This window comes from Streptomyces sp. cf386 (assembly GCF_900103585.1).
GTDB lineage: Bacteria > Actinomycetota > Actinomycetes > Streptomycetales > Streptomycetaceae > Streptomyces.
Map to the genome: position 1 here is coordinate 154,052 of NZ_FNHV01000009.1, position 55,563 is coordinate 209,614.

A 55,563-nucleotide genomic window follows, 5' to 3' on the forward strand; every position below is an offset into this window, starting at 1 on the left:
CGGGCGGCCGTTCAGTGTCGTGCACGCCACCGCGTCCACCCTCTTGGTGTGGCCGGTCATGGGCCTCCCAAGGGGTTGGCCGGTGGCCAGATCCCAGGCCCGGAGGCTCATGTCCACCGTCCCGGTGACGACGACTTCGCGGCCGTCGACGACCGTGCAGGCCGCCGCCACAACCCCCTTGGCCGGGCCCGTGAAGGCGTTGAGCAGATTGCCGGCCAGCAGCGAACCGGATGCGGCGACCGGCCTCCACGTCCGCTCGGCCACCCCGCTGCCGAACGCCTTCACCAGGGACGGTTCGTTGTAGCGAGCGGCGTCGAGGGCGAGGATCCCGCGACGGCCAACGGCGTCAAGGTGGCGATGGGCCTGGATGGACGCCCGATACACGGCGGCGTGCAACCGAGCGGCGTCGCTCTGGACCTTCAGCAGGAGCAGCACCAGCGTGTCCGCGTCGGCGTGCACGAGGTACTCGGGCTCGGTGACCAGTCCGTCCAGCAGCCCCGCATGATCGGCATGAACCGCAAGATGCCGCAGCGCATAGGGATGCGCCCGCCCCCAGTCAGGCGACCCGTCGATCCGATACGGCACGGTCCGCCGCAGCCCGATGGTGAAGGCACGGTGCGCCGCCCCGGAGTCCCTCCCCATCCGCAGATACTCGGCCATCGCCTCGTGGTACAGCCGATACACCGACCGCCCGTCCTCGACGGCCTCCACCACATACGCGCCCGCGTCCCGCCGCAACCGGTTCAGATCCTCATTGGTGTACCGCCGCCCCGACAACTCCGAGGCGAGCGGCGCCCAGATGTCCTCCCACGGCAACCCCTGCCCCTCGGCGTACGCCAACGGCCGCAGCAGGTCGAGGATGCGCTCGGCGCCGTCGCCTCCGTCGCCGAAGCGCTGGTGCAGGTCGCGGTGCATGGCGTCGGCGGCGGCGCTCGGGAGTGACCTGCGCCAGACGGGGTCCCCGGGGTCGGGCAGCGCGGGTGTCGCGGCGAGCGTGCCGGCGGTGATGCGGGCGACGAGGAAGGAGTGGCCCGCTGCTGAGGCGACCGCCCGAGCGACCCCCAGCCGTAGATCGTTCTCGCATTCCAGGTACGGCGACTCGGGGTGCGCGTCGATCAAGTTGCGGACGGCGTAGGCCAGTACGGCCTGCGGATCGGCGTATCGAGGGGAGTCGAGGTCGACATGGTCGTCCCGCTCCAGGCCCAGCGGGGCCAGGAGATGGGGCCGGGTGCCCAGCAGCAACCTCAGGCGACCGCCGGCCAGTTCCATCAGCGGGCGCAACACCTGGCCGCACAGCGCGGAGGGCGTCACCGCCTCGTCCAGACCGTCGATCAGGATCACCCGGGGCCGGTCCGGCTCAGCCCCGGTGTTGAGGTGGTTCAGCAGGTCCGCCACCGTCTCCACCGGCGGCAGCCGCAGCGCCGCCGCCAGTGCCCGTACCACCTGCTGGTCGGTGAGGTTCTGGGCGTACACCGCCGTACGGATCGCCTGCGCGGGCGGCAGCAGTTCCGCGCTCAGCCCCAGGCTCCACAACGGCACCGTCCGCCGGTACTCCGGGTCGCTCACCGCGGCCAGCAGTCCCAGCACCGCCGTCTTGCCCGATCCGGGGTCGCCCGTGACCACCAACGCGGGCCGATCGTCGGGCAGTTCACCGAGCCACGCGGTGATGTCCCGCAACGCCCGATGCCGCCCCGAGAACCACCACCCCACCCGATCCTCGTCCCGGTGCCCCATCGCTCGCCGCAGCAAGCGCGTCCGGAACTCCACGTCCCGCCGCTTGTCCTGCTCGTCCCACTCCGCCGCCCGTTGAAGGGCCATGTCGGTGTGGGACAGCTCGTTGCTGTGCTTGGCGTTGGGGAGGAAGGGCGGGATCTCGCCGGTGAGGCCGATGATCTCCCAGCCGATGTGCTGGAAGTCGGGGCGTTTGGGGTTGTTGCGGGTGGCTTCGACGACCGCACCGAGAGACAGCAGCGGGGGTGTGTACCCGGCCGTGGCCAGGCTGGTCACCGCCTCCGTCAGCAACTCGGGGAAGGCGCCCGTCTGGGCCAGCTCGTTCGGCTGCGCGGACGTGATGACCGCGAGTGCCGTGTCCTTCTCACGCCAGTTGTTCTTCAACTTGGCCATGGTGGACAGCAGTTCATTGCCGCCCTGCCCCGAGAAGCAGGTGTCCAGCATCAGCAGCAGCCGCCGTACCTTCGTCCCGGCGAGGATCTTCCGGGCCAGGGTGCTGGGCTGCAGGGCGTCGTACAGGTCGTCGGGGTTGGTGTCCGAGGTGAGGAGTACGTACTCGTCGTTGTCGAGGAGTTCGCCGTGCCCGGCGATGTAGACCGCCAGGATGTCGTCGGGGCGCCGTTCCGGTGAGCGGCAGAACTCCCTCAGCTCGCGGAGCAGTTGACCCTGTGTCGGGTTCGCGCCCAGGTCGGAGACGTGCTCGTACCCGAGCCTGCCCGTGAACAGCTCCACCATCCCGCGGCGCGCCTCGACCAGGCCCGGACGGTCCCACTCCGGTGCGTGGGGGTAATGGCTGACGGCGGTCGCGATCAGGAACCGCCGTGGGTCGCTCCCGCTCACGTCAGCCCCTCCGCCACCGCCTCGCCGGTCTCCTTCGCCGTGAGGTAGAGGGTGGCGTCGTGGGCGTGCGAGCCGTTGTGGACGACCTTCCCGGCCACCCCCGTACCGAAGAACAGGGACAGGTCCTTCACCGCCGCCACCACATCGCCCTCGTCGACCACGTTCGTCCACGCCGACGTGCCCGGCCAGCCGCCCGGTTCGGGCCGGAGCCGGTCGAGCACCATCCGCATCCCCAGCGGCGAGCCCAGCGTCACCAGCGCCCGCACCTGGTGGTCGGGCCGCGCGCACAGCGCCTCGTATGCCACGACCGAGCCCAGCGAGTGCGCGACGACTACCCGGGTGTCGGGCCCGATCGCCTCCTCCACGCGGGCGCGGGCCGCCGCCCGCAGGCTGTCGTCCGTCAGATAGCGCCGCACCTGCTTCAGATCGAAGACCAGGGCCCGCAGGGACACATCGGCGAAGAAGCGGGAGTGCTGGAGCACCCGCAGCGCCGTCTGCACCGCCCTCGGCGAACGTGCCAGCGTGTCCGTCGCGCCGGGCGGCGGCACGGCGGGATCGGTGCGGGCGCACTCCGCCCACCACTCCAGCAGCAGTTCGGTCTCGAAGCCCTCGTCGACGTCGTCCGGCCTGAACATCGGGTCTCCGACGGCGAGGGTGTGGCCCGGGGGTCGGAACAGGTCGCCGTAGAAGGCCACCCGGAAATCACCCGGACCGAGCGGCGGGCTTCCCGCCCGGTCGAGGCCGTCGGCGAGTGCCGGCTCCCAGTCCTTCAGCAGGGTGTTGCCGCCCAGCCGTTGCTTGCCCACGCCGTGCACACCGACGATTCGCGCCATCGCCCCGTTCCCCCGAGTCTCGTACGTCTCCTCACTTTAGACAGGGGGGATGGACGGCAGGGCGGACAACGACCAAGCCGTTCTCGCGCGTTGGAGCGTGGACCGGGCCAGCGTGTCGGCCGTGCCGATCTCGCGCTGGGCTCTGGCGAGGGCGGAGAAGGAGCCGGGGTCGAGGCGATCGGACACCTCGGTGAAGCGTTCCGGGGTGAGAGCGTCCGTGAAGATCTTCTGCACCGTGTCCAGGTGGTAGGCGCGGTTGGCCAGCGTCGCGCCCATCCGGGCACGGTCACCGGTCGTTCCGGCCTCCTGGTGGATCAGGTCTCCCAGTTCGCCGAGTCGGTCGTCGGCGACCACGTCCCGGCGGAAGAGCTGCGCGAGCTCGGCATGCTCCTCCGGGCCGCCGGCGGCGTTGGCGATGCGGTCGACCTCGCGGGTCACCAGCCAGACGGCCATCTCGGTGAGTGAGCGGGACTGGTCCGGCGTCACGTACGCGATGGCCGCGCGGGCCGTCCGCAGGAGGTCGCGCGGCATGCCGCCGGACAGGCAGTAGAACAGGGCCGCGAAGGGCACCGGCAGCCTCGTCACGCGGCGGCCCAGCAGGAGCTCGGCTCTCTTCTGATCGAGGGGCTCGACCCGGACGACCTCGTCGATCGCGCTGTCGAAGGCGTCCCGTCGGCCGACCGGCGCCAACTCGGCGTCCCGCAGCGCCTCGTCGGAGACCGACAGCACGAACAGGCAGTTGGGTACGTCGAACACGGCCTTGAGCTCGTTCAGGAAGGTGCGTGCGGCGGCGGCCGGCTCGATGCGGTCGAGTTCGTCGATGCCGATCACCAGGCGCCGGGCCGGCTTCTTCCCGCGCAGCTCCAGGGCGGTCCGGCTGAGGAACCCCTTCAGGGCGTCCACGATCTCGGGATAGGTCTGCGGCTGCTCGGCGAGCGCCGTCGCCCTCTTCGCCGACAGATTCCAGCTTCGCCATCCGGCGCTGAGAGCCGCCTCGTCCGACTGGGTCTGCAGGTACCGGATCGAGCGCTTGTGCCGCTCGGCCTCCTGTGCCGTGTCCAGACCTTCCCTGATCACGAGGTCGCACAGCTTGTAGAAGAGATGGAGCATGAACTCGCGCCGGTCGAAGAGGACCGGGACCGGCTCGCGCGCACGAGGCTGGCCAAGAGCGTGCACGACGTGGGCTGGTCGGCGTTCGTCACCATGCTGGAATACAAGGCCGCCCGGTACGGCCGCACCCTGGTCAAGGCCGGTCGGTTCGAGCCGACCAGCCAGGTCTGCTCGGCCTGTGGGGCCAAGGACGGCCCCAAACCCCTCGATGTCCGCGAGTGGATCTGCACCGCCTGCGGGACGGTCCACGACCGGGACCACAACGCCGCGATCAACATCAAAAGGGCCGCCGGACTGGCGGCATCAGCCTGTGGAGCGCCGGTAAGACCAGAATCCGTTCTGGCACAGCGCGACGAAACAGGAAGCCTCGGATTCCCGACCAAACCCTGTGCCGCGTAGCGGCACAGGGACGATCGAGAAGGCCAGAATCCTCGGGCTTCAGCCCGAGGAGCAAGTCAAAGCCGCTGAATGATCGTGCCGGTGGCCAACCCGCCCCCCGCACACATCGTCACCAGCGCGAACTCCTTGTCCGCCCGCTCCAGTTCATGAAGAGCGGTCGTGATCAGCCGGGCCCCGGTGGCCCCCACCGGGTGCCCGAGCGCGATCCCGCCGCCGTTCACATTCACCTTCTCCAGGTCCTGCTCGAAGACCTGCGCCCAGCTCAACACCACGGACGCGAACGCCTCGTTGATCTCGACGAGGTCGATGTCCTTCAGCGACATCCCGGCCTTCCCCAGCACCGCCTTCGTCGCGTCGATCGGCCCGTCCAGGTGGAAGTGCGGGTCGGCCCCCACCAGCGCCTGCGCGACGATCCGCGCCCGCGGCCGCAGCTTCAGCGCCCGCGCCATCCGCTTCGACGCCCACATGATCGCCGCCGCCCCGTCGCTGATCTGCGACGAGTTGCCCGCCGTATGAACGGCCGTCGGCATGACGGGCTTCAGCCCCGCCAGCGCCTCCATGGACGTGTCGCGCAGCCCCTCGTCCTTGTCGACGAGCCGCCACATGCCCTGCCCGGCGCGCTGCTCCTCCTCGGTCGTCGGGACCTGGACGGCGAACGTCTCCCGCTTGAACCGTTCCTCGGCCCAGGCGGCGGCGGCCCGTTCCTGCGAAAGCAGGCCGAGTGAGTCGACGTTCTCCCGCGTCAGCCCACGATGGCGGGCGATGCGCTCGGCCGCCTCGAACTGATTGGGCAGGTCGACGTTCCATTCGTCCGGGAACGGCTTCCCGGGCCCGTGCTTGGACCCCGATCCCAGCGGCACCCGGGACATCGCCTCGACGCCACAGCTGATCCCGACGTCGATGACGCCGGCCGCGACCATGTTGGCGGTCATGTGCGAGGCCTGCTGCGAGGAGCCGCACTGGCAGTCGACGGTCGTCGCGGCCGTCTCGTACGGCAGGCCCATGGTGAGCCAGGCCGTGCGCGCGGGGTTCATGGACTGCTCGCCGGCGTGGGTCACCGTGCCGCCGACGATCTGCTCGACGCAGTCGGCGGGGATGCCGGTGCGGCCCAGGAGTTCGCGGTAGGTCTCGCCCAGGAGGTAGGCGGGGTGGAGGTTGGCGAGCGCGCCGCCGCGCTTGCCGATCGGGGTGCGTACGGCTTCGACGATCACGGGTTCGGCAGCCATGGGTGCGGGTCCTCTCCGAGGTCTGCGGAACTAGTACGCGTTCTAGTTCTGTATGCAGTTTGCTGACGAACGTTCAGTGGCCGCAAGGCCTGTGCAGGCAATTGGGGACTCCATGGCTATTGCCTGTTGTAGAACCCGTTACTACCGTCACTGCAAATCCCGTAGCTGATGGACCGTCAGGAGCTGCCCATGCCCTGTCCCGCGCTTCCCGACGGGTTCGACTTCACCGACCCCGATGTGCTGCACCACCGCGTACCCCTCCCGGAGTTCGCCGAGCTGCGCCGGGCCGAACCGGTCCGCTGGATCCCCCAGTCGGGCAACGTGGCCGGGTTCCAGGACGAGGGCTACTGGGCGGTGACCCGGCACGCGGACGTCAAGTACGTGTCGACGCACCCGGAGTTGTACTCGTCCACCCTCAACACCGCGATCATCCGCTTCAACGAGCACATCGAGCGCGACGCGATCGACGCGCAGCGGCTGATCCTGCTGAACATGGACCCGCCCGAACACACCCGGGTCCGCCAGATCGTCCAGCGCGTGTTCACGCCGCGCGCCATCCGCGCCCTGGAGGAACGCCTGCGGAATCGGGCGCTGAACATCGCCGCGAACGCCCGCGAACACCCCGGCCCCTTCGACTTCGTCACCGAGGTCGCCTGCGAACTGCCCCTCCAGGCCATCGCCGAGCTGATCGGCATCCCGCAGGACGACCGGGCCAAGATCTTCGACTGGTCCAACAAGATGATCTCGTACGACGATCCCGAGTACGCCATCACCGAGGAGGTCGGCCAGGAGTCGGCCACCGAGCTCATCTCCTACGCGATGAACATGGCGGCGGATCGGAAGGAATGTCCCGCGAAGGACATCGTCACGACGCTGGTCGCGGCGGAGGACGAGGGGAATCTCCGCTCCGACGAGTTCGGGTTCTTCGTGCTGATGCTGGCCGTCGCCGGCAACGAGACCACCCGCAACGCCATCACCCACGGCATGCACGCCTTCCTCACCCACCCCGAGCAGTGGGAGCTGTACAAGAGGGAGCGGCCCGCGACGGCGGCCGAGGAGATCGTCCGCTGGGCGACCCCGGTGGTGTCCTTCCAGCGCACGGCGACACAGGACACGGAGCTGGGCGGCAAGCAGATCAAGAAGGGCGACCGGGTCGGCATCTTCTACGCCTCCGCCAACCACGACCCCGAGGTCTTCGAGAACCCCGACGCCTTCGACATCACCCGCGACCCCAACCCCCACCTCGGCTTCGGCGGAGGCGGCCCGCACTACTGCCTGGGCAAGTCCCTGGCGGTCCTGGAGATCGACCTCATCTTCAACGCGGTGGCCGACGCCCTGCCCGACCTGCGGCTGGCCGGCGACCCACGCCGCCTGCGCTCCGCGTGGATCAACGGCGTGAAGGAACTGCAGGTCAGCGCCGGCTGACCCGTCCCGAGGGAGGCAGGAGCACCCCCTGTCCCTACGCCCCGCCCCTGCCTCCCCCCTAGACGGCCGGACACGGCGAAGGCGGCGGCCCCGGGGATCGGGGGCCGCCGCCTTCGGTTCTGTCTGGCGAGGTCGGCTCAGTGCCAGTGGCTCAGTGCCGGTGGCTCAGTACCAGTTGTTGGCCTGCCAGAAGTCCCAGGCGCCACACGGGCTGCCGTAGCGCTCGTTCATGTAGTCCAGGCCCCACTCGATCTGGGTGGCCGGGTTGGTCTTCCAGTCGGAACCGGCGGAGGCCATCTTGTTGCCCGGGAGGGCCTGGACGAGGCCGTAGGCGCCGGACGAGGCGTTGGTGGCGTTGGGGTTCCAGTCGCTCTCGTGGTCGACGATGTTCGAGAAGCACTGGTACTGGGCCGAGTCCGAGATCATCTTCTTCGCGATCGCCTGCGCCGAAGAGGTCGAGGTCGCGGCCTGCGCGGGGGCGGCGGCGAACAGCGTGCCGGCCGTGGCGGCGGCCAGAGCGGCACCGGCGATGGCCTTCTTCGGGGCGGCGATGCGGCGGAGGAGAGAAACAGCGGACACGGTGAGCCTTTCGTCGGGGACAGTCCGTCGCAGACATGCCGGAACCACGCGATGCGAGGCGGTGGCATGCCGCGGCGCCGCGGCCCAGGTGGGCACGTCGGCGCCGTGCGACGTCATCCAGACAAGCAGGCCGGGAGGGGGTCCGCAATGAGCCCTTTTGCTAGTTGTGGTCGTATGTGGGAGGAAGGTCGTTTGTGTGATCTGGCTCTCAATGTGCAGGTCAGCGGCCGAATTGGCATGCGCATGGCGTCCGCTTTGTCCGACTAAGGAGGATCGTAGGTGATGTGGGTCATGTGGGGTGCTTCACCGGGTACGTAACCGTCCGCTGATGCTGTCTCACCCTGCGGGAGCGTCGAATGTGACCGGGCTCTCGAAGGCGGCGCGACGGGTGGCGCGGCGCAGGGCCCTGAGGATCACCGGGCCGAGGATCAGGGTCAGGACGACGGTCGTGACCGCCCGGCCCAGGTCCCAGCCCAGAGAGGTGGCCAGGCAGAACGCGAGGAAGCGGGCCAGGTTGGCGGCCACCGGGGAATCCGCGTCGAAGGCTAGGTGCGAGGCCACCTCGTCCATGAAGGGCCAGCCCGCCAGATTCGTGGCGGTGCCGTAGGCGAGAGCGGCCGGGATGCCGTACGCGCACAGGAGCAGGATCTCCCCCCGCCCGCGCAGCCGGTCCCGGCCCGGTAGCAGCCCGGCCCCCATGGTGAACCAGCCCATCGCCAGCATCTGGAACGGCATCCAAGGACCGACCCCGCCCGTGAGCAGCGCCGACGCGAACATCGTGACCGAGCCGAGCACGAAACCGAAGCCGGGGCCGAGGACGCGGCCGCTCAGGACCATGAGGAAGAACATCGGTTCCAGACCGGCGGTGCCGGCGCCGATCGGGCGCAGGGCGGCCCCCGTCGCGCTCAGCACACCGAGCATCGCGACCGCCTTCGGCCCGAGACCCGACTCGGAGATCGTCGCCGCGACGACCGCGACCAGCAGCACCAGCAGGCAGGCGAAGAACCAGGGGGCGTCCTGGCTGTGGGCGACCACCGCCGACTCGGGCGGCGCGAAGAAGGGCCAGCACAGGGCGGCCAGGCCGACCGCGCTGACCAGGGCGAGGGCGGCGATGGAGCGGGGGCCCAGGTGGATGACTCGGGCCTGGCGGGTGGCTCGGGCCGGTCGCGTGGCGTGGTCGGTCATGCCAGGGCCTCCCGCACCTCGGTGACCGTGAGCCACTTCTGCGGGGCCAGGATCTTCGCCACCTGCGGGGCGAAGGACGGTGAGGCGACCACTACGTCCGCCGCCGGGCCGTCCGCGATCACCTCGCCGTCGGCGAGCAGCACGACCCGGTGGGCCAGTTCCGCGGCCAGCTCCACGTCGTGCGTGGCCAGGACGATGGCGTGTCCTTCCGCGGCCAGTCCGCGCAGGACCGTGAGCAGGCGGGACTTCGCCGCGTAGTCGAGGCCGCGGGTCGGTTCGTCCAGGAGCAGGAGGGGCGGGCGGGCGGTCAGGACCACGGCCAGCGCGAGCGTCAGGCGCTGGCCCTCGGAGAGGTCGCGGGGGTGGGTGTCGTCGGGGATGTCCGGGAGGAGCTCGGAGACCAGGGCGCGGCAGGTGCCGGGGGCTGCGCCCGCGTCGGCGTCGGCGGCCGTGCACTCGCCGGCGACCGTGTCGGCGTAGAGGAGGTCTCGGGGTTCCTGAGGGACTAGGCCTACGTGGCGGATCAGGTCGCGGGGTGGGGTGCGGTGGGGTACGGCTCCGCCGACGGTGACCTCGCCGGAGGAGGGTTTGAGCAGGCCGACCAGGGTGTTGAGGAGGGTGGACTTTCCGGCGCCGTTGCGGCCCATGAGGGCGATGGTTTCGCCGGGGGTGACGGTGAGGTCTATGCGGTGGAGGGCGCGGATGTGGTTTCGGCGGGTGACGGTGAGGGCGCGTGCGCCTACCAGCTCGGGGGGTGTGGATGGGGGGCGGGTGCGGGTTCGTTGTGGCTGGTCGCGCAGTTCCCCGCGCCCCTGAAGGGCGATGTTGTCCCGTTCCTCAAGTTGTTGCCGTAGGGGCGCAGCCCTGCGCCGTGCGTCTCGCACCGTCAGTGGCAGTGGGGACCAGCCAGCCATGCGGCCCAGGGCCACCACCGGCGGGTGCACCGGGGATACGGCCATCACCTCCGCCGGAGTGCCGAGGATCGGGGGCACTCCTGGGGACGGCAGGAGGGCGATCTGGTCGGCGTACTGGATGACCCGCTCCAGACGGTGTTCGGCCATCAGGACTGTCGTGCCCAGGTCGTGGACCAGGCGTTGGAGGACCGCCAGGACCTCTTCCGCGGCGGCCGGGTCCAGGGCCGAGGTCGGTTCGTCGAGGATCAGGACGCTGGGGTGAGGGGTGAGGACCGAGCCGATCGCGACGCGCTGCTGCTGGCCGCCGGAGAGGGTGGAGATGGGGCGGTCGCGGAGGTCGGTGAGGCCGAGGAGGTCGAGGGTCTCCTCGACGCGGCGGCGCATCACGTCGGGGGCGATGCCCAACGACTCCATGCCGTACGCGAGTTCGTCCTCGACGGTGTCGGTGACGAAGTGGGAGAGGGGGTCCTGGCCGACCGTGCCCACCACGTCGGCGAGTTCGCGCGGCTTGTGGGTGCGGGTGTCGCGGCCGGCCACCGTGACGCGGCCGCGCAGGGTGCCGCCGGTGAAGTGCGGGACGAGGCCGCTCACCGCGCCCAGGATCGTGGACTTGCCGACGCCCGACGGGCCGACGAGGAGGACCAGCTCGCCTTCCGGGACCTCGAAGTCCACGCCCTGGACGGTGGGTTCGGTGGCGCCGTCGTACGTCACGGAGACGTTCTCGAAGCGGATCACGACGGCTCCTTGGGGGCGGGACTGCGGGGTGTGGGACTGCGGGGTGCGGGGCTGATGAAGGCGGGGAGCAGGCCCAGGAGGACGGCCGCCGCCGGCCACAGGGGGAGGGTGGGGGCGACGAGGGGGATCACACCGGGGTGCAGGGCCGCCGGGTCGCGGGTCGCGGCGAGGGTCAGCAGGGCGGCGACCGCCGCGCCGGAACCGGTGACCAGCCAGGCGCGGGCGTCCCAGCGGTCGGGGCGGTAGCGGGTGCGCGGGGTGCGGCGACCGCCCAGGCGCAGGCCGGCCAGGGCGGCGGCGAGTCCGGCGAGCAGGACCGGCAGTCCGTAGGTGCCGCCCTCCGCCGTCAGCAGTCCGTACGTTCCCGCGCAGACGCCGAGCAGGCCGCCGAGGGTGAGCGCGTTGGTCGTACGGCGGACTCGGGGCGGGACGTCGGCGGTACGGCCGTAACCGCGGGCGTCCATCGCGGCGGCCAGGGCGACCGAGCGCTCCAACGCGCCCTCCAGGACCGGGAGTCCGACGTGCAGCAGGCCGCGGATGCCGGTGTCGGGTCGGCCGCGCAGACGGCGGGCGGCACGCATCCGCTGGACGTCCGCGATGAGGTTGGGGGCGTAGGTGAGGGCCACGACCACCGCGACGCCCATCTCGTACAGGGCACCGGGGAGGGACTTGAGGAGACGGGTGGGGTTGGCCAGGGAGTTCGCGGCGCCCACGCAGATGAGGAGGGTGGCCAGTTTGAGGCCCTCGTAGAACGCCTTGACCAGGGTCTCGGCGGTGACCTTGCCGCCCAGGCGGATGCCCTGCGCCCAGTCGGGGAGCGGGACCTCGGGGAGGGTGACGAGCACATGGGTGCCGGGGAGGGGGGAGCCGAAGACCACCGCGAAGACGAGGCGGATGAGGAGGACGGCCAGGGCGAGTTTGACGAAGGCGGAGTAGGAGCGGGCCCAGGGGGCGTTGGGGCGGCAGGTCGCCACCACGTAGGCGGAGGTCGCTATGAGGAGGGCGAGGAGGAGGGGGTTGGTGGTGCGGGTGGCCGCCGTGCCCAGGGCCAGGGCCCAGAGCCACCAGGCGCCGGGGTGGAGCGGGGGCCCTGCCATCACGCCCGCCGCCGTCGTGCCTGCCAGATCGCCGCGGCTCCCAGGACGGCCACTACGGCGACGCCCGCGAGGAGACCCAGCGACGGGCCGCCGTCCGACGCGTCGTCCTTCACGGCGGCCGTCTCCCGCGTGGCCGTCGGTTCGTCCGCCTTCGGTTCCTTCGGGCCCGACACCTGCTCCCCGCAGCCCGACTCCGGATACCCGGTGATCGCGCACAACAGGGCGTTCGTGTCGTAGCGCAGGGGCTTGGCCACCGAGGCCAGGGCCTCTGCCGTGGTCGCGTCGGCGGCGACGCGGGCGCAGGCCGTGCGGCGGGCCGGGGGCGTCTCGCCGGACGGGGCGTCGGCCGTCGTACCGAAGTCGATGACCAGCGCCACCCGCTTCTTGCCGTCCTGCGCGGGCGTTCTCGCGCAGATCACCTGGAACACGGCGGCACCCCTCGGGCGGGCCGCGTCCTTGGAGTCCTCGCTCACCGCGAAGCGGAAGCCCTGGACGTCGCCGTCGGACGGGCGGGCGGTGGAGGGGCCCTGGGTGGCGTAGGTCCAGGTGTCGCCGTCGCGGTCCCAGAAGGACCAGTAGCGGTAGCCGGTCGCCTGGGCGGCCTGGGCCGCGCCGGTCAGGACGACCAGCGCGGCACAGAGCAGAGCGAGGGCGCGGCGGATCACGGTTGCCGGTTCTTCTTGCGGGCGCTGATCAGGAAGCCGATGCCGATGCCCCCGACCAGGCCGACGCCGATGATCCACCACAGGCTGACGCCCTTGTCGTTGTCCTTCTCGTTCTGCTTCTCCTGCGAGGCCTTCGCCGACTCCGACTCCGCCGTGCGCGGCGCCGGGCCCTGCGCGTTGAGCTGCTTGACCAGGTCCGTGCCGCCGAAGGCACGCGGGTCGGTGCCCGTCGCCTCGGCGGCGAGGATCAGCTGGGCGTAGGCGGCGGGGCCGCTCTGGGCGGCCCACTGCGCGGCGTTCTTCTCCAGCCAGCCCAGGGGCTTCTGGGCCGCGGCCGCACCGGCCTCGGCGGCGAGCGCGACGACCGCGTCCGCCGTGTTGCCGTAGTCGGGCTGGTCCTCGGCGCCGGCGAGGGCGGACTTCAGATAGCCGTCCTTCTCGACCGCCTTCGCCAGGTAAGCGGCACCGTTGGCACCGGCCTGCTCCGCGGTGAGGTCGGCGGCGCCCGCGCAGGCGACGTCCTTCTTCTCGCCGGCCTTCACCGACAGCATGCCCGTGCCCAGCGTGCCGACGACCGCCGCCGCCGTCGCGTCCGCGTTGGCCGCGAGCTTGCCCTTCTTGTCCGGCTGGTAGGCGAAGGCACCGCCGTCCGCGCACGGCAGGGCGAGCTTCACCAGGGCGTCCGAGGGCGACTTGCCGTCCTTGCGGACCTCGGCGGGGTCGCCGCCGGCGGCGTCGAGCGCGCCGATCACGACGGACGTCGAGTTGGCGTCGCTGGCCCCGCCGGGCGTGTAGCCCCAGCCGCCGTCCTTGTTCTGCACGGACTTCAGCCAGGTGACCGCCTTGCCGATCTCCTTCTCGTGCCCGCCGACCGCGGCCAGGCCCTGGACGGCGGCGGCCGTGCTGTTGGTGTCGACCATGGTCTTCGCGTCGCACGCCTTGCCGGCGTCGGCGCGGAACGCCGCGAACGCCCCGTCGGCGCACTGCTGCCCGGCCAGCCAGTCGATCGCCTTGACGGCGGGCTGTATGCCCACCCGGCTCTGCGCGATCAGCGCGAGGGACTGGCGCCAGACGCCGTCGTACGTCGGGTCGCCGGTGCCGTACAGCCCGGCGGGGAGCGCGACGGACGGTGACGCGGACGGGGTGTGGTCGACGGCGATGGCGGGCGTGGCACCGGCCGTGCCGATCACGGTGACTGCGGCCAGGGCCGCGGCGCTGCGGCGGACGTACATGATCGGCGGATGCCCTTCCCTAAGGGGAACCGGGCAGCACAGGGGGGACCCCGGGCGGCTCGACTCCGTATACCTCGACGGTGCCGTGCACCGGCCGGTTGCCGGGGCACGTGAGCCGGTCACGAATCCGTACGGGGCGATCCGGCTCACCGGCGTTCGACGACCGGTTCACGGTTGCGGGTCAGCGCCGGATTTGCACCGGCTTCCCCCTGTACGGGTGTGATGACGACGCCGTCACTCTACCCGCCCGTAACTCTGACGCTGAGGGCCGGCTGTGCGGGCGGTAGCTTCGGGTCATGACCAGGCCATGACTATGGGGGAGCAGGGCGTGGAGAAGGTGACGGGGAGACTGCTCGGGTCGGGGCGTACCGCCGACGTGTACGAGATCGACGAGGCGTGGGTGCTGCGCCGGGACCGGGAGGGGTACGGGGACGCGCTCGCCAAGGGGGCGGTGATGGCGCACGTGCGCGAGCACGGCTATCCGGCGCCCCGGGTGCGGCTCGCCGACTCCTCGCGGACCGAGTTGGTGATGCAGCGGCTGTCGGGGCCGACGATGCTGGGGGCGCTGACCGAGGGGACGATGGGCGCGGACGAGGCGGGCGGCATCCTCGCCCGGCTGCTGCGGCAACTGCACGGTGTGCCCGCGCGCGGAGCGCAGGGCGGCCGTGTCCTGCACCTCGACCTGCATCCGGACAACGTCGTCCTCACGCCCGACGGCCCCTACGTGATCGACTGGGACAACGCGGAGGAAGGCGACCCCGGCCTCGACTGGGCCTCCTCAGCGGTGATCCTCGCGCAGGTCGCCGTTGGGGACGAGGCACTCGCCGAACCCGCCCGCGCGCTCCTGGCCGGTCTGCTCGCCGACCCGTCCGGCCTCACAGGGAACGGCCTCGCGGAGGCGCTGCGCCGCCGTGCGGCGAATCCGACGATGAATCGGCGGGAGGTCGAAGTGCTGGGCGAGGCGGCGGAGTTGGTCCGGTCGTTCAAGGCCTAGGCGGGTGCGGGGTCGGTCCGGCGAAGGCCAGATGGAGGACCCGGGCGGACAGGAGCCAGGTGCCGTCCGGCGACTTGTGGAACGCGTCCTCGTAGGAGCCCACCTGGACCGGAGGTCCCGGCGGCACCGGGCCGCCCTCGTGGCCGTCGACTCGGTACGTCGTGAAGTACGAGGTCGCCGTCGCCGTGTCCGGGGAGGTCGCCGTGACCAGGACGTTGGACATCAGGCGGCGGGAGAGCCGGTCGGCGGGGCGGGAGCCGAAGTACTGGCGGAGGGCGTCCCGGCCCTTGACCAACCGTTCGCCCTCCGGCCAGGCCCAGCTGCCGTCCTCGGTGAACAGCTCGGCGACGGAGGCCGGTTCACCCAGGTCGAGGCGGTGGACGAAGTCGATGATGATGCGCTCGCAGGCGCGTTCGGCGAGCAACCGGTCCAAAGGATCCATGGCGTTCATGACGATCTTTATACGGCCACGTACGCCACCGGCTCGCTCCCCGCCACCGCCTCCGCCCGCCCCAGCTTCACCAGCCGCCGTAGATGGGCCTCCGCCTCCGCGATCGCGATGTTCCGTGACGGGTACGGGATTTGGTCCCAGGGGCGGTTCCACTCCATGCGCTCGGCGAGTTGCCAGGGGGTGAGGGGCTCGGCGAGGAGGGTGAGGAGGTCGGTGAGGCGGGACTCGTGGTGGTGCAGCAACTGCCGTACGCGGGCGGGTGCGTCGGTGAACGCGTGCTGGTGGGCCGGGAGGATCTCGGCGGGGGCCAGGCGGCCGACGCGTTCCAGGGAGGCGAGGTAGTCGCCGAGCGGGTCGGTGACGGTCGTGTCCTCGGGGTCCTCGTACAGACCGATGTGCGGGGTGATCCCGGGAAGCAGATGGTCGCCGGAGAACAGGCGTCCGTGGCCCGGGAGTTGTGCGGGGTGCTCTTCCTCCAGGTGCAGGCAGACATGGCCGGGCGTGTGGCCCGGGGTCCAGATCGCGCGCAGGCGGCGGCCGGGGAGGTCGAGGAGTTCGCCGGGGACGATCTCGCGGTCGGGCTGGGCGGGGGCGAAGCCGGGCAGGGTGCTCGGGCGGCGGGCGGTGCGCAGGGGGGACACATGGGCGTCGGGGGCGCCGGCCGCGGTGAGCTTGGCCGCCATGTAGGAGAACCAGCGCTCGGGGTGGGTCGCACGGGTGCGCCGTACGATCGCCGCGTCCGCCGCGTGCATCGCGATCCAGGCGCCGGAGGCCTCGCGCACCTTGGCGGACAGGCCGTGGTGGTCGGGGTGGTGATGGGTGATCACGACCCCGTGGACCTCGGCGGGCGCGGTGCCGCAGGCCGTGAGGCCCTCGGCGAGGGTGTCCCAGGAGGCCGGGTCGTCCCAGCCGGTGTCGACGAGCACCGGGCCCCGGTCGGTGTCGACGACGTACACGAGGGTGTGGCCGAGTGGGTTGTCAGGGATGGGGACCTGGATGGACCGGACGCCGCCGCCGTGGTCGTACACCTGCGCCATGGGCACCCCAATCGCCGCGACACGTTCCGGCCGACCGAGTCACTATAACTAGAACAGGTTCCGATGGGAGCCCGAGTCACCTGCTTGTCGGGTCATTCGGGTTCGGCGTTCCGTATGCGCTCCGGGGTCCAGTACTCCCTGATCTCCTCCGGGCTCTTCGTCTCCCGGTGCACGGACACTCCGTTGCTGTTCTTCACGTCGCCCCACGTCGACGCCATCCACACGGCACCGCCGACGGCCACCGCCATGGCCGTGCCGAACACCGCCCAGTCGCGCCCGCGCGCCGCCATCCCGTGCCCCCTCCCCGTCATGGCCAGCGTAGAGGCGAGGTGTGTGCGGTCCGTGGACTCCTCCGGGTGGAACTGGTATCAGTTCCGTGTATCTGATGGATCGTCAGAGTCGCGCTCAGGGGAGGCGGTCGGCCATGACCGAGCTCGTGGAACACGGACAGCTGTTCATCGGCGGGGAGTTGACCGACCCCTTGGGCAGGGACGTCATCGAGGTGATCTCGCCGCACACCGAAGAGGTCGTCGGACGCGTGCCGCACGCCTCGCCGGCCGACGTCGACCGGGCGGTCGCGGTGGCGCGGAAGGCGTTCGACGAGGGGCCCTGGCCGCGGATGACCCTCGACGAACGGATCGAGGTCGTCTCACGGATCAAGGACGGAATCGCCGTACGGCACGAGGAGATCGCCCGCGTGATCTCCTCCGAGAACGGCTCCCCGTACTCCTGGAGCGTCCTCGCGCAGGCACTCGGCGCGATGATGGTGTGGGACGCGGCGATCACGGTCGCGCGGAACTTCACGTACGAGGAGCAGCGCGACGGCGTGCTGGGCAAGATCCTCGTGCGGCGCGAGCCGGTCGGGGTGGTGGCCGCCGTAGCGCCCTGGAACGTCCCGCAGTTCGTCGCCGCCGCCAAGCTCGCGCCCGCGCTGCTCACCGGGTGCACGGTGGTCCTCAAGCCGTCGCCGGAGTCCCCGCTCGACGCCTACCTCCTCGCCGAGATCGCGAGGGACGCCGGGCTGCCGGAGGGCGTGCTGTCCATCCTCCCGGCGGACCGCGAGGTGAGCGAGTACCTGGTCGGGCACCCGAGGATCGACAAGGTCTCCTTCACGGGGTCGGTGGCGGCGGGCAAGCGCGTCATGGAGGTCGCCGCCCGCAATCTCACCCGCGTGACGCTGGAGTTGGGCGGCAAGTCGGCGGCCGTCGTCCTGCCGGACGCGGACGTCGAGGCGACCGTCGCCGGTGTCGTCCCGGCGGCCTGGATGAACAACGGCCAGGCCTGCGTGGCCCAGACCCGGATCCTGCTCCCGCGCTCCCGCTACGACGAGTTCGCCGAGGCCTTCGCCGCCGCGGCCGGCGCCCTGGTGGTCGGCGACCCGCTGGACCCGGCGACCCAGGTGGGCCCGCTGGTGGCGGAGCGGCAGCAGCGCAGGAACCTCGACTACATCCGCATCGGCCAGGAGGAGGGCGCGAAGATCCTGACCGGCGGCGGGCGTCCGGCTGGCCTGGAGAAGGGCTGGTACGTCGAGCCGACCCTCTTCGGGGACGTCGACAACTCCATGCGGATCGCGCGCGAGGAGATCTTCGGCCCGGTGATCTGCCTCCTCCCGTACGGCGACGAGTCCGAGGCCGTGAAGATCGCGAACGACTCCGACTACGGCCTCAGCGGCAGCGTCTGGACGGCGGACACGGCGCACGGCATCGAGATCGCCCGCCAGGTCCGCACCGGCACGTACTCGGTGAACACCTTCAGCCTGGACATGCTGGGCCCGTTCGGCGGCTACAAGAACTCCGGTCTGGGGCGGGAGTTCGGGCCCGAGGGCTTCGGCGAGTATCTGGAGCACAAGATGATCCACCTGCCCGCCGGCTGGGAGGCGTAGGGATGGGCGACCGCTGGCACGTCGAGGTCGACCGGTCGGTGTGCATCGGCTCGGCGCAGTGCGTCCACCACGCCCCCGACGGCTTCCGCCTCGACACCGGCCGCCAGTCCCATCCTGCCGACCCGGAGACCGACGCGAACGAGAGCATCCTGGCCGCGGCGGAGAGCTGCCCGGTGGAGGCGATCGTGATCACGCTGCTGGGGAGCGGGGAGCCGGTGTTCCCGCCGGAGGAGTAATCCGGAGGAGTGGCCCGAGGAGTAAGTAATTACTCCAGAAAAATCCGTTTTGGGGGGTTCATTTCCGGGCGGATGTTCTATTCTGGAAGTCGGCCTACGGGACGAGTGAGGGAGTCCGAACCGGAGTAGCCGACTCTGGCGAGAAGCAGACGGTTTCCGCTGGGGCCGACATCGACGGTCCGGGCTGAGAGGCCGGAAGGCAGCAGTCAGGCCGGAAGGCGACCCCCGGAACCTGATCCGGACCATACCGGCGAAGGGAACCCGTCTCGTAGGTCCTTTCTGTGCCCTACGAGGCCCGAGGCCCTACTCGCGCCCCTCCGGGTTCGTCAGGTCGATCAACCGGCACACCGTCTCGATGTCGATCTTCACCTGGGCGATGGAGGCGCGGCCCGACAGCCAGGTGATCAGCGCCGAGTGCCAGGTGTGCTCGATCACCCGAACGGCGGAGAGCTGCTCGGGCGTCGGATTCTCCAGGCCCATCGCGTCCAGGATGATCACCGTGGTCTGCCGGGAGACCTGGTCGACCTCGGGGGAGACGCTGCGGTCGGCGAAGGTCAGGGCGCGGACCATGGCGTCGGCCAGGTGGGGTTCGCGCTGCAGGGCACGGAAGGCGCGCATCAGGGTCTCCGCGACCCGCTCCGCCGCCGTCTCCCCCTGCGGCGGCTTCTTCCGCAGCGTGCCGTGCATGTGCTCCAGCTGGTCCTGCATCGTGGCCACCAGCAGATGCACCTTGGACGGGAAGTAGCGGTACAGCGTGCCCAGCGCCACCTGCGAGGACTCCGCGACCTCCCGCATCTGCACGGCGTCGAAACCGCCCCGGCTGGCGAGCTGCGCACTGGCGTGCAGGATGCGTCGGCGACGGGCCTCCTGCCGCTCGGTGAGAGGCGGTGAGGCGGGGCTCGCGCTACTGGCTTCCGCAGGCATGGATCCCGTTCCGTGACAGTCGGTGAGGGTGAGTGACCGGACAGAGCATGCCAGGGTGTCGGTCGTGGCGTGAATCACCTGATCCATCGCTCACAGCGGCGCTACCTGCCGGTAGATTCAGAGCCTCTTGAACGATCAAGTCTGAAACTTGTTCTAGATTAGCGTCCCGGCGTAATCTCGCGGGACAGAGCAGGGAGAAGGGGGTCCGGAGTGACCGCTGAGGCCAGGGAGGCCGGGTCCCCGGAGGGCCTTGCCGCCGACGGCGAGCGACCGCTCGGCATCGCGCTTCTCACCTATAAAGGGAACCCGTTCTGCGGCGGTCAGGGTGTCTACGTACGGCACCTCTCGCGCGAGCTGGCCCGCCTCGGCCATCGCGTCGAGGTCATCGGCTCCCAGCCCTACCCCGTCCTCGACGAGGGCGCGGATTACGCCGACCGCCTCACCCTCACCGAACTCCCCAGCCTCGACCTCTACCGCCAGCCCGACCCCTTCCGCACCCCGGGGCGCGACGAGTACCGCGACTGGATCGACGCGCTCGAAGTGGGGACGATGTGGACGGGCGGCTTCCCCGAGCCGCTGACCTTCTCGCTCCGCGCCCGCCGCCATCTGCGCGCCCGGCGCGGCGAGTTCGACGTAGTGCACGACAACCAGACCCTCGGCTACGGCCTGTTGGGCGACGTCGGCGCCCCCCTCGTCACCACCATCCACCACCCCATCACCGTCGACCGCCAACTGGAGCTGGACGCGGCGCAGGGCTGGCAGCGCCGGATGTCGGTCCGCCGCTGGTACGCGTTCACACGGATGCAGAAGCGCGTCGCGCGCCGGCTGCCGTCGGTGCTGACCGTGTCGGGCACCTCCCGCGCCGAGATCGTCGACCACCTCGGCGTCCGGCAGGACCGTATCCACGTGGTCCACATCGGCGCGGACACGGACCTTTTCTCGCCGGATCCGTCGGTACCGCGGATACCGGGCCGCATCGTCACGACGTCCAGCGCCGACGTCCCGCTGAAGGGCCTGGTCTTCCTCGTCGAGGCGCTCGCCAAGGTCCGCACCGAGCACCCCGACGCCCATCTCGTCGTCGTCGGCAAGCGGCCCGAGGAGGGCCCGGTCGCGCAGACCATCGAGCGGTACGGCCTCGAAGGCGCCGTCGAGTTCGTCAAGGGCATCTCCGACGCCGAACTCGTCGACCTCGTGCGCTCGGCACAGGTGGCGTGCGTACCGTCGCTCTACGAAGGCTTCTCCCTGCCGGCCGCCGAGGCCATGGCCACCGGGACGCCGCTCGTCGCCACGACCGGCGGGGCGATTCCCGAGGTCGCCGGCCGGGACGGCGAGACGTGCCTGGCGGTGCCGCCCGGCGACGCGGGGGCGCTGGCCGCCGGCCTGAACCGGCTGCTGGGGGACGAGGAGTTGCGGGCACGGCTCGGTTCCGCGGGACGCGAGCGCGTGCTGCGGCACTTCACCTGGGCCCGCGCCGCCGAGGGCACCGTGGCCCGCTACCGCGAGGCGATGGACATGGCGCGCAGCTCCGCCGCTCCGGCCGCCGATCGCTCCGCGCCCCAGACCCCCAGCCGCTCCGCGGCCCCCGCAGGGGCTGCACCCACCGTCGTTGAAGGCGCCAACTCCGAAAGCAGGGCCACGTGCTGACCGTCGACTTCTCCCGGTTCCCGCTCGCCCCGGGCGACCGTGTCCTGGACCTCGGCTGCGGTGCCGGACGGCACGCGTTCGAGTGCTACCGGCGCGGTGCCCAGGTCGTGGCGCTGGACCAGAACGGTGAGGAGATCCGCGAGGTCGCCAAGTGGTTCGCGGCGATGAAGGAGGCGGGCGAGGCCCCCGAGGGCGCGACCGCCACGGCGATGGAGGGCGACGCGCTCGCCCTCCCCTTCCCGGACGAGTCCTTCGACGTCGTGATCATCTCCGAGGTGATGGAGCACATCCCGGACGACAAGGGCGTACTCGCCGAGATGGTCCGGGTGCTCAGGCCCGGCGGCCGTATCGCCATCACCGTCCCGCGCTACGGCCCCGAGAAGGTCTGCTGGACGCTCTCCGACGCCTACCACGAGGTCGAGGGCGGCCACATCCGCATCTACAAAGCGGACGAGCTGCTGGCGAAGATCCGCGAGGCGGGCCTGAAGCCGTACGGCACCCACCACGCGCACGCTCTCCACTCCCCGTACTGGTGGCTGAAGTGCGCGTTCGGCGTCGACAACGACAAGGCGCTGCCGGTACGGGCGTACCACAAGCTGCTGGTCTGGGACATCATGAAGAAACCGCTGGCCACCCGGGTCGCCGAACAGGCGCTGAACCCGCTGATCGGCAAGAGCTTCGTGGCGTACGCGACCAAGCCGCACCTTCCGGCGGTGGACGCCCGGTGACCACTCCCCGGACAGAACACCTCGTCCTGCCCGGGGTCCTCACCGCCGAGCAGGCTGCCGCGACCGTGGCGGGGATCCTCGCCGTGCAGCGGGAGGACGGGGCGATCCCGTGGTTCCGCGGGCACCACCTCGACCCGTGGGACCACGTCGAGGCGGCGATGGCGCTGGACGCGGCCGGTGAGCACGCCGCCGCCGAGCGGGCGTACACCTGGCTGGCGACGCACCAGAACGACGACGGCTCCTGGTACGCCGCCTACGCGGACGGGGCCTTCGACGACGTCACCGACACCGGCCGCGAGACCAACTTCGTCGCCTACATCGCCGTAGGCGTCTGGCACCACTACCTCTCCACCGGCGACGACACGTTCCTGGACCGCATGTGGCCGTCCGTCTACGCCGCGATCGAGTTCGTCCTGAAGCTCCAGCAGCCGGGCGGGCAGATCGGCTGGCGGCGCGACGACGACGGGACACCGACGGCGGACGCCCTGCTGACGGGTTCCTCCTCGATCCACCACGCGCTGCGGTGCGCGCTGGCCATCGCCGAGCAGCGGGAAGAGGCGCAGCCGGACTGGGAGTTGGCGGCGGGGGCGTTGCGGCATGCGATCCGCCGGCACCCGGAGCGGTTCCTGGACAAGGACCGCTACTCCATGGACTGGTACTACCCGGTGCTGGGCGGGGCGTTGACCGGCGCGGAGGCCAAGTCCCGTATGGAGGAGGGCTGGGAGCGGTTCGTCGTTCCCGGGCTCGGGGTGCGGTGTGTCGTGCCGAATCCGTGGGTGACGGGGGGCGAGTCCGCGGAACTCGCCCTGGCTCTCTGGGCGATGGGCGAGTCCGATCGGGCGCTGGAGATCCTGCAGTCGATCCAGCATCTGCGGGACGCGGAGAGCGGGCTCTACTGGACGGGGTACGTCTTCGAGGACGACGCGATCTGGCCGCGGGAGCTGACCACTTGGACGGCGGGGTCGTTGGTGTTGGCCGTTGCCGCGCTGGGTGGGGATGAGGCGACGTGTGCGGTGTTCGGTGGGGATCGCCTGCCGGCTGGGCTGGACCCGGACTGTTGCGCCTGAGAGCTCGGGTGGTTCCGTTGCATGGCGGGTGCGGGTTCCGTTGTGGCCGGTCGCGCAGTTCCCCGCGCCCCTAGGTGGGCTTCAGTGGCGGTGTACTCGATTGGCGATCGCATGGCCGATGAACAAGTACACCACCGCCGCCAGGCCGTACCCGGCGACCACTCGCGCCCACTCCTCGTCGAACGTGAACAGGTCGTGGGACCAACCCGCCAGCCAGCGGGCCGCGTCGTGGACGAACTGGACGAAGTCGTTCGCTCGGTTGGCGTCCAGTAGGTACATCAGGATCCACAGGCCCAGGATGACGGCCATGACATCGGCGATGATCGCTATGACCGTGCCGGCCTGATTGGCGCCGTTGCGATATTGAGGGGACATGCCCTCCCGGGTAGCCCGGTCGGCGTGGCTCAAACCGGGTGGCCTGAGCCCCAACGGGTTGCTGCGTTCAACTGGCCTTCCCGGTACGGTCATTCGCCCGTCAACATGGTCACCGGCGATCCTCTGAGGGACCTACGTCTCGGTCTCCGGCCTCTTCACGGTCCGCAGAGACGGCGAGGACGTCGTCCTGCCGCCCGCTACGGCAGTGGCGAGCCGCGCCCACAGATGAAGATCACCCGCGAGGGGGCCTGGGTCCGCGAGGAGGAGTTCCGCGTCGACAGCTTCTCGGTGGAGGAGGAGTTCCCGGCGACGTGCCTGGGCAGGGTGCGCACCTGGAACGGCACGACGGGCGAGCTGACGCTGGACCCGATCTCGGTCTTCCAGTGAATATGAGCCGGGACGCTACGAGTTGAGCTCGGAAAGCACACGCAGGGTGTGCGGATCGGGCGAGAGGACCAGCAGATCCGTCACCGGCCCCTTCCGCCACAACTCCAGCCGCTCGGCGATGCGTTCACGCGGCCCGACGAGGGAGATCTCGTCGGCGAAGGCGTCGGGAACGGCGAGCACGGCCTCGTCCCGACGCCCGTCCAGGAACAGCCGCTGAATCCGGCGGGCTTCTTCCTCGTACCCCATGCGCGCCATGAGATCGGCGTGGAAGTTGCGGGCGGCGTGGCCCATACCGCCGATGTAGAAGCCGAGCATGACCTTGACGGGGAGAAGCCCTTCCGCCACGTCATCGCAGACCTGGACACGCGCCATGGGGGCGACGAGGAAGTCCTCGGGAAGTTCACGGACCACCTCCCCGTACACCTCCGGCCTGCTCGGCGACCAGTACAACGGCAGCCACCCGTCGGCGATCCGCGTCGTCTGGGCGACGTTCTTCGGTCCCTCTGCGCCGAGGAGGACGGGAAGGTCGGGACGCAGGGGATGGGTGATCGACTTCAGGGCCTTGCCGATGCCGGTGGCGTCCGGGCCGTGATACGGGTGGGAGTGAAACCGCCCGTCGAGCTCCACGGGCGCCTCGCGCCTGAGCACTTGCCGTACGACATCGACGTACTCCCGCGTCGCGGTCAGCGGCGACTTCGGGAACGGCCGCCCGTACCACCCCTCCACCACCTGCGGCCCCGACAGCCCGAGCCCCAGCATCATGCGGCCGCCGGAGAGGTGGTCGAGGGTGAGGGCGTGCATGGCGGTGGTGGTGGGGGAGCGGGCGGCCATCTGGGCAACGGCCGTACCCAGCTTGATCCTTGAGGTCCGCGCGGCGATCCAGGTGAGCGGTGTGAAGGCATCGGACCCCCAGGACTCGGCGGTCCACACGGAGTCATAGCCGAGCCGCTCGGCCTCCTGGGCGAGGGGAAGGTGGTCCGCGGAGGGGCCGCGCCCCCAGTAGCCGAGTGCGAGCCCGAGCCGCATACGCCTGCCTCCTTCTGACGGCATGTCAGGTGGATCGGTCGGAGGGCGACTGTACGACAACGGCCCCTCACCGGGAAGGGTGAGGGGCCGTAGTACGGCTTCGGTTGCTCAGCCGCGCTGGATGCCCGAGGTGTCCTGGAGGACACCACGCCGACCGTCCTGCGTCTGCGCGACCAGGGCCGGGCCGCGTTGCTCGACGGCCAGGTACCAGGTGCCCGGCGCGAGTTCGGCGATCGGGGACGGCGAGCCGTCCTCCGCGAACAGCGGACGCGGCACGGGCACGGCGAACCAGAACGGCGAGAAGTCCCCGGCGGGCGCCTGCGGCTGAGGCTGCCCCGGCTGCGGCTGCCCACCGAAGGGCTGCCCCGGCTGCGGCTGCCCACCGTACGGCTGCTGCGGCTGCTGCGCACCCGGGTAGCCGTAACCACCCTGCGGCTGACCGCCGTAGGGCTGCGGGGCGGCGGGGCGGGGGGCCGGGATGAGGGCGGCCTGGAGGGCGGGGACGAGGGGGGTGGCGATGGCGGCGCCGGCCATGACCAGGGTGGCGACGAAGGAGAGGATCATGCCGATGCCCGGGTCGGGGCCGGTGCCAGAGCTCTCGCCGATGTTGTCGGCGCCGCCCGCCATGTCGAAGATGTTGCCGAGCGCGCTCCAGGCGGCGAAGACCGTGAAGGCGATGCCGAACTGGCCGAGGTCCAGACCGGCGACCTTGGGCACCTGCGGCAGGCCGCGGGCAACGACGACGAGTGCGGCGCCGATCACTCCGGCCAGGATGACGCTGAGCACGACCGGCCCGCTTCCCCAGAGATTCGGGAGGTCGGCGCTGTCAGGAACTCCGTCGATCGAGTAGAGATCGAGGAACGACGCGATCAACAGCAACACCGCTGCTCCGATCACCACGCCGTCGCCTCGAGTGAGGGAGCGGATATTCACTTCAGGTCCTTCGTCAGTCGTCTCGTCATCGGCATCGCTGGAGGCGTCGCTGTCACCATGTCGCCCTCAGGCCCCGGTGTGAAGCGCGGGGGTGGCCCCTCATCGTAGGGACGACCCTATCTTCCGACCGGCGAGGGTGTCCGCCGGGATCAGCCCGCTGATCACTACCCGCGCAGGAAACTCACGATTCCCTCAGAGATCCCTCGCGCCGCCTTCTGCCGCCAAGCGCCGCTGGTGAGCTGTGCCGCGTCCTTGCTATCGCGCATGTTGCCGCACTCGATGAACACCTTGGGAACCGTTGACAGATTGAGACCGCCGAGGTCCTCGCGTGTGACCAGGCCGGTGCCATTGCCGACGTAGTTGGAGGGGGCGCTGCCCGTGACGCGGACGAAGGAGCCCGCGATGCGCTCGCCGAGGTCGCGGGAGGGGGTGACGATCGGGGCGGTGTTCGCGGCGCCCTTGGACACCTTGCCCGGGAGGATGACGTGGAAGCCGCGTTGGCCGGTGGCCGCGCCGTCCGCGTGGATGGAGACGACGGCGTCGGCGTGCGCCTTGTTGCCGATCTGTGCTCGTTCGTCGACGCACGGGCCCCACGGCCGGTCGCCGTCCTGCGTGAACTTCACCGTGGCGCCCTGCTTCTGCAGCAGCGTGCGCAGGCGGTGGGCGACGTCGAGGGTGAACTTCGCCTCGGTGTAGCCGTCGTTGGTGGATGTCCCCGTGGTGTCGCACTCCTTCCAGTTGGTGCCGATGTCGACCTTGCGGTTGATCTCGGCCGTGTGCTGGAAGTTGCCCGGGTTGTGGCCCGGGTCGATGACGACGACCTTGCCCTTGAGGGGGCCGGACGACGCGGGCGCCGAAGTGGAATCGGCCGTGGGCGTCGGCCCCGGGGGCTTGTCGTCGTTCGTCGCGGAGATGGTCGGCGGTGTCTCCGACGGCCGTACGGCCGCGTTGCCCGACGCGCCTGTGTTGCCGGAGTCACCCATCGCCTCGTACAGCACCCAGCCGAGCAGCGCGCCCGGTACGAGGGCGGCGGCCACGACGGTCAGGGCGCGGCGGTGCGGGCGGCGGGGGTGGGGAGGTTCGAAATCCGGGCCTACGTACGACACGCCTGACACCTTACGGGCCGACCCGGCGCTCCGCGTGAAGGCGCGATCGAGCACGGCAGGTCGGCCGCAGGATCAGATCCCCGTCCCAGTCCCCGTCCGCTTCAGCACCCGCAGCGACTCCGTCACCGACACCTCCGCGAACGCCCCGGACTCCAGCGCCCGTAGATACACCCGGTACGGCGCCTGGCCGGTGAACTCGTCCACCGGGTCCGGGAACACGTCGTGGATGACGAGCAGTCCGCCCTCGGCGACATGCGGGGCCCAGCCCTCGTAGTCGGCGTTCGCGTGCTCGTCGGTGTGGCCGCCGTCGATGAAGACGAGGCCGAGGGGAGTGCCCCAGACCTTCGCCACCTGCGGGGAGCGGCCGACGAGGGCGACCACGTGCTCCTCCAGGCCGGCCTTGCGCAGCGTGCGGCGGAACGTCGGCAGCGTGTCCATCAGGCCGATCTCGGGGTCGACCGTCTCCGGGTCGTGGTAGTCCCAGCCGGGCTGCTGCTCCTCGCTGCCGCGGTGGTGGTCGACCGTGAGGGCCGTCACTCCGGCCGCGCGGGCCGCGTCGGCCAGGAGGATCGTCGAACGGCCGCAGTACGTGCCGACCTCCAGGAGCGGCAGGCCGAGCCGGCCTGCTTCGACGGCCGCCGCGTAGAGCGCGAGCCCCTCGCCCACGGGCATGAAGCCCTTCGCCGCCTCGAACGCGGCCAGGATCTCGGGTTGGGGGGCCTGGGCGGCCATGCGGGTCCCTTTCGGTCGTACGAGCGCTACGAGTGTTTCGAGCGTCTGGGCGCCACCCATCGTGCACCACACCCCCCGTCACCTGGGCGACGGGGGGTGTGAGCAGCCGGGAGTCGGGTGTCGGCGTCAGGCGGTGACCGTCTCCGTCGGCAGCGCCAGGTCCACGTCCACCGCGCTGTCGTCGCCCGCGTGCGTCGCCGACGAGGCGAGCGGGGCGTGGCCGTCGGCGCGGGCGGCCAGGACGTAGGCGCCCTGGGCGGGGACCGTGAGGGCGTAGGTGCCGTCCTCCGCGGAGAGGGTCGCGCCCGCCTGGCGGCCCCGGCGGTCGATCAGGGTCACCTTGGCGCGGGCGACCGGCGTGCCCTCGGCGTCCAGGACACGGCCGCGGAAGCCGCGCAGGGCCTCCTCGGCGCGCTCCAGGTTGGCGTCCTCCTCGCTGCTGGCGCGCAGCTGCGGGTGGGCGGCGGCCGGGCGCTGCTTCGGGAGGAAGAGGGCCAGCAGGAGGCCTACGGCGACGGCGGCGGTCGCGATCAGGAAGGAGACCCGGAAGCCGTGCATCGTCGGGATCTCGACGCCGTTCACGGTGTTCGCGGTGTTGGCCAGCACCATGCCGATGACGGCGCTCGACACGGACGTACCGATGGAACGCATCAGCGTGTTGAGGCCGTTCGCCGCGCCCGTCTCGGAGGCCGGGACCGCGCCGATGATCAGTGCGGGGAGAGAGGAGTAGGCCAGGCCTATGCCGGCGCCCAGGACGACCGCGATGACGAGGCTCTGCCAGGGGGCGCTCATCAGGCCGAGGCCGGCGCCGTAGCCGATCGCGATGATCAGCATGCCGAGGATGAGGGTGACCTTGGGGCCGTACTTCGCGGAGAGGCGGGCGTAGACCGGTGCGGTGAACATCATCGTCAGGCCCAGCGGGGCCACCAGCAGACCCGCGACGACCATCGACTGGCCGAGGCCGTAGCCGGTCTCCTTCGGCAGCTGGAGGAGCTGGGGGAGGACGAGCGAGACGACGTAGAACGAGACCCCGACCATGATCGACGCGAGGTTCGTGAAGAGGACCGCCGGTCGGGCCGTGGTGCGCAGGTCGACGAGGGGGGCCTTGGTGCGCAGCTCGTAGACGCCCCAGAGGAGGAGGACGGCGGCCGACGCGGCGAACATGCCGAGGGTGGTGCCGGAGGTCCAGCCCCAGTCGCTGCCCTTGGTGATCGGGAGGAGGAAGAGGACGAGTCCGGCGGACAGGCCGAGCGCGCCGAGCAGGTCGAAGGTGCCCTCCGCGCGGACCTTGGACTCCGGTACGACGAGGAGGGTGAGGGCGATGGAGAGGACGCCGAGGCCGGCGGCGCCGTAGAAGAGGGCGTGCCAGTTCGCGTGCTGGGCGACCAGGGCCGCGGCGGGCAGCGCGAGCCCGCCGCCGACGCCGATGGAGGAGCTCATCAGGGCCATCGCCGAGCCGAGCCGCTCGCGGGGCAGCATGTCGCGCATCAGGCCGATGCCGAGGGGGATCGCGCCCATCGCGAAGCCCTGGAGGGTACGGCCGACGATCATGGGGAGCAGGGTGCTGGTGAGCGCGCTGATCAGCGCGCCGACCACCATCACCGACAGGCTGGCTATCAGCAGCCGCCGCTTGCCGTAGAGGTCACCGAGGCGGCCCATGATCGGGGTGGCGACGGCACCCGAGAGCAGGGTGGAGGTCAGGACCCAGGTGGCGTTGCTGGGCGCGGTGTCCAGCAGCTGCGGCAGGTCCTTGATGACCGGGACGAGCAGGGTCTGCATTACCGCGACAACGATGCCCGCGAAGGCGAGGACCGGGACGAGGGCGCCGGATACGCCGTTGGCCGCTCTGCCGGTGGGCTGTTCGTTCGTCGTTTGTGTCATGTGGGGGATCAACCCGGTGTGCCTGGGCAACTATTCCGATGCTTTGGCCAGCTAACGATTTTTTGACCTTCTCTTGGGGAACAGGCCTAGGACTTTCGGGGAACGGTCCTAGACCGAATTCCTGATGCCAGGAGCGTCCGTCGTTGAGAGCATGACATCCATGCTCGAAGCCGCCGGTGTCACCCGCGCCTCCCGCCGTTCCGCGCCGCCCACCTGGCTGGTGCTGGCCCTCGCGTGCGCCGGGCAGTTCCTGGTCGTGCTCGACGTGTCCGTCGTGAATGTCGCGCTGCCATCGATGCGGGCCGATCTGGGGCTGAGCGCGCAGGGGTTGCAGTGGGCGGTGAACGCCTACGCGATCGCCTTCGCCGGCTTCATGCTGCTCGGTGGGCGGGCCGGGGACCTCTACGGCCGTAAGCGGATGTTCCTCGTCGGGCTCGGCCTGTTCACCCTGGCCTCGCTGGCCGGCGGGCTGGCCCAGCAGGACTGGCAGCTGCTGGTGGCGCGGGCCGTGCAGGGGCTGGGCGCGGCCGTGCTGGCGCCCTCGACGCTGACGATTCTGACGGCGGCGGTGCCGGAGGGGGCGGCGCGGGCCCGGGCGATAGGGACGTGGACCGCCGTCGGCGCGGGCGGTGGCGCGGCGGGCGGGCTCGTCGGCGGGGTGCTGGTGGACGTGCTGTCCTGGCGCTGGGTGCTGCTGATCAACGTGCCGGTGGGGGCGGTGGTGCTGGCCGCTGCGGTGCGCTGGCTGGTGGAGAGCCGCACCGGGGACAGACAGCGGCTGGACCTGCTGGGTGCGGTGCTGGTGACGGCCGGTCTCGCGACCTTGGCCTACGGCATCTCGCAGACGGAGGCCTCGGGCTGGACGGCGCCCGCCACGGTCGTACCCCTGCTCGCCGGTCCCGCTCTGATCGGCGCCTTCCTCCTCGTGGAGTCGCGTACGGCGGCTCCGCTGATGCCGCTGGGGCTGCTCCGGCTGCGGGCGGTGGCGTCGGCGAACGTGGCGATGTTCCTGTCCGGGTCGGCGATGTTCTGCATGTGGTTCTTCATGACGCTGTACGTGCAGAACGTCCTCGGCTACACCCCGCTGGAGGCCGGCCTGGCGCTGGTGCCGAGTTCGCTGGCCGTGGTCGTCGGCTCCAAGCTGGCGCCGCGGCTGATGCGGACGGTCGGCGCGCGCAACGTGGCGGTGCTGGGCACGGTCGTGGCGGCCGTCGGCTTCGGCTGGCAGTCGACGCTGAGCGTGACGGGCGGGTATGTGACCTCGATCATGGTGCCGGGCATCCTGATGATGCTGGGCGCGGGTCTGGGGGCGACGCCTCTCGCGGCGCTGGCGACGTCCGGGGCGCGGCCGGGTGACGCCGGGCTGGTGTCGGGGCTGGTCAACACCTCGCGCACGATGGGGGGTTCGCTGGGGCTCGCGGTCATGTCGACGATCGCGGCGGCGCGTTCGGAGGGGACTGAGGGGTACGCGTTGGTGTTCCGTACGTCGGCGGCGGTGCTGCTGGCGGGGGCGGTGCTGATGCTGCTGTGGCTGCCGAGAAAAACCTCTGCCTCCTGAGGCAACGATCTGGGCGGTCCATGGACTCCTTTGAATATCAAGGAGGTGCCCATGGGGGATCGCAAGGCGGCTCGGGACACGGAGTTCCAGAGCTTTGTCATCGGCCGCTGGCCGCGGCTGATGCGGACGGCATTTCTCCTCACGGGGGAGCAGCACGCCGCGGAGGACCTGGTCCAGTCGACGCTCGAACAGGTCTACGTGGCCTGGCGCAGAGTCGGCTCGGCCGACGACCCGGAGGCCTATGTACGGCGCGTGATGATCAACGCGCACGCACGCAAACACCGCCGACGGCTCAGGGAGTTCCTGGCGCCGAAGGACGACTCCGGCCTGGCGCGCGAGGTGGCGGACACCGAGGACCGCATCGGCCGGGCCGAGGACCGCAGCTCCCTGCTGTCGGCCCTCGCCCAACTGCCGCCGCGACAGCGGGAGGCGGTGGTGCTGCGGTACTGGGAGGACCTGACCGAGACACAGACGGCGGAGGCGATGGGCTGCTCCGTCGGCGCGGTGAAGAGCAATGCGGCCAAGGGGATCGCGAAACTCCGCGCCATACCGGGACTGGCCGAGATGGTGACGCAGGGAGGGCGGGGCTGATGAGCGCGGACCGGGAGACGAACCACGGCATGACCAGCCATGACAGGACCAGCCGTGACATGACCAGCCATGACAGGACCAGCCACGACATGACCGGTCACGACATGACCCACACGGACGTCGCGTTCCTGCTGGCCGACGCCGCGGACGAGGTCGAGATCGGCATAGCCCCCTACGACGCGGTGATTCGGGGCGGCCGCCGCCGCAAGGCCCGTCGCTGGGCGGTGGCCACGGCGACGGCCCTGGTGCTGGTCGGCTCGGCGGGGACACTGGCGGTGGCGGGGCTGCCGGGCGGGAGCGAGGGCCGGGGTGCGCAGGTGGCGACACAGGCGCCGACCCCGTCCGTGCAGAACGTGTACACGCCGGAGCGGACCATGCTCGCGACCGGCACCGACGGCAACCAGGAATGGTGGGTCACCCTCGACGTGTGGCCGGCGCCTCGCGACGCGGGTGAGGCACAGGCCCAGTGGGAGGCCCTGGGCGCGTACGGGAGCCTGCCGGTGGACAAGGCCTCGGACCTGATCGGCAAGAGCGCGTACTTCGTGAGCCGGACGTACGGCGACGGCGACACGGCGGTCACCATGTTCGACGTCTTCAACGAGAACAGCCCCGACTCGGGCAAGGACCTCCAGTCCGCCGCGATCCCTCTGGACCCGGCCGACAGCGGCCCCAACCGCCTCGTCATCGGCCAGGTCGCCCCGACGGCCAAAGAGGTCACCTGCACCTGGAAGAACGGCATGCGGACCACGCTCCACACGACCCCTGACAACGAGACCCTCGACACCGACGTCCCGGCGATCCGTCCGGCGGCCAAGTCTCCGGTCAACTGGTTCGTGTGCGTGGCGCCGGAAGGGACGGAGTACAAGTCGGTGGGGGTGACGAAGTAGGGGGCAGGTGAACCGTCACTGAGGCCGCGGCTACAGCCACCCCTGCCGCTGGGCCTCCCGCAGCGCCGCCGTCTGCTCGCTGGTGCCGGTCTTGGCGACGGCGTAGGAGAGGCACTCGCGGACCGTCGGCTCGGGGAGGTGGAGCTGGGCGGCGACGTCGGTGATCGTCGCGCCGTCCGCCGAGGCCCTGAGGACATCGCGCTCCTGAGCGGTGAGCGGGTTGGGCTCGGCGTCGAGGGCGGTGACGGCGGGTGCGGTCGCGTCGAGGGCGGTGGCGTCGTGTGCGGTGGTGTCAAGGGCGGTGAGGTCGTGCGAGGTCGCGCCGAGGCCGGTGGCGTCGTGTGCGGTGGCGGCAAGGGCAGGGTCGATGACCGTCTCGCCGGTCAGGACTCGGCGGATCGCGGTCGCCAGCTCCTCCATGGGGGCGTCCTTCACCAGGAAACCGGCGGCGCCCGCGGCCATGGCCCGATGGAGGTGGCCGGGGCGGCCGTGGGTGGTCAGGAGCAGGACCCGGCAGTCCGGCGCCTGGTCGCGCAGCTCGGCAGCGATGTCGAGGCCGCTGCGGCCCGGGAGTTCGACGTCGAGGAGGGCGACGTCCGGCCGGTACGTGAGGGCGGCGTCCACGATCGCCTCCCCGGCCGACACCTGCGCCACGACCGTGAGGTCCGGCTCCATCCCGAGCAGTAAGGCGAGCGCCCCGCGCGTCATGCCCGGGTCCTCGGCGAGCAGGACCCTGATGGACTTCGCGGGCCGGTGGTCCCGGGGCATTTCGTTCACAGGGCCAGCGTATGGGGAAAGGGCCTGGTGAGAGCCGGGGTGACGCGACCTGGGGAACTGGAGCGGTTTGAGACCGACGTACTGACCGGCCGTCCTGGCCGGCCAGGAGGAGGGCGACGTGGTCCGGTACTCGGAAGTCTTCCCGGTGCTTCGGTCGCGCGGGCTGAGCGTCGAGCGGACTACGGAAGTACTCGACCACGTCGGCGTGTCCTCGATGACCGGCCGTCATCGTTCGAGCTGTGGCTGGAGTCCGAGCTCGACGGGCTCGCCACCGGGATCGCCCTCGATGGCGGACCGGGCCCGGCTGCTGCACGGCCACGGCCCCCGTTCCCTGGCCCGCCATGCGGCGATGGTCTGGGAACTACCTCAACCGGATCCGAGAAGCTGCATGGACCCCAGCTCGAAGAAGCCCCCGCTCATGGCCCCGACCCGCCCCACCTCGCTGAGGTCTTCGGCCTCAGCGAGAGGACCGCGATCCGATGCGCGAACTCGGCGCGGGCACTGCTGGAACAGGCAGCCGAGCACTCAACATCCCGCTCGGGAAAAGAGCTTGGTCCGGGCCTGTGGAGCCTTGAAGAATGACGACCATGCAGATTCGACAGGCGTGGCCCGATGACGCTTCAGCAGTAGCCGGCGTCTACGTGCGCTCCTGGCAGGCGGCCTTTGCCGGTCTCGTTCCGCAGCACTACCTCGATGCCATGGACCCGAGCCGTGAAGAGTCCGACTGGAAGACACGCATCGAGGCGACACAGTGGCCGACTTCGGGAGTGCTGGTGGCCGAGACCGAGGTGGGGGTCGTCGGGTTCGCAGGTTTCAGCCCGTCTCAGGAGACGCCCGCCGTCGCCGAAATCGGCACGCTCTACGCGATGCCGGAGGCGTGGGGCACGGGGATCGGAAAACAGTTGATGCTGGCCACGCTGACCACCCTCGGACTGGCCGACTACACGCAAGCCACCTTGTGGGTACTGGAAGACAATGAACGCGCCCGGCGCTTCTACGAGGCCGCCGGTTGGCGTGCAGATGGCGCGGCCGTGGAAGACACCACTGGCGGAGCCGCTCTGAACAAGTTGCGCTACCGCCGTCCTCTTGGCCAGCCCGCTCACGATCTTGTGCGTCCGGAGAGCCGGGAATCGGCGTGATCGCGAGTTGGACGGGTCCGCGCCCGCTACCCGTTCGGCTCCGGCCGGGATTCCGGGCCGGAGCGTCAGCCGCCGGCCAGGGTGCGGCCGAGGAGGGGGAGCAGGCGGTCCCAGTGGCGCTGCAGCCCGGAGGCGTTGAAGGCGTCGGTGTCGGACATCGTGAAGCCGTGGACGGTGCCGGGGTAGATCTCGGAGGTGTGGTCGACACTTGCGGCGTCCAGGGCTTGGTTGAGTTCGCCGAGGGCCTCGGGCGTCATGTCGCCTTCGGCGTGGCCGAGGTGGACTTGGGCGGTGATCTTGGTGAGGAGACGGTGCAGGCCTTCGGGCCCGTCGGCGGCCACAGGGCCGTGGAACGCGGCGACGGCGGCCACCTGGCCGGGGTGGGCCGCGGCGGTGCGCATCGCCAGGAGGCCGCCTATGCAGTAGCCGGTCACCGCGACCGGTCCGGCGCCGACCTCGGGCCGGGCGGTGAGGAACCTGAGGTAGGCGTCGGCGTCGCTCAGGGAACGTTCGGCGGTGTGCGCCTCGATCAAGGGCATCAGCTGGGCGAAGACCGCGTGCCGGGCGTCTTCTCCGATGTTCTCGGGGAGTTCGATCACCGGTGCCGGGCCGTGCCGGTAGAGGAAGTTGGGGACGAGCACGTAGTACCCGTGCCCGGCCAGTTCGCAGGCCATCTCCCGCAGTACGGGCCGGATACCGAAGCCGTCCGCATACATGAGCACCCCTGGGTGCGGCTCGTCGTGGTCGGGGAAGGCGGCGAAAGCGTCGGCCCGGCCGTCCGGGGTGGGGATCTGCAGTTCCTTGATGGGCAAGAGCTTCCTTCCGTGGAGTTCACTCGAAGAACGTTCGTCGCACTAACGTTTCGGCGCGAGTGAACGTATATCGTTAGTCGGACTAACGCAACGGGCAGGGTGAGCGCCATGATCAGAGACGAAGTCGCGGACATGCCCGACGGTGGCACGCCCAGGACGCCCGACAGGCTGCGTCGACGGGCGAGCCGACTGCTGTCGCAGCTGACCATGCGGTCGGACCGGCTGATCGGCGAGGGGCTGGCCCGGGCCGACGCCCGCCGGTGGCACTACGCGGTGCTCGCCTCGCTGGAGGAGTACGGGCCGGGCAGTCAGGCGGAGCTGAGCGGGCGGTCCGGGATCTACCGCAGCGACATGGTCGGCGTGCTCAATGAACTGGCCGAGCGTGACCTCGTCGAGCGTGCGCCGGACCCCGGTGACCGGCGCCGCAACATCATCACGATCTCCCCCCAGGGGCGCCGCCGGCTGCGCCGCCTCGACAAGGTCCTGGACGACCTCCACGACGAACTGCTCGCACCGCTGAGTCCGGCCGAACGCGACGAGCTCGTACGGTTGCTCACCCGCCTGCTGGACCACCACACCCGAACCTCCTGAGCGTCGAGGGGCAGGACACCCCCAACCCGGCGAACCCCATCTGATGCGGCGTCAGGAGTCTTCACAACTGCGGTGCCCTCGGCTATACAGAGGTCGCCGGACTGGAACGCGTTCTAGAACGGCCCGTGACGACCTCGGTGCGGCCGACGGTGCGGACGGCCGTACCGAGGTCTTGCCCCATCTCTCTGCCGCCCGACCTGCCTGCCCGCCCGATCTGTCTGCCGCCCGACCTGCCGGTGACTCGACCTGCCACATGCCCCGACCTGCCAAATGCCCCGATCCCCTGGATGTCCCGTTCCGCCGGATGCCCCGTTCTGTCAGGAGCCCCATGCCCATCGACGCCGCCAAGGCCGTAGCCGCCGAACCCCGGACCGGTGAGATCTCCTGGACCCCGAAGGACGTGCAGCTCTACCACCTCGGCATCGGCGCGGGCGCCCGCCCGGACATCCCCGCCCCGGCCACCGACCCCGACGAGCTGCGCTACACCCTGGAGTCCCGGCTGCACGTCCTGCCCAGCTTCGTCACCGTCGCAGGCGCCGGCTCGCCCGGTGTGATCAGCAGCCTGTCGATGCCCGGTGTCGAGGTCGACCTCGCCCGCGTCCTGCACGGCGGGCAGTCGCTCACCGTCCACCGCCCGGTGCCCGTCGCCGGTACCGCCACCGCGACCGGCCGTATCGCCGCCGTCTACGACAAGGGCAAGGCGGCCGTCCTCGTCATGCGCACCGAGGTCGCCGACGCCGACGGCCCGTTGTGGACCAACGACGCGCAGATCTTCGTACGGGGAGAGGGGGGATGGGGCGGCGACCGCGGCCCCTCCGCACGCCTCGAACCACCGGTCGGCGATCCCGACAAGGTCGTCGAGCGGCCCGTCCGTGCGGACCAGGCCCTCCTCTACCGCCTCTCCGGCGACCTCAACCCCCTGCACGCCGACCCGGAGTTCGCCAAGATCGCCGGATTCGAGCGGCCCATCCTGCACGGGCTGTGTACCTACGGGATCACGCTCAAGGCGGTCGTCGACACGCTGCTCGGCGGGGACGTGACCCGGGTGCGGTCGTACGTCACACGGTTCGCCGGGGTCGTGTTCCCGGGGGAGACCCTGCGGATCCGCATGTGGCGGCAGGAGAGCCGGGTGCGGGTGGAGGTGGGCGCCGTGGAGCGGGACGACGCGTCCGTCCTCGCCGACACGATCGTCGAACACGGCTGAGCCCTATGCGGCATCGAATACGCCTGAGCCCGGCACGGCCCCGCACCACCCCGCACGCCCTACGCCCGTCCTCCTGAGAGGAGCCGCACCATGCGAGCAGCCGTACTGCACGAGATCGGCCAGGACAAGCTGGAGGTCCTCGATGACGTCGAGGCGGTGGGCTTCGGGCCCGGCCGGGTGCGGATCCGGGTGCGGGCCACCGGGCTGTGCCACTCCGACCTGTCCGCGATGGGCGGGGTGCTCCCGCAGCCGGCGCCCTTCGTGCCGGGCCACGAGGGGGCCGGCGAGATCCTCGAAGTCGGCGAAGGCGTACGTCACTTGAAGCCCGGCGACCGTGTCGTCGTCTGCTGGCTCCCCGCCTGCGGCGCCTGTCCCGCCTGCAAGCGCGGCCAGACCCAGCTGTGCCTGGCCGGGTTCATGAACGCCGGCACCCCCAACTTCAAGCGCCCCGGCGGTGACGTCTTCGGCTTCGCGGGCACCGGCACCTTCGCCGAGGAGGTCGTCGTCGACGCCGGCTGTGCGGTGCCGATCCCCGACGACGTCCCCTTCGACATAGCCGCCCTCATCGGCTGCGGGGTCACCACCGGACTCGGTGCCGCCCTCAACACCGCCGACGTGGAGGCGGGTTCGTCGGTCGCCGTCATCGGCTGCGGGGGCGTCGGTATCTCGGCGATCCAGGGCGCCCGGCTCAAGGGGGCGGCGGAGATAGTCGCCGTCGACCCGGTCGCCTCGCGCCGCGAGTCCGCGCTCAAGTTCGGTGCCACCAGGGCCATTTCCCCGGACGAGCTGGCCGACGCCAAGCAGCAGGTCACCGCCGGCGAGGGCTTCGACTACGTCTTCGAGGTCGTCGGCAAGTCCGCCACCGCCCGGACGGCGTACGAGAACACCCGGCGCGGCGGCAGCCTCGTCATCGTGGGCGCGGGTGCCCTGGACGACTTCCTCCAGCTCAGCATGTTCGAGCTGTTCTTCGACGAGAAGCGGATCCTGCCGTCCATGTACGGCGGCGGGGACGTCCTGAGCTCCTACGAGCGGACGATCGCGCTCTGGCGCGCCGGTCGGATCGACCTGGCGGGCCTGATCACCCACCGAGTGCCGCTCGCCGACATCAACGAGGCCCTGGACCAGATGCGCACGGGGACGGCACTGCGTACCTGCATCGAGATCTGACGCCACCGGCTGCGAAAGGACGAGGATGTCACTGCCACTTGAGGGTCTGTCCGCCGTCGTCACCGGCGCCGGGCGCGGTCTAGGCCGGGCCGAGGCACTGGAGTTGGCCCGGCTCGGCGCGGCCGTCGTCGTCAACGACTACGGCCGGCCCGGCCGCGACGGCTCCGGTGAGGCCTCCGCCGGGCCCGCCGAGGAGGTGGCCGCCGAGATCCGCGCGGGGGGCGGCCGGGCGCTGGCGCACACCGGGGACGTCGCCGACTTCCCACAGGCCCGCGCCCTGGTCGAGCTGGCGATCGGCGAGTTCGGCAAGCTGGACATCCTCGTCAACAACGCGGGCATTCTGCGCGACCGCATGGTCTTCTCCATGGCGGAGGAGGAGTGGGACTCGGTCATCCGGGTCCACCTCAAGGGCCACTTCAACACCACCCGCTTCGCCGCCGCACACTGGCGCGAGCGGTCGAAGGCGGCGGGCGGGCCGGTGTACGGGCGGATCGTGAACACCTCGTCGGAGGCGTTCCTCGCCGGATCCGCCGGACAGCCCAACTACGCGGCGGCGAAAGGCGGGATCGTCGGGCTCACCACCTCCACGGCCCTCGCGCTCGCCAAGTACGGAGTGACCGCGAACGCCATCTGCCCACGCGCCCGGACCCGTATGACCGAGGACGTCTTCGCGGGCCTCGAACGGCCGGACGAAGGGCTCGATCCGCTCGCGCCCGAGCATGTCGCCCCCCTCGTCGGCTACTTGGCCGCACCGGCCGCCGCCGGGATCAACGGCCAGCTGCTCGTCGTGCACGGCGGCATGGTGGCGATCGTCGAACGGCCCCGGGTGGCGGCCAAGTTCGACAGCAAGCAGGAGACGTTCACCTACGACGAGCTGGACGCGCTGCTCACCCCGCACTACGCGGCGCTGCCGACGGGGGAGACGTTCGGGGCGGTGGAAGTCCTGGGGCTGAAGCGCGGGTAGCACCCCGCGGCACCCCCCGGGCATTCCCCGGCCCCCCCGCACGGGAACGGCCCCGCTCCTCAAAGAGGAACAGGGCCGTATGCCGTTGCTCGCGCGCGGCGTCAGGCCGCCGTCTCGTTCTCCTCGGCCGGCTTGCGGTGACGGCCGCGGGGGGCCGCCTCGCTGTCGTGGACCGAGACCTGGCCTCGATGCCTGCCGTGACCGGAGACCTTCTGAACGTCGTGAACGTCGGCCGGCCCCGGCTGGGTCGTGCTGGCGTTGCTCATCGGAAAACTCACCCCGTCAACATGATCTTTCTTACAGCCGGGCGAGTTTAACCGGCCGACCACGGGCCGAATCCAGACGGCCACGCCAACCGCCACTACTTCGTTACAAGACCGCCCAACGGAGCTTGCTGCAAAGGCACAGGACGCGGTGCGACGGGATCCGGAACCTCCGTCACGGGAGCCGGATCATCCGTGGGCGATGGCTCCGGTCCGACGTCCGCTCCCGCCGATGTCGCCTCCTCGGGGGCCTCCTCCGGGGGCATCCCCACCCCCACCCGAGCCACCCCACACCTCACCTGCTCTGTGGCATACGGCAGTTGCAGCGCCCCGTCCCGCGTCCACCACCCGGCCCCCACCAACCACCCTTCGGGCGCCGCAAGATGACGTACCCGCCGCTCGGCGGGCCGCCACACCCCCACCCAACTCCCGACCGGCCCGTCGACGCGCAGCGCCACCCCGCAGCTCTCCGGCATCAGCACCTGCCCCGGCTGGATCGCGAACGGCGTCACCGTGCACTCGGCCGACCGCAGGCACTCCGGGAAGCGCACCGGCAGCGTGCTGCCCAGCACTCCCCAGCCCAACCGTTCCTGCCCGGGGGAGGGCGCGTCGGAGCGGATCAGCAGCAGCCCGCTGTCCGGGTCGGCGAGCAGCAGCCGGTCGTCGCTGGCGTCCGTGATCTGCAGCAGCGGCGACACCTCGCCGCCCCGCCCGAGGTCGACCACGACGGCCTTCGTACGGCCCCCGGACTCCCGGTCGAGCGCCAGTATCCGCCCGTCCCGGTCCAACCACACCCCGCCCGAGCAGCGCCCCGGGACCTCCGCGACCTGCTCGGGCCCGAAGGCACCCCCCGCCACCAGCCACACCGCGCTGGAACGCCGGCCCACCGCGAGGGCGTACGCCTTGTCACCGCCCGGCGCGGGCGGCAGCATCCGCAGCCGGGCCCCCTCGCCCTCCGGGCACTGGACGGCGCCCAGCAGCAGCTCACCCGTGCCGGGCCCGGTCGGGTACAGCAGCGAGAACACATGCCGCCCGTCGGTGGGGCGGCGGATGAGGACCCGCCCGTCGCCCATGGGCTGCACCTCGGTGCCGGGCTCCTCCGGCTGGTGGGCGGGCAGCGGCACGGCGTAGGGCTCGGGGCCGTCCAGGGTCCAGCGCTCCGGGAACCAGCAGTCGCCGTCCAGGGCGAGACGGGCGGCGTAGGAACCGTCCGCCGTGATGGCGCATTCCGCCCGAGGCGCGTCGCCGTCCTCGTGCTCCGCCGCGGGCTCGATCGCACAGGCCGTCATGGTCCGGTCACCTCCGGTCACGAAGCTAGTTTTCGCACGCACAGGCGTGGGATCGGGAGCTTTCCCTTCACACAAAGGGGTGGCCGAGGAACGATTCGCCTGAGGAAACGGGGGCGGTTGTGCTGGGCGGAGCGGCGGCGGGCCGGGGTGGCCGGAGGGGAGCGGGGGAGGGGCGGATCCACCGGCTCCGGCACCGGTACAGCCGTACGGACCAGCCAGGTAGCCTGTCCTTCGTGCCCCGTCTGTCAGAAGTCATCACCGCGCTGGAGAACCTCTGGCCCGCCGAGCGGGCCGAGTCCTGGGACGCGGTCGGCACCGTCGTGGGCGACCCCGACCAGGAGGTCTCCCGGGTCCTGTTCGCCGTCGACCCGGTCCAGGAGATCGTGGACGAGGCGGTGAAGCTGGACGCCGACCTGCTGGTCACCCACCACCCGCTCTATCTGCGCGGTACGACGACGGTCGCGGCGACGCACTTCAAGGGCCGGGTCGTGCACACCCTCATCAAGAACGACATCGCGCTGCACGTCGCGCACACCAACGCCGACACGGCGGACCCGGGAGTCAGCGACGCGCTGGCCGGTGCGCTGGACCTGCGTGTCGTACGGCCGCTGGTGCCCGACCCGACCGACCCGGACGGCCGCCGGGGCCTGGGCCGTATCTGCGAGCTCGACCACCCGCTCACCGTCCGCGAACTCGCCGCCCGGGCCGCCGAGCGCCTCCCCGCCACCGCGCAGGGCATCCGCGTGGCCGGCGACCCCGAGGCGACGGTCCGCACGATCGCCGTGAGCGGCGGCTCCGGCGACAGCCTCTTCGCCCAGGTGCGGGCGGCCGGCGTCGACGCCTTCCTCACCGCGGACCTCCGCCACCACCCCGTCTCGGAGGCCGTGGCCCAAAGTCCTCTCGCGCTGCTCGACGCGGCGCACTGGGCCACCGAATGGCCCTGGTGCGAGCTGGCCGCCGCCCAGCTCGACGAGATCTCCGACCGCCACGGATGGGACCTGCGGGTCCACGTCTCGAAGACGGTCACCGACCCCTGGACGGCCCACGCGGCGTCCAACCCGACCACTAGCACCACGGGAGCCCCCAACTGAACGCCGCGCCGGCCGACCAGATCCGACTTCTCGACGTCCAGGCCCTCGACGTCCGCCTCCAGCAGCTCGCGCACAAGCGGAAGTCCCTGCCCGAGCACGCCGAGATCGAGTCGCTGAGCAAGGACCACACCCAGCTGCGCGACCTGCTCGTCGCCGCGCAGACCGAGGAGAGCGACACCGCCCGCGAGCAGACCAAGGCCGAGCAGGACGTGGACCAGGTGCGCCAGCGCGCCGCCCGCGACCAGCAGCGCCTGGACTCCGGTGCCATCACCTCCCCGAAGGACCTGGAGAACCTCCAGCACGAGATCGCCTCCCTCGCCAAGCGGCAGGGCGACCTGGAGGACATCGTCCTGGAGGTCATGGAGCGCCGTGAGTCCGCGCAGGAGCGGGTCGCCGAGCTGACCGAGCGGGTTGGTGCCGTCCAGGGGAAGGTCGACGATGCGACCGCCCGCCGGGACGCCGCGTTCGAGGAGATCGACGGCGAGGTGGCGACGGTCACCAAGGAGCGCGAGGTCATGGCCGGGTCGGTCCCCGCCGACCTGCTGGGGCTCTACGAGAAGCTGCGTGTGCAGCAGGGCGGCATCGGTGCGGCCAAGCTGTACCAGCGCACCTGCCAGGGCTGCCGCCAGGAGCTCGCCATCACCGAGCTGAGCGAGGTCCGCTCGGCCGCGCCGGACACGGTCCTGCGGTGCGAGAACTGCCGCCGCATCCTGGTGCGTACGGCCGAGTCCGGCCTCTAGGAGCCATGGCCGTGCGGGAGTTCATCGTCGAGGCCGACGGCGGGTCACGGGGCAACCCGGGGCCCGCGGGCTACGGATCGGTCGTGCTGGACGCGGCGACGGGGGAGACCCTCGTGGAGGCCGCGGAGTACATCGGCGTCGCCACGAACAACGTCGCCGAGTACCGCGGCCTGCTGGCCGGCCTGCGCGCGGCGCGTGAACTGGACCCGTCCGCCACGGTCCACGTCCGCATGGACTCCAAGCTCGTCATCGAGCAGATGTCGGGCCGCTGGAAGATCAAGCACCCGGACATGAAGCCGCTGGCGTTCGAGGCGGCGCGGATTCTGCCGCCCACGCAGGTGACGTACGAATGGATCCCCCGGGAGCAGAACAAGCACGCGGACCGGCTGGCCAACGAGGCGATGGATGCCGGGAAGCGGGGGGAACAGTGGTCGGCGGCGGCTTCCACGGCGGAGCTGGCGGCGGCCGACGCCAGGGCGGCGCGGGCCGCGAAGACCGCCGCTGAGCCCGATCCGTCGGGCCCGCCCGGAGACGCCGCTGCGGGCGCGTCGCGAGCGCGTGCGGCACTGCGTGGAGCGGCGGAGTCCCCCGGCGGCGGAGCCGCGAAGGCCGACGCCGATGTCAGGGCCGCCCGTACCGTGGCCGCGCCCTCGGCCGGCTGGGCTCCCGCCGACATGGGGGCGCCGGCCACCTTCGTGCTGCTGCGGCACGGGGAGACGCCCCTCACCCCCCAGAAGCGGTTCTCCGGCAGTGGCGGTACCGATCCGTCCCTCTCCGACGTCGGCCGGGAACAGGCCGAGCGCGTCGGTGCGGCCCTTGCCCGGCGCGGCACCATCCAGGCCGTTGTCGCCTCGCCGCTCACCCGTACCCGGGAGACCGCCGGTATCGTCGCCGCCCACCTCGGCCTCGACGTGAGCATCGACGACGGCCTGCGCGAGACCGACTTCGGCGCCTGGGAGGGGCTCACCTTCGGCGAGGTCCGCGAGCGCTACCCGGACGACCTCAACACCTGGCTCGCCGACCCGGAGGCCCGCCCCACCGGCGACGGCGAGAGCTTCGCCGCGACGGCCACCCGTATCGCCGCCACCCGGGACAAGCTGATCGCGGCCCACACCGGCCGCACGGTCCTCCTCGTCACGCACGTCACCCCGATCAAGACGTTCGTACGCCTCGCCCTGGGCGCCCCGCCCGAGTCCCTGTTCCGCATGGAACTCTCGGCGGCCTCCCTCTCGGCGGTGGCGTACTACGCCGACGGCAACGCGAGCGTACGGCTCTTCAACGACACGTCACACCTGCGCGCCTGAGCCGTCCCGCAGCCCCGCGGCCTCCCGGGCCAGCCGCTCGACCCGGGACCAGTCCCGCGCGGCGATCGCATCCGCCGGAAGCATCCAAGTGCCGCCCACACAGCGGACGTTGGGCAGGGACAGATACTCCGGTGCGTTGCCCGGCCCGATGCCCCCCGTAGGGCAGAACCGCGCCTGCGGCAACGGCCCGGCGAGCGACTTCAGATACGCCGTACCGCCCGCGGCCTGCGCCGGGAAGAACTTCATCTCGGTCACGCCCCGCTCCAGCAGCCCCACGACCTCCGACGTGGTCGACACCCCCGGCAGGAACGGCACCCCGGACACCCGCATCGCCTCCAGCAGTACGTCCGTCCAGCCCGGGCTGACCAGGAACCGCGCCCCGGCCGTCACGGACGCCGTCACCTGCTCCGGCGTGATGACCGTGCCGGCGCCCACCACGGCCTCGGGCACCTCGGCGGCGATCGCCCGGATCGCGTCCAGAGCCGCCGGCGTCCGCAGCGTCACCTCGATCGCGGGGAGCCCGCCGGTGACAAGCGCCCGCGCCAGCGGTACGGCGTCGGAGACATCCTCGATGACGACGACGGGCACGACGGGCGCGAGATCCAGCACGGAGGCGGGCAGCGGAGAGGTCATGGCCTCATCCTGCCGTGCGGTGAACAGCATGCGCAAAGGTCGTTGCGCATGCTGCAATACGCCGTCGGTGGAGCGTCAGTGGATCTCCGCCACCAGCACATCCAGCGTCCACGCCTTCCCGGCCTTCGCGGGCGCCTCCACCTCCACCTCGTACCCGAGGTCCCGCAGCGCCTCCACCAGCTCGGCCGGGCCCTTCGGCGCGATCCCCGCGGTCAGCAGACTCCGTACGATCCGCCCCTTCGTCGCCTTGTTGAAGTGGCTGACGACCTTCCGGGTCGGCGCGTGCAGCACCCGTACCGACGCCGTCCGCCCGGCCACCTCGCCCTTCGGCTTCCACGCCGCCGTATACGCCGACGACCGCAGATCCAGCACCAGACCGTCCCCGGCCGCCTCGGGCAGCACCTCGGCCATCGGCGCCCGCCAGTGCGTGCCGAGCGCCCCGAGGCCGGGGAGCTTGACGCCCATCGAGCAGCGGTAGGAGGGGATGCGGTCGTTGACGCGCACCGCACCCCACAGCCCCGAGAAGACGAGCAGCGACCTGGCCGCCCGCTTCTTCGCCGCGGCGTCCAGCGACGCCAGGTCGAGGGCGTCGTACAGCACGCCCGTGTAGATCTCCCCGGCCGGCCGCGCGCCCGCCGTCCGCAGCTCGGCGTTCTTGGCGACCTCGCCCCGCAGCCCCTCGCTCAGCCCGAGCACCTCGCGCGCCTTGTCCTCGTCGCCCACGCACAGCTCGACGAGCTCGTCGAGGACGGCCGCACGGGCGTCGTTCAGCCCCGGCAGCGACAGCGGCTCCAGCTTCAGCGGGGCGCCACGGCCGGAGGATGCCTTTCCTTCGGAGGGCGGCAGCAGGACAAGCACGGGTGATCTCCTTCGGTTGCGCTCTGCGACAGCGTACGGCGTGCCACTGAACGGCCCCGGTCCTACGCTCGTTGCATGCCCCGCCGCCACATCCGCGTGACCGGCGCCCCCGAGGCCCCCCTCCGGGCGGCCCTCACCGCGCTGCGTACCGAACTCGGCGTCTCCGGCACCTTCCCGGCCGCAGTGCTCGCCGAGGCCGAGCGGACCGCGAAGGCTCCCGCGCTCCCGTCGTACGACGCCACCGGCATCCCCTTCTTCACCCTCGACCCGCCGACTTCCCTCGACCTCGACCAGGCGCTGCACCTGTCCCGCCAGGGCACCGGCTACCGCGTCCGGTACGCCATCGCCGACGTCGCCGCCTTCGTCGTACCGTCGGGCGCGCTCGACGACGAGGCGCACCGGCGGGTGACCACCCTCTACTTCCCCGACGAGCGGATCCCGCTCCACCCCGAGCTGCTGAGCGAGGGCGCGGCGAGCCTGCTCCCGGGCCAGGACCGGCCGGCGGTCCTGTGGACGATCGACCTCGACACCGAGGGCCGTACGTCCGCCGTCGACGTCCGCCGTGCGCTGGTCCGCAGCCGGGCCAAGCTGGACTACGCGGGGGTGCAGGGGGAGATCGACGGGGGGACCGCCGAGGAGCCGCTCGCCCTGCTCAAGGAGATCGGAGAGCTGCGGGAGGCGCTGGAGGTGGAGCGCGGCGGGATCTCGCTCAGCATCCCTGAGCAGGAGATTGTCGAGCGCGACGGCACGTACCGACTCACCTATCGGGCGCCGCACCCAGCCGACGGCTGGAACGCCCAACTCTCCCTGCTGACCGGCATGGCCGCCGCCGACCTGATGCTGGCCCACGGCACCGGCATCCTGCGCACCCTCCCCGCCGCCCCCGACGGCGCGGTCGGCCGCCTCCGCCGTACCGCGCACGCCCTGCAGATCGACTGGCCGCACCACGTCTCGTATGCCGCACTGGTCCGCGCCCTCGACCCGCACCGCCCCGACCATGCGGCCTTCCTCCAGGAGTGCACGACCCTGCTGCGCGGCGCCGGCTACACGGTCTTCCGGGACGGAGCCGTGCCGCCCATCACCACGCACTCCGCCGTGGCCGCCCCCTACGCCCACTGCACGGCACCGCTGCGCCGCCTCGCCGACCGGTATGTGTCTGAGATCTGCCTCGCGGCGGCGGCCGGGCAACCGGCGCCCGACTGGGTGGGGGCCGCCCTCGACGCGCTGCCCGCCCGGATGGCCGAGGGCACGCGGCGCGCGGGCACGGTCGAGCGGGAGTGCGTCGACATCGTGGAGGCGGCGCTGCTGAAGGACCGCGTAGGGGAGGAGTTCGACGGCTGGGTGGTGGAGGTGGACGAGCGTCAACCCGCCGTAGGGGTGGTGCAGTTGGAGTCCCCGGCGGTCATCGGCCGGATCGAGGGCACGGACGCGCTGCCGCTGGGGGAGCGGATCAGGGTCCGTCTCACACAAGCGGATCCGGCTGCGGCGAAGGTGCGGTTCGAGCCTGCTTGATCGCTTTGCTTGCCGTGATCGCTTGTACGAGGTCGGTGGCGTCGTCGGCGTGGAGCCGCACGAGCCGGATGTCCCGCCGACGGCCCAGGAAGGTGAAGTGGGCGACGGGCTCGGTGAGTTCGAGCGTCACGGTCGTCTGCGCGCCGATGGCGAGGTTGAGCTCACCGTCGGCCCGCTCATGGGTGGTGCGCAACTCGCGCCGCACGTGCGCGATCTTCTCCAGCGGTATGCGCAGATCGACGTGTGCGGCACGCCGGACGCGCAGGGAACCGGCGTCGAGTACGTGGGGCCGTACGACGGAGGCGGCGTGCATCCCGATGATGATCAGGAGGGTGTACAGGTCCAGCATGAACCACGCCCGTTGTACGACCGGATGGTTCCGCAGCAGCACGGACATCATGATCGACTCGATCACGATCACGAATCCGAATCCCAGCATCATCGTGCCCTGCCCACGCGCGTACCCGAAGGCGGTGCCGCCACCGAGCCCGTGCCGGCGCCGGGCGGCCCACAGCCAGAGACTGACGACGAGCCGCAGCTCGTGCCGGACAAGGACGAGCGCGGTGCGCATCACGGTCCATCCCCTTCCATGAGCAGCTGCAAGGTGCGGCGGATCGCCTCCGCCTGTGCCGGGGCGAAGTCGGCGTAGAAGGCGCGCAGGAAGCTGTTGTCGGGGTCGACGTCCACCGGCGCCGGGAGCAGGTCCGGGGGCAGACAGTCGGCGAGGGCGCGGGCCGCCTCGTCGACACGCGGGTCGGTAGGGTCGGCTTCGGCGAGTGCGTCGAGCAGGCCGTAGGCGGCGAGAGCCCGCTCTTTCCCGCCCGGCCGGGCGAGCGCGTCGCCCAGCGCGTTCATGAGCTGCTCCCGGCCCTCGGGACCCGCCGTCGTCTCGATCAGCGCGAGCATCTCGCGGTCCTTGGCGGCCATGGGGGACTCGGAAAGATGACCCATGTCCCGGAAGAGAGCGGCCAGTTCGGGCGAGACGGGCCCCTCGGCGGGCAGCCCGCCCTCCGACTCCAGCAACGCCCGCAGCCGCGCCCGCCGCTCCTGGATCGCCGCCTCCTGCCGCGCGAGATCCTCGTCCAGCTCGCCGAGCACCTCCACGAGATCCTTCCCGGCATCCTCGGCCAGCACGTCCCGCACCTCCGCGAGCCCCAGCCCCAACTCGGTCAGCCGCCGGATCCGCGCCAGCACGACGGCATGCCGCAACGTGTACTCCCGGTACCCGTTCGGCCGCCGCTCCGGCTCGGGCAGCAGCCCCTGATGGTGGTAGTGCCGCACCGTGCGCGTGGTGACGCCGACGGCGGCGGCGAGTTCTCCGATCCGCATGGGATCAGTAGAAACGTTGACGTTGCGGCAGGGTCAAGCGAAGGCCTCCGGCGGCATCAAAAGCGGGCGTTCAGGTGTTGACTGTGTACGGGAAAGGGGGGCGACATGGGTGAACAGGCACTGTGGACCAGGGCGCGGCTCGGCAGCGGCGGCCCGCCCGTCGATCTGCTCACCGCCCGCTTCGCGCGACACGAATACGCCCCCCACGCGCACGAGGAATTCACCGTCGGCGTCACGGTCGGCGGCCTGGAGGTCATCGCCTACCGAGGTGGACGCATCACGTCCGGCCCCGGCTCCATCGTCGTCCTCGAACCCGGCGAGATGCACACCGGCGGCCCGGCGACCCCCGCCGGCTACGCCTACCGCGCCCTCTACGCCGAGCCCTCCCTCCTGACCGACGGCACCCTCGGCCCCGCCCTCCCGCACTTCCGCGAACCCGTGCTCGACGACCCCGCCCTGACCGCCGCCCTGCGCCGCGCACACACCGAACTCTCCGCCTGCCCCGACCCGCTGGAGGCCGAGTCCCGCCTCCCCTGGCTCCTCACGGCCCTGGCCCGCCGCCACTCCACGGCCCGCGCGGCGAACGACCTGGTCCCCGGCGCCGACCACATCGCGCACACCGTCCGCGACCGCCTCGCCGACGAGCTCACCGCCCCGCCCTCCCTCGCGGCCCTGGCCGCCGACCTCGGCCTGTCCCGCTACCAGCTCCTGCGCGCCTTCCGCACAACGATGGGCATACCGCCGTACGCCTGGCTGTCCCAGCACCGGGTGATCCGGGCGCGCGGCCTGCTGGAGTCCGGCCTGCGACCGGCCGAGGTCGCCGCCCTGGTGGGCTTCGCGGACCAGGCACACCTCACTCGCTGGTTCCGGCGGGTGCTGGGGGTGACGCCGGCGGTGTACCGCAACAGCGTTCAAGACCCGAGGGCCTGACCCGGCCGAAACTCGCCGTATGACTGCACGCGGCTGGTTTCTGTTCGCCCTGATGAGCGTGGTCTGGGGCATCCCGTATCTGATGATCAAGGTGGCGGTGGAGACGGTCTCCCCGACGGTGGTGGTGTTCACGCGATGCGCCCTGGCCGCCGCACTGCTGCTCCCGTTCGCGATCCGGCAGGGCGGCCTGCCCCGGACGATACGACGCCACTGGCGCCCGATGCTGGCCTTCGCCTGCATCGAGATCATCGGCCCCTGGTGGACCCTGACCGACGCCGAGCGCCACCTCTCCAGCTCCACGGCCGGCCTCCTGATCGCGGGCGTCCCGATAGCCGCCGTCGCCCTGGCCCGCTTCTTCGGCAACGCGGAGCAACTCGGGACCCGGCGCCTGACCGGCCTGGTCCTCGGCCTGGCCGGCGTGGCGACCCTCACGGTCCCGCACCTGACGGGCGGCGACGCCCGCTCACTGGCGGAGGTGCTGCTGACGGTGCTGGGCTACGCGACGGCCCCGCTGATAGCGGCGAGGTGGCTGCGAGACGTACCGTCCCTCCACCTCACGGCGGCCTGCCTGACCCTGGCGGCGCTGGTGTACGCCCCTGCGGCAGCGCTGACCCGACCGTCCTCGATGCCATCGACCGAGGTCCTGACAGCACTGGCCGGCCTGGGCGTGATCTGCACCGCGGTCGCCTTCGTGGCCTTCCTGGAGCTGATCAAGGAGGTGGGACCGACGCGGGCGACGGTCTTCACCTACGTCAACCCGGCGGTCGCGGTGGCGGCGGGGGCCCTGTTCCTGGACGAGCCCCTGACGGTGGGGGTTCTGGCCGCGTTCGCCCTGATCCTCGCCGGATCGGTTCTGGCGACGGCAGCCCCCCGCAGGCCGGTAACATGGTCCACACGGCAGACGAGCCGGGCGGGCGGCCGCGTGGAGTCCCTTCAGGGGCTTCCCGAGGAACGTCCGGGCTCCACAGGGCAGGGTGATGGCTAACGGCCACCCGGGGTGACCCGCGGGACAGTGCCACAGAAAGCAGACCGCCCAGCGCTTCGGCGCTGGGTAAGGGTGAAACGGTGGTGTAAGAGACCACCAGTGCCCAGGGCGACCTGGGCAGCTAGGTAAACCCCACCCGGAGCAAGGTCAAAAGGGAGTCTCTTCCAGGGAAAGGAAGGAGCCTCCTGCGCGGACGCTTGAGGGCTGCTCGCCCGAGTCCGCGGGTAGACCGCACGAGATCGGTGGCAACGCCGGTCCTAGATGGATGGCCGTCGCCCAGGGCTTCGCGAGGAGCTCTGGGAACAGAACCCGGCGTACAGCCCGACTCGTCTGCCGCTCCACATATCCACAGGTCAGAGGTCATGCTCCCTGGATGAAAAAGCGCCCGAGGGCGCATTTTGACCGTGCCGGTGAGTGACGATGTGGGATGGCGCTCGCTCTACATGGAGCATGCAGTCGAAGTCGGTCTGTCGACTCATCGGCGGGTACCGGCAGAGGAGTCCAGACCCAAGCGCGACGCGTGCTGCCGCCGATGCGACCACCCGTATGACAGTCAATACCGCCAGGTACCCTCAAACACATCGTCAACGCGGCCCGACGGGCTTCCGCTCCACCTCGTGGAGTCTCGAAGGACATGCCCCCACCCGCACGAGTCTTTTCGTGCTGCCCGGGGGAAGTCCTTGCTGTTCCGCGCGTCTGCGAAAACGGTCGCCGCCATGGCGCTCGACAGTTCGCTCTATCTCCACCTCACCGATCAGTTCACCCACATGCACGGCTACCGGCCCAACCCTTCGGAGGCGCGGTCCTGGGAGCGGAGCGTCCCCGCGTTGGCCAGCGCGCTCAACGACGCGGGACTCGGTGACGTGGAGGTCATGCTTGAGTACGCACTCCCGATGAACAGCAAGCGAGCCGATGCGGTTCTCGCCGGGATTCACCCGCGCACGGGCGCCCCCTCCTATGTCGTGGTGGAGCTCAAACAGTGGAGCAATGTCGTCCCGGACGAGGACGACCCGGTTCTCTGCCACGTCGCTTCCTATACTCAGCCGGTCCTTAACCCCATCGAGCAGGTGCGCCGTTACTGCGAGTACCTCGTCCACTTCAACGGTGCGGTCGCCGACCACCCTGAGAGGGTCGGGGGAGTGGCTTTCCTGCATAACGCAACCGAGTTCGACGTGGGTGCACTGCGCGAGATCGAGTCCGACCAGTGGGGCCAGCTGTTCGCGGGCGACACCCGTGGTGGGTTCATCGACTGCGTTCGTGCCCGGCTGAGCCCTGAGCATTCCGGCGCCGCAGCCGCTGACGCGCTGCTCGCGGGCAAGACGGTTCCCTCGAAGCAGCTGATGGCGGTCGCAGCGCAGGAAGTCCGCGAGAGGGAGCAGTTCGTGCTCCTCGACGAACAGCAGGTCGCATACCGCAAGGTCCTCAACGCGGTACGCAAGGCCCGGGAGTCCGACCATAAGGAGGTCGTGGTCATCACCGGTGGTCCTGGCACGGGCAAGAGCGTCATCGCGCTCTCCCTGCTCGGCGAGTTGTACCGGCGAGGCATCCCGGCTCTGCACGCGACCGGGTCCCAGTCCTTCACCAAGACGATGCGCAAGGTCGCGGGTGCCAGGAAGCGCGAAGTGCAGGATCTCTTCAAGTACTTCAACAGCTTCATGACGACGGAGAAGAACAGCCTCGACGTCCTGGTCTGCGATGAGGCCCACCGCATCCGTGAGACATCGGCCAACCGGTACACGCCGGCCGCGCGCCGAACCGGCAAGCAGCAAATCGACGAACTGATAGACGTGGCCCAAGTGCCCGTCTTCCTGCTCGACGAGCACCAGGTCGTGCGCCCCGGTGAGATGGGCACGGTGGAAGACATTCGAGCCGCAGCGGCACGTAGGGGGCTGAACTGCCCCGTCGTAAGGCTCGAAAGCCAGTTCCGCTGTGGCGGGAGCGATGCTTACCTGCGCTGGGTGGTGCGGCTTCTGGGCCTGGAGCCCGGCGGCCCGGTGGTGTGGGACCCGGATGACCGCATGCAACTCCTGTTGGCCGAGAGCCCGGAGGAGATGGAAAGCTTCCTGGACGGCCGCCGCGGCCAGCGCTACAGCGCTCGCATGTCCGCCGGCTACTGCTGGCCGTGGTCCCCGGAACCCAAGCCGGGACAGCCCCTTCCGGCCGACGTGAGGATCGGCGACTGGGCGCGCCCCTGGAACCTGCGCGGCGACCGCTCTGTCTCCGGGGCACCGCCGTCCGCCTTGTGGGCCACGGACCCGGCGGGCTTCGGTCAGATTGGTTGTGTCTACACCGCCCAGGGCTTCGAGTACGACTGGTCCGGCGTCATCATCGGCCCCGACCTGGTGTGGCGCGGCGACCGATGGGTGACGGACCGTACCGCGTCCAGGGATCCGGTGTTCAAGCGCTCCACACCGGACGCCGATGTGGATCGCCTGATCCGCAACACGTACAAGGTGCTGCTGACCCGCGGAATGGTCGGCACGGTCGTCTACTCCACGGATCGGGAGACGCAGGAGAAACTACGAGAACTGGTGGGCGCCGGGCGGCGTGTGGCTGTCACGGCGTGAACGACCGGCCTGAGCTCGCAGCTTTTTCGCCAACTTGCTGCTGACATGCCATGAGTCGGCGGGAGGAGCGCGCCTGAGCTGCCGCGCTCCCTAAGATCACCCGTACCAATTGCGGCCCGACGGGCTTCCTCTACGCGAGGACACGCCCCCACCCGCACGAGTCACTCGTGCCCTGGGGGAACCACTTCGTGTCCATGCTCCTGCTGAGGCTGTCTGCGCAGGACCTGCTCGCTCTGAACTCAAGGCGGCGGATGGTGCCGCATCTCGCCGCCAGATACAGGTACTTCCGCGGGCGCGATGTGTCCGATACAGAACGGGAGGCATGGGCCGAGAGCCTGGTCGAGTTGGCGGAAAACCTGGTTGAGGCGGAGCGGGGCAACGTCGAGATGGTCGTCGAGTGCGCGGCGACGGTCGAAGAACCGAACAAGGGGGAGCCGCCCCTCATCGACGTCGTGCTCGTGGGCCGACACCCGGAGACGCGTCTGCCGTCGTTTCAACTCGTCGAGCTGAAGCGATGGTCAATGGTGACGCAGGTGGAAGCCGCCACCGCTGAGCTCGTGAGTGTGCCGGGATACAAGAAGCCCAAGAAGCACCCTGCGTTGCAACTCAGGAACACATACCAATTGTTCACTGGAGACCAGGGACCCCTGCGTGGCGTCACGGTCGAATGCGGCGGATTCGCGTACCTGCACAATGCCACCGATGACTCGGTTCGGCCGCTCCTCGATACGTTGGCGCCGACTGGATCCTATGAGCGTGTGTATACCCGCGACAGCCGTGGCCTGCTCCTTGTGGACCTGCGTCGGCATTTCGCGGAGGACGGCGCGGCTTCCGAGGCCGAGCAACTCCTGCGGTTCATGAACCTGCGCAACACGCCGCTTCTCGACGCGATGATCAGATCCCGCGGAGAGGACACGGTGTTCACCTTGCGCGGGCAGCAGAAGAGAGTGGCGGCGAGTGTTCTGCAACGAGCCGCCCTGGTTCTCGGTAATCCCGATCAGCCCGCTCCGCCGCCGGACGACGGACGAGCCGTGTTCATCGTGACGGGTGGTGCAGGTACCGGAAAGAGCGCGGTGGGTCTACAGCTCAGGGCCGATTTCGAGGCAGCCGGACAAACGGTGAAGTACGCCAGCGGCAGTCGTGCCTTCAACGGGGCGCTCCAGGAGCAGGTGGGCTACACCGACAAGGAGTTCAGGAAGAGGTTTGCCTACTTCAGCCACTTCGTGACACCTCCGGACCCTCCCTTGGACGTTCTCATCTGCGACGAGGCGCATCGCTTGAGAGAGCGAACCATTGACATGTACCGCCGAGAGGAGAAGTCGGGCAAGCAGCCGCAGGTGGACGATCTGCTCGATGCCTCCCGCCTCACGGTGTTCTTTCTCGATGAGAGCCAGTCCGTGCGACCCAAGGAAGTCGGAACGGTGAGCCTGATCGAGGCAGCCGCAAGAGCGCGGGGGATCACTCCACTGCGCTATGCGCTCAGGGAGGAATGGCGCTGTGGGGGCAGCGATGCCTACATCCGCTGGGTGCGGGCTGTCCTCGACATCGAGGCAGGAACCACCGAGTGGACCCCCGACGGTTTGATGCATGTCGAGGTGGCCGAGAGCCCAGAGGAACTCGAGTACATCATCAGGACCGAGGCGGAGGCGGGGGCGACGGCTCGCATGGTGGCCGGCTTCTGCTGGCCGTGGACCGAGCCAGTGGGAAAGGGGAAGGCCGCGCGCCTGGAGGCAGACGTGCGGATCGGTGACTGGCACCGACCGTGGAACGCCAAAGGCGACTCCTTCCGAGAGAACGGAGCGGTGCCCCCGTCCACGAAGTGGTCAGTGCATCCGTATGGCATCAACCAGATCGGCTGCGTCTACACGGCTCAGGGCCTTGAGTGGGACTGGTGCGGGGTGATCCTCGGCGAGGACATGGTGAGACGCGGCGACCGCTGGGTCTACCGCAAGGGGCAGTGGTGTGAGGACCCGGAAAACAAGGTCAAACGTGTCAAAGTGCCCGGTTCGTTCGACATGAAGCTCCGTGAGGGGACGGGAAGTGAGGAAGAAAAAGAGGAGGAGTTCGCGCGATGCGTCCGGCACGCTTACCACGTGCTCATGACCAGGGCGAGCCGGGCGACGGTGCTGTACTCCACGGATGAGGAGACACAGGCGTACCTCAAGAGCTGCGTGGGTGACGTGCAGATACACGGCCTGCGGCCCACGTGGGAAAACCTCCCTGCCGAGGCACGGATACCACATCTCCCCAGCCCGAAGAGGAAGGGCAATGACACCCCTCCCGGGCAGGAGCTGCTTTTCTGAATGATCCTCGCTGTAGGGCTGAAGCCAGACAGGCTGAAGAGTGGCGGGCTCGCCGGGCCCGCCACATGCCTGCCTCAGATGAGGTGGCGCGCTGCCACCGCCAGTGCCTCCCACACGAGGTTGGAGATCACGCTCGCGGCGGCGCCGGCCAGGATCTCGCGGATCCAGGGACGACGCGCAGGCTTGTACTCGACCGGTTCCATAAAGGCCCACTCCATGGTGTGAGTTCGGAATGGTAGGACCGCCCTACCGGGCATCCGCCCCATCCGTCACTCACGGCCAGTGGACTGGACCGTGGACTCCGCCTCGTACCCTCCGGGAAGGTGCGCAGCAGTAAAAGCCTATCCCACGGGGCGCGTCCCTGATTGGGCCAATAACCTGGCAGCTGGCTGGAGTTAGAGCCCGAGATCGGCCCAGACGGTCTTCCTCACAAGTAGTGGGATCGGACGTTGTCTTCGACAGCCGCCGCCTGCCCGTCCACCTTGGGAGCAAGACGAACGGATACTGCCTGTCAGTGGGGCGCGGTAAGGTCGACCAGGAATTTTGGCCCGAAAGGGCGTGAGGAGACAGCGGAGGTCGGACGGTGACGGCAGGAGGCTCGCGGCCGGTGCCCAAGCCGGGACCGCCGCGTCCGGCGCAGCAGTGGTTCCAGGACCGCCACTCCCCGTACCCCTGGGAGCAGGACGCTCTCGACC

General features: G+C 70.7%; 53 protein-coding genes, 1 other RNA gene, 2 pseudogenes and 2 riboswitches (1 of these 58 running past the window's edge). Of the genes and pseudogenes, 27 read left to right on the top strand and 29 right to left on the bottom strand.

Features of this window, described 5'->3' with window-relative positions; all coding sequences use genetic code 11:
- From BLU79_RS23880 to BLU79_RS23890, 3 genes are all read right to left on the bottom strand, one after another.
- Positions 1-2,571, bottom strand: a 2,571-nt coding sequence (locus tag BLU79_RS23880) for an AAA family ATPase (RefSeq protein WP_177001153.1), incomplete at its 3' end; no start/stop codon positions are given.
- Positions 2,568-3,404, bottom strand: a complete 837-nt coding sequence (locus BLU79_RS23885; protein WP_093907913.1) for a hypothetical protein — start codon at positions 3,402-3,404, stop codon at positions 2,568-2,570. The genes BLU79_RS23880 and BLU79_RS23885, both read right to left, overlap by 4 nt.
- A gap of 36 nt (positions 3,405-3,440) precedes the next feature.
- Complete coding sequence (locus BLU79_RS23890) at positions 3,441-4,514, bottom strand: P-loop NTPase fold protein (protein WP_093907914.1); 1,074 nt, start codon at positions 4,512-4,514, stop codon at positions 3,441-3,443.
- Positions 4,515-4,547: 33 nt separating this feature from the next.
- Between BLU79_RS23890 and BLU79_RS23895 the strand changes: the two are divergent.
- Positions 4,548-4,913, top strand: a pseudogene (locus BLU79_RS23895) (zinc ribbon domain-containing protein); the annotation flags it as partial.
- A 56-nt stretch (positions 4,914-4,969) separates the two neighbouring features.
- Here BLU79_RS23895 and BLU79_RS23900 read toward each other — a convergent pair.
- Positions 4,970-6,139 carry a steroid 3-ketoacyl-CoA thiolase gene (locus BLU79_RS23900; protein ID WP_093907915.1) on the bottom strand — a complete coding sequence of 390 codons (1,170 nt, stop codon included), beginning with the start codon at positions 6,137-6,139 and terminating at the stop codon, positions 4,970-4,972.
- Positions 6,140-6,328: 189 nt separating this feature from the next.
- On the opposite strand from BLU79_RS23900, the gene BLU79_RS23905 reads away from it, so the two are divergent.
- Positions 6,329-7,564, top strand: coding sequence for a cytochrome P450 (locus tag BLU79_RS23905; RefSeq protein WP_093907916.1), 1,236 nt, complete (start codon positions 6,329-6,331; stop codon positions 7,562-7,564).
- Positions 7,565-7,729: 165 nt separating this feature from the next.
- Here BLU79_RS23905 and BLU79_RS23910 read toward each other — a convergent pair whose 3' ends face one another.
- From BLU79_RS23910 to BLU79_RS23935, 6 genes are all read right to left on the bottom strand, one after another.
- The gene (locus BLU79_RS23910) at positions 7,730-8,143 is read right to left on the bottom strand and encodes an aggregation-promoting factor C-terminal-like domain-containing protein (protein WP_177001154.1); all 414 of its coding nucleotides are present in this window, start codon (positions 8,141-8,143) and stop codon (positions 7,730-7,732) included.
- Between the two features lie 336 nt (positions 8,144-8,479).
- Positions 8,480-9,328 (bottom strand): ECF transporter S component, encoded by an 849-nt coding sequence (locus BLU79_RS23915; RefSeq protein WP_093907918.1) that lies wholly within the window; start codon positions 9,326-9,328, stop codon positions 8,480-8,482.
- On the bottom strand, positions 9,325-10,977 hold the full coding sequence (locus BLU79_RS23920) for an ABC transporter ATP-binding protein (protein WP_093907919.1): 1,653 nt from the start codon (positions 10,975-10,977) through the stop codon (positions 9,325-9,327). Before BLU79_RS23920 ends, BLU79_RS23915 begins: the two co-directional genes overlap by 4 nt.
- Positions 10,974-12,074 (bottom strand): energy-coupling factor transporter transmembrane component T, encoded by a 1,101-nt coding sequence (locus BLU79_RS23925; RefSeq protein WP_093907920.1) that lies wholly within the window; start codon positions 12,072-12,074, stop codon positions 10,974-10,976. Before BLU79_RS23925 ends, BLU79_RS23920 begins: the two co-directional genes overlap by 4 nt.
- On the bottom strand, positions 12,074-12,739 hold the full coding sequence (locus BLU79_RS23930) for an SCO2322 family protein (protein ID WP_093907921.1): 666 nt from the start codon (positions 12,737-12,739) through the stop codon (positions 12,074-12,076). Before BLU79_RS23930 ends, BLU79_RS23925 begins: the two co-directional genes overlap by 1 nt.
- Positions 12,736-13,971, bottom strand: a complete 1,236-nt coding sequence (locus BLU79_RS23935) for a prenyltransferase/squalene oxidase repeat-containing protein (protein WP_093907922.1) — start codon at positions 13,969-13,971, stop codon at positions 12,736-12,738. Before BLU79_RS23935 ends, BLU79_RS23930 begins: the two co-directional genes overlap by 4 nt.
- A gap of 113 nt (positions 13,972-14,084) precedes the next feature.
- A riboswitch (cobalamin riboswitch) is annotated at positions 14,085-14,227 on the bottom strand.
- Positions 14,228-14,278: 51 nt separating this feature from the next.
- Here BLU79_RS23935 and BLU79_RS23940 point away from each other — a divergent pair.
- Positions 14,279-14,965, top strand: coding sequence for a phosphotransferase (locus BLU79_RS23940; RefSeq protein WP_256333441.1), 687 nt, complete (start codon positions 14,279-14,281; stop codon positions 14,963-14,965).
- Here the strand turns inward: BLU79_RS23940 and BLU79_RS23945 are convergent.
- The 3 genes from BLU79_RS23945 to BLU79_RS23955 form a co-directional block, all read right to left on the bottom strand.
- A complete protein-coding gene (locus BLU79_RS23945; protein WP_093907924.1) occupies positions 14,955-15,407 on the bottom strand; it encodes a nuclear transport factor 2 family protein in 453 nt (150 codons plus the stop codon). The two genes, BLU79_RS23940 and BLU79_RS23945, sit on opposite strands and share 11 nt — an antisense overlap.
- 17 nt (positions 15,408-15,424) lie before the next feature.
- Positions 15,425-16,453, bottom strand: a complete 1,029-nt coding sequence (locus BLU79_RS23950) for an MBL fold metallo-hydrolase (protein WP_093907925.1) — start codon at positions 16,451-16,453, stop codon at positions 15,425-15,427.
- Between the two features lie 92 nt (positions 16,454-16,545).
- Positions 16,546-16,743 carry a hypothetical protein gene (locus tag BLU79_RS23955; protein WP_093907926.1) on the bottom strand — a complete coding sequence of 66 codons (198 nt, stop codon included), beginning with the start codon at positions 16,741-16,743 and terminating at the stop codon, positions 16,546-16,548.
- Between the two features lie 134 nt (positions 16,744-16,877).
- Between BLU79_RS23955 and BLU79_RS23960 the strand changes: the two genes are divergently transcribed.
- Together BLU79_RS23960 and BLU79_RS23965 are read left to right on the top strand one after the other, a co-directional pair.
- Entirely contained in the window at positions 16,878-18,335 is a 1,458-nt protein-coding gene (locus BLU79_RS23960) for an aldehyde dehydrogenase (RefSeq protein WP_093907927.1), read from the top strand.
- A 2-nt stretch (positions 18,336-18,337) separates the two neighbouring features.
- The gene (locus BLU79_RS23965; RefSeq protein WP_093907928.1) at positions 18,338-18,571 is read left to right on the top strand and encodes a ferredoxin; all 234 of its coding nucleotides are present in this window, start codon (positions 18,338-18,340) and stop codon (positions 18,569-18,571) included.
- Between the two features lie 97 nt (positions 18,572-18,668).
- Positions 18,669-18,847, top strand: a riboswitch (TPP riboswitch).
- Positions 18,848-18,874: 27 nt separating this feature from the next.
- Here BLU79_RS23965 and BLU79_RS23970 read toward each other — a convergent pair.
- Positions 18,875-19,495 (bottom strand): TetR family transcriptional regulator, encoded by a 621-nt coding sequence (locus BLU79_RS23970; RefSeq protein ID WP_093907929.1) that lies wholly within the window; start codon positions 19,493-19,495, stop codon positions 18,875-18,877.
- Between the two features lie 210 nt (positions 19,496-19,705).
- Here BLU79_RS23970 and BLU79_RS23975 point away from each other — a divergent pair, with 210 nt between their 5' ends.
- The 3 genes from BLU79_RS23975 to BLU79_RS23985 are packed head-to-tail and all read left to right on the top strand — an operon-like array spanning position 19,706 to position 22,934.
- Positions 19,706-21,139: a glycosyltransferase family 4 protein gene (locus BLU79_RS23975; RefSeq protein WP_093907930.1), complete on the top strand. Its 1,434-nt coding sequence runs from the start codon at positions 19,706-19,708 to the stop codon at positions 21,137-21,139.
- Positions 21,133-21,867 carry a class I SAM-dependent methyltransferase gene (locus tag BLU79_RS23980; RefSeq protein ID WP_093907931.1) on the top strand — a complete coding sequence of 245 codons (735 nt, stop codon included), beginning with the start codon at positions 21,133-21,135 and terminating at the stop codon, positions 21,865-21,867. The genes BLU79_RS23975 and BLU79_RS23980 overlap by 7 nt, the downstream gene beginning before the upstream one ends.
- Complete coding sequence (locus tag BLU79_RS23985) at positions 21,864-22,934, top strand: prenyltransferase/squalene oxidase repeat-containing protein (protein WP_093907932.1); 1,071 nt, start codon at positions 21,864-21,866, stop codon at positions 22,932-22,934. Before BLU79_RS23980 ends, BLU79_RS23985 begins: the two co-directional genes overlap by 4 nt.
- A gap of 81 nt (positions 22,935-23,015) precedes the next feature.
- On the opposite strand, the gene BLU79_RS23990 is transcribed toward BLU79_RS23985, so the two are convergent.
- A complete protein-coding gene (locus BLU79_RS23990; protein ID WP_093907933.1) occupies positions 23,016-23,309 on the bottom strand; it encodes a hypothetical protein in 294 nt (97 codons plus the stop codon).
- A gap of 225 nt (positions 23,310-23,534) precedes the next feature.
- Here BLU79_RS23990 and BLU79_RS48340 point away from each other — a divergent pair, with 225 nt between their 5' ends.
- Positions 23,535-23,696 (top strand): hypothetical protein, encoded by a 162-nt coding sequence (locus BLU79_RS48340; RefSeq protein ID WP_177001155.1) that lies wholly within the window; start codon positions 23,535-23,537, stop codon positions 23,694-23,696.
- A 15-nt stretch (positions 23,697-23,711) separates the two neighbouring features.
- On the opposite strand, the gene BLU79_RS23995 is transcribed toward BLU79_RS48340, so the two are convergent.
- The 5 genes from BLU79_RS23995 to BLU79_RS24015 all read right to left on the bottom strand — a co-directional run bounded on the left by BLU79_RS23995 (position 23,712) and on the right by BLU79_RS24015 (position 29,374).
- Positions 23,712-24,722, bottom strand: a complete 1,011-nt coding sequence (locus BLU79_RS23995) for an LLM class F420-dependent oxidoreductase (protein WP_093907934.1) — start codon at positions 24,720-24,722, stop codon at positions 23,712-23,714.
- A 108-nt stretch (positions 24,723-24,830) separates the two neighbouring features.
- Entirely contained in the window at positions 24,831-25,655 is an 825-nt protein-coding gene (locus BLU79_RS24000; RefSeq protein ID WP_093907935.1) for a hypothetical protein, read from the bottom strand.
- Positions 25,656-25,819: 164 nt separating this feature from the next.
- The gene (locus tag BLU79_RS24005; protein WP_093907936.1) at positions 25,820-26,761 is read right to left on the bottom strand and encodes an N-acetylmuramoyl-L-alanine amidase; all 942 of its coding nucleotides are present in this window, start codon (positions 26,759-26,761) and stop codon (positions 25,820-25,822) included.
- Between the two features lie 72 nt (positions 26,762-26,833).
- Positions 26,834-27,493: a class I SAM-dependent methyltransferase gene (locus tag BLU79_RS24010; RefSeq protein WP_093907937.1), complete on the bottom strand. Its 660-nt coding sequence runs from the start codon at positions 27,491-27,493 to the stop codon at positions 26,834-26,836.
- Positions 27,494-27,619: 126 nt separating this feature from the next.
- Entirely contained in the window at positions 27,620-29,374 is a 1,755-nt protein-coding gene (locus BLU79_RS24015; RefSeq protein ID WP_093907938.1) for an MFS transporter, read from the bottom strand.
- Between the two features lie 160 nt (positions 29,375-29,534).
- On the opposite strand from BLU79_RS24015, the gene BLU79_RS24020 reads away from it, so the two are divergent.
- From BLU79_RS24020 to BLU79_RS24030, 3 genes are read left to right on the top strand one after another with little or no spacing between them, the layout of a single operon-like run.
- The gene (locus BLU79_RS24020; protein WP_177001156.1) at positions 29,535-30,932 is read left to right on the top strand and encodes an MFS transporter; all 1,398 of its coding nucleotides are present in this window, start codon (positions 29,535-29,537) and stop codon (positions 30,930-30,932) included.
- 51 nt (positions 30,933-30,983) lie between these two features.
- A complete protein-coding gene (locus tag BLU79_RS24025) occupies positions 30,984-31,523 on the top strand; it encodes a SigE family RNA polymerase sigma factor (RefSeq protein WP_093907940.1) in 540 nt (179 codons plus the stop codon).
- On the top strand, positions 31,523-32,410 hold the full coding sequence (locus BLU79_RS24030; RefSeq protein ID WP_256333442.1) for a hypothetical protein: 888 nt from the start codon (positions 31,523-31,525) through the stop codon (positions 32,408-32,410). The genes BLU79_RS24025 and BLU79_RS24030 overlap by 1 nt, the downstream gene beginning before the upstream one ends.
- Before the next feature lie 30 nt (positions 32,411-32,440).
- Here the strand turns inward: BLU79_RS24030 and BLU79_RS24035 are convergent, their stop codons facing one another.
- Positions 32,441-33,178 carry a response regulator transcription factor gene (locus BLU79_RS24035; protein WP_093907941.1) on the bottom strand — a complete coding sequence of 246 codons (738 nt, stop codon included), beginning with the start codon at positions 33,176-33,178 and terminating at the stop codon, positions 32,441-32,443.
- Positions 33,179-33,765: 587 nt separating this feature from the next.
- Between BLU79_RS24035 and BLU79_RS24045 the strand changes: the two genes are divergently transcribed.
- Positions 33,766-34,326 (top strand): GNAT family N-acetyltransferase, encoded by a 561-nt coding sequence (locus tag BLU79_RS24045; protein WP_256333443.1) that lies wholly within the window; start codon positions 33,766-33,768, stop codon positions 34,324-34,326.
- Positions 34,327-34,391: 65 nt separating this feature from the next.
- On the opposite strand, the gene BLU79_RS24050 is transcribed toward BLU79_RS24045, so the two are convergent.
- Positions 34,392-35,138, bottom strand: a complete 747-nt coding sequence (locus tag BLU79_RS24050) for a dienelactone hydrolase family protein (protein ID WP_093907942.1) — start codon at positions 35,136-35,138, stop codon at positions 34,392-34,394.
- 108 nt (positions 35,139-35,246) lie between these two features.
- On the opposite strand from BLU79_RS24050, the gene BLU79_RS24055 reads away from it, so the two are divergent.
- The 4 genes from BLU79_RS24055 to BLU79_RS24070 all read left to right on the top strand — a co-directional run bounded on the left by BLU79_RS24055 (position 35,247) and on the right by BLU79_RS24070 (position 39,064).
- Positions 35,247-35,729, top strand: a complete 483-nt coding sequence (locus BLU79_RS24055; protein ID WP_093907943.1) for a MarR family winged helix-turn-helix transcriptional regulator — start codon at positions 35,247-35,249, stop codon at positions 35,727-35,729.
- A 328-nt stretch (positions 35,730-36,057) separates the two neighbouring features.
- Complete coding sequence (locus tag BLU79_RS24060) at positions 36,058-36,933, top strand: MaoC/PaaZ C-terminal domain-containing protein (RefSeq protein ID WP_093907944.1); 876 nt, start codon at positions 36,058-36,060, stop codon at positions 36,931-36,933.
- A 90-nt stretch (positions 36,934-37,023) separates the two neighbouring features.
- Positions 37,024-38,100 carry a Zn-dependent alcohol dehydrogenase gene (locus BLU79_RS24065; RefSeq protein WP_093907945.1) on the top strand — a complete coding sequence of 359 codons (1,077 nt, stop codon included), beginning with the start codon at positions 37,024-37,026 and terminating at the stop codon, positions 38,098-38,100.
- 25 nt (positions 38,101-38,125) lie between these two features.
- Positions 38,126-39,064, top strand: a complete 939-nt coding sequence (locus BLU79_RS24070; protein ID WP_093907946.1) for a 3-oxoacyl-ACP reductase — start codon at positions 38,126-38,128, stop codon at positions 39,062-39,064.
- A 101-nt stretch (positions 39,065-39,165) separates the two neighbouring features.
- Here the strand turns inward: BLU79_RS24070 and BLU79_RS48345 are convergent, their stop codons facing one another.
- On the bottom strand, positions 39,166-39,330 hold the full coding sequence (locus tag BLU79_RS48345; protein ID WP_093907947.1) for a hypothetical protein: 165 nt from the start codon (positions 39,328-39,330) through the stop codon (positions 39,166-39,168).
- 95 nt (positions 39,331-39,425) lie between these two features.
- A complete protein-coding gene (locus BLU79_RS24080; RefSeq protein WP_093907948.1) occupies positions 39,426-40,616 on the bottom strand; it encodes a hypothetical protein in 1,191 nt (396 codons plus the stop codon).
- A gap of 233 nt (positions 40,617-40,849) precedes the next feature.
- Between BLU79_RS24080 and BLU79_RS24085 the strand changes: the two genes are divergently transcribed.
- The 3 genes from BLU79_RS24085 to BLU79_RS24095 are packed head-to-tail and all read left to right on the top strand — an operon-like array spanning position 40,850 to position 43,751.
- Entirely contained in the window at positions 40,850-41,707 is an 858-nt protein-coding gene (locus BLU79_RS24085; protein WP_093907949.1) for a Nif3-like dinuclear metal center hexameric protein, read from the top strand.
- The gene (locus BLU79_RS24090) at positions 41,704-42,447 is read left to right on the top strand and encodes a zinc ribbon domain-containing protein (protein ID WP_093907950.1); all 744 of its coding nucleotides are present in this window, start codon (positions 41,704-41,706) and stop codon (positions 42,445-42,447) included. Before BLU79_RS24085 ends, BLU79_RS24090 begins: the two co-directional genes overlap by 4 nt.
- A gap of 11 nt (positions 42,448-42,458) precedes the next feature.
- A complete protein-coding gene (locus tag BLU79_RS24095) occupies positions 42,459-43,751 on the top strand; it encodes a bifunctional RNase H/acid phosphatase (RefSeq protein WP_093908134.1) in 1,293 nt (430 codons plus the stop codon).
- Here the strand turns inward: BLU79_RS24095 and eda are convergent.
- Positions 43,734-44,384, bottom strand: a complete 651-nt coding sequence (eda, locus tag BLU79_RS24100; RefSeq protein WP_093908133.1) for a bifunctional 4-hydroxy-2-oxoglutarate aldolase/2-dehydro-3-deoxy-phosphogluconate aldolase — start codon at positions 44,382-44,384, stop codon at positions 43,734-43,736. The two genes, BLU79_RS24095 and eda, sit on opposite strands and share 18 nt — an antisense overlap.
- Before the next feature lie 75 nt (positions 44,385-44,459).
- Positions 44,460-45,242, bottom strand: coding sequence for a peroxide stress protein YaaA (yaaA, locus tag BLU79_RS24105; protein WP_093907951.1), 783 nt, complete (start codon positions 45,240-45,242; stop codon positions 44,460-44,462).
- Positions 45,243-45,317: 75 nt separating this feature from the next.
- Here yaaA and BLU79_RS24110 point away from each other — a divergent pair, with 75 nt between their 5' ends.
- Entirely contained in the window at positions 45,318-46,754 is a 1,437-nt protein-coding gene (locus BLU79_RS24110; RefSeq protein ID WP_093907952.1) for an RNB domain-containing ribonuclease, read from the top strand.
- Here the strand turns inward: BLU79_RS24110 and BLU79_RS24115 are convergent.
- Positions 46,705-47,325, bottom strand: coding sequence for a hypothetical protein (locus BLU79_RS24115; protein WP_093907953.1), 621 nt, complete (start codon positions 47,323-47,325; stop codon positions 46,705-46,707). The two genes, BLU79_RS24110 and BLU79_RS24115, sit on opposite strands and share 50 nt — an antisense overlap.
- Entirely contained in the window at positions 47,325-48,083 is a 759-nt protein-coding gene (locus BLU79_RS24120) for a MerR family transcriptional regulator (RefSeq protein ID WP_093907954.1), read from the bottom strand. Before BLU79_RS24120 ends, BLU79_RS24115 begins: the two co-directional genes overlap by 1 nt.
- A gap of 105 nt (positions 48,084-48,188) precedes the next feature.
- On the opposite strand from BLU79_RS24120, the gene BLU79_RS24125 reads away from it, so the two are divergent.
- From BLU79_RS24125 to BLU79_RS24150, 5 genes and pseudogenes are all read left to right on the top strand, one after another.
- Positions 48,189-49,013, top strand: coding sequence for an AraC family transcriptional regulator (locus BLU79_RS24125; protein WP_093907955.1), 825 nt, complete (start codon positions 48,189-48,191; stop codon positions 49,011-49,013).
- A 19-nt stretch (positions 49,014-49,032) separates the two neighbouring features.
- Positions 49,033-49,860, top strand: a pseudogene (locus BLU79_RS50040) (DMT family transporter); the annotation flags it as partial.
- Between the two features lie 55 nt (positions 49,861-49,915).
- Positions 49,916-50,331: RNase P RNA component class A (gene rnpB, locus BLU79_RS24140), an RNA gene on the top strand.
- A gap of 347 nt (positions 50,332-50,678) precedes the next feature.
- Positions 50,679-52,565: a DUF2075 domain-containing protein gene (locus BLU79_RS24145; protein ID WP_093907957.1), complete on the top strand. Its 1,887-nt coding sequence runs from the start codon at positions 50,679-50,681 to the stop codon at positions 52,563-52,565.
- 194 nt (positions 52,566-52,759) lie between these two features.
- Positions 52,760-54,868, top strand: a complete 2,109-nt coding sequence (locus BLU79_RS24150) for a DUF2075 domain-containing protein (RefSeq protein ID WP_256333452.1) — start codon at positions 52,760-52,762, stop codon at positions 54,866-54,868.
- 74 nt (positions 54,869-54,942) lie between these two features.
- On the opposite strand, the gene BLU79_RS49205 is transcribed toward BLU79_RS24150, so the two are convergent.
- Positions 54,943-55,071 carry a DUF6408 family protein gene (locus BLU79_RS49205; protein ID WP_256333445.1) on the bottom strand — a complete coding sequence of 43 codons (129 nt, stop codon included), beginning with the start codon at positions 55,069-55,071 and terminating at the stop codon, positions 54,943-54,945.
- Positions 55,072-55,475: 404 nt separating this feature from the next.
- On the opposite strand from BLU79_RS49205, the gene pglW reads away from it, so the two are divergent.
- Positions 55,476-55,563 carry the start of a BREX system serine/threonine kinase PglW gene (gene pglW, locus BLU79_RS24155; RefSeq protein ID WP_093907959.1) on the top strand. It continues 4,298 nt past the right edge of the window, so only the first 88 of its 4,386 coding nucleotides appear in the window; its start codon is at positions 55,476-55,478; its stop codon lies beyond the right edge, outside the window.

Coding starts and splice junctions, on each gene's coding strand:
- BLU79_RS23885 (WP_093907913.1), bottom strand. CDS start 3,404: ATGGCGCGAATCGTCGGTGTGCACGGCGTGGGCAAGCAACGGCTGGGC.
- BLU79_RS23890 (WP_093907914.1), bottom strand. CDS start 4,514: ATGCTCCATCTCTTCTACAAGCTGTGCGACCTCGTGATCAGGGAAGGT.
- BLU79_RS23900 (WP_093907915.1), bottom strand. CDS start 6,139: ATGGCTGCCGAACCCGTGATCGTCGAAGCCGTACGCACCCCGATCGGC.
- BLU79_RS23905 (WP_093907916.1), top strand. CDS start 6,329: ATGCCCTGTCCCGCGCTTCCCGACGGGTTCGACTTCACCGACCCCGAT.
- BLU79_RS23915 (WP_093907918.1), bottom strand. CDS start 9,328: ATGACCGACCACGCCACGCGACCGGCCCGAGCCACCCGCCAGGCCCGA.
- BLU79_RS23925 (WP_093907920.1), bottom strand. CDS start 12,074: ATGGCAGGGCCCCCGCTCCACCCCGGCGCCTGGTGGCTCTGGGCCCTG.
- BLU79_RS23935 (WP_093907922.1), bottom strand. CDS start 13,971: ATGTACGTCCGCCGCAGCGCCGCGGCCCTGGCCGCAGTCACCGTGATC.
- BLU79_RS23940 (WP_256333441.1), top strand. CDS start 14,279: ATGACTATGGGGGAGCAGGGCGTGGAGAAGGTGACGGGGAGACTGCTC.
- BLU79_RS23945 (WP_093907924.1), bottom strand. CDS start 15,407: ATGGATCCTTTGGACCGGTTGCTCGCCGAACGCGCCTGCGAGCGCATC.
- BLU79_RS23950 (WP_093907925.1), bottom strand. CDS start 16,453: ATGGCGCAGGTGTACGACCACGGCGGCGGCGTCCGGTCCATCCAGGTC.
- BLU79_RS23955 (WP_093907926.1), bottom strand. CDS start 16,743: ATGGCGGCGCGCGGGCGCGACTGGGCGGTGTTCGGCACGGCCATGGCG.
- BLU79_RS23960 (WP_093907927.1), top strand. CDS start 16,878: ATGACCGAGCTCGTGGAACACGGACAGCTGTTCATCGGCGGGGAGTTG.
- BLU79_RS23965 (WP_093907928.1), top strand. CDS start 18,338: ATGGGCGACCGCTGGCACGTCGAGGTCGACCGGTCGGTGTGCATCGGC.
- BLU79_RS23970 (WP_093907929.1), bottom strand. CDS start 19,495: ATGCCTGCGGAAGCCAGTAGCGCGAGCCCCGCCTCACCGCCTCTCACC.
- BLU79_RS23990 (WP_093907933.1), bottom strand. CDS start 23,309: ATGTCCCCTCAATATCGCAACGGCGCCAATCAGGCCGGCACGGTCATA.
- BLU79_RS48340 (WP_177001155.1), top strand. CDS start 23,535: ATGAAGATCACCCGCGAGGGGGCCTGGGTCCGCGAGGAGGAGTTCCGC.
- BLU79_RS23995 (WP_093907934.1), bottom strand. CDS start 24,722: ATGCGGCTCGGGCTCGCACTCGGCTACTGGGGGCGCGGCCCCTCCGCG.
- BLU79_RS24010 (WP_093907937.1), bottom strand. CDS start 27,493: ATGGCCGCCCAGGCCCCCCAACCCGAGATCCTGGCCGCGTTCGAGGCG.
- BLU79_RS24015 (WP_093907938.1), bottom strand. CDS start 29,374: ATGACACAAACGACGAACGAACAGCCCACCGGCAGAGCGGCCAACGGC.
- BLU79_RS24020 (WP_177001156.1), top strand. CDS start 29,535: ATGCTCGAAGCCGCCGGTGTCACCCGCGCCTCCCGCCGTTCCGCGCCG.
- BLU79_RS24025 (WP_093907940.1), top strand. CDS start 30,984: ATGGGGGATCGCAAGGCGGCTCGGGACACGGAGTTCCAGAGCTTTGTC.
- BLU79_RS24030 (WP_256333442.1), top strand. CDS start 31,523: ATGAGCGCGGACCGGGAGACGAACCACGGCATGACCAGCCATGACAGG.
- BLU79_RS24035 (WP_093907941.1), bottom strand. CDS start 33,178: ATGCCCCGGGACCACCGGCCCGCGAAGTCCATCAGGGTCCTGCTCGCC.
- BLU79_RS24045 (WP_256333443.1), top strand. CDS start 33,766: ATGACGACCATGCAGATTCGACAGGCGTGGCCCGATGACGCTTCAGCA.
- BLU79_RS24055 (WP_093907943.1), top strand. CDS start 35,247: ATGATCAGAGACGAAGTCGCGGACATGCCCGACGGTGGCACGCCCAGG.
- BLU79_RS24060 (WP_093907944.1), top strand. CDS start 36,058: ATGCCCATCGACGCCGCCAAGGCCGTAGCCGCCGAACCCCGGACCGGT.
- BLU79_RS24065 (WP_093907945.1), top strand. CDS start 37,024: ATGCGAGCAGCCGTACTGCACGAGATCGGCCAGGACAAGCTGGAGGTC.
- BLU79_RS24070 (WP_093907946.1), top strand. CDS start 38,126: ATGTCACTGCCACTTGAGGGTCTGTCCGCCGTCGTCACCGGCGCCGGG.
- BLU79_RS48345 (WP_093907947.1), bottom strand. CDS start 39,330: ATGAGCAACGCCAGCACGACCCAGCCGGGGCCGGCCGACGTTCACGAC.
- BLU79_RS24080 (WP_093907948.1), bottom strand. CDS start 40,616: ATGACGGCCTGTGCGATCGAGCCCGCGGCGGAGCACGAGGACGGCGAC.
- eda (WP_093908133.1), bottom strand. CDS start 44,384: ATGACCTCTCCGCTGCCCGCCTCCGTGCTGGATCTCGCGCCCGTCGTG.
- BLU79_RS24110 (WP_093907952.1), top strand. CDS start 45,318: ATGCCCCGCCGCCACATCCGCGTGACCGGCGCCCCCGAGGCCCCCCTC.
- BLU79_RS24115 (WP_093907953.1), bottom strand. CDS start 47,325: ATGCGCACCGCGCTCGTCCTTGTCCGGCACGAGCTGCGGCTCGTCGTC.
- BLU79_RS24120 (WP_093907954.1), bottom strand. CDS start 48,083: ATGCGGATCGGAGAACTCGCCGCCGCCGTCGGCGTCACCACGCGCACG.
- BLU79_RS24125 (WP_093907955.1), top strand. CDS start 48,189: ATGGGTGAACAGGCACTGTGGACCAGGGCGCGGCTCGGCAGCGGCGGC.
- BLU79_RS24150 (WP_256333452.1), top strand. CDS start 52,760: ATGCTCCTGCTGAGGCTGTCTGCGCAGGACCTGCTCGCTCTGAACTCA.
- BLU79_RS49205 (WP_256333445.1), bottom strand. CDS start 55,071: ATGGAACCGGTCGAGTACAAGCCTGCGCGTCGTCCCTGGATCCGCGAG.